We start from the raw sequence: 57,671 nt of genomic DNA, 5'->3' as shown, positions 1-57,671 counted from the left end.
AGGGTCGGGTAAAACAACCTTTCTGACCCTGCTGGGCCATTTGCAAACTCCCTCAAAAGGACAGATTCTGCTGCATGGGAAGGATACTTCCCAGCTCAAGGAAAAGGAAAGGGTTGCTCTACGCTTCAATGATTTTGGCTTTATTTTGCAGGCTTCCAATCTCATTCCTTTTTTGAAAATCGAAGACCAGTTTCAGCTAATTGATCGTTTGTCTAAAAAAGAAAGGACAGATCTGGACAGTTTGATTGAGCTGCTAGATCTAAAAAACACGCTCAAGCAGTATCCCAAAGAATTGTCTGGCGGGGAAAGGCAGAGGGCTGCTATCGCTAGAGCGCTTTACAACAGCCCTGATATTATCTTGGCTGATGAGCCGACAGCTAGTCTGGATACGGAGCGGGCTAAGCGCGTGGTCCATCTGCTCAAAGAAGTGACTCAAAAATTCAACAAGAGCGTAGTCATGATTACCCATGATACCCGCCTACTGGACGAGGTTGACAAGGTCTATGAAATGCAAGACGGAGTGCTGACTCAAGTCCGATAAAGATGTAGCCAAGCAAAAAATAGCTTGGGACAAGGAGAGTGCCTCGCTTCATAATCAGGCAAATATTCAGTTAGATTGAATAGACAAACAAACACGGTTCTGTTTTTCAAGAACCGTGTTTCGTTTTCTTCATTTTTTGGTGATTTTCAGGATTTATTGTGGTAGTGCGGGCCTTGTGGAGGAGAACCTCCAACCAGCTGCGTTTTTGGATGCGTTCTCTGACTTGCCCATTCTTTCGACTTTCTAGGTATTCGCCTAGATTTTTTGCTTTGATAAACTCTGTGATTCCCATATTATTTTCCTAGGCAGAATTGGCTGAAGAGTTGGGTAATGAGCTCGTCTGGCGCAGCGTCACCAGTGATTTCTCCTAGGATTTCCCAAGTACGAGTCAGATCGACTTGGAGGAGATCCACAGGCATGCCTAGTTCTAACCCCTGATTAACGGCTTGCAGGCTTTCGACAGCCTTTTCGATGAGAGAGATGTGGCGGGCATTTGACAGATAGGTGGCGTCTTGCTCGACAATTCCAGCATTCTCAAAGAAGAGCTGGTTGATGCGATCCTCGATTTTATCAATATTTTGATTGTGGAGGACGGAAATCTTGATAGCATCTGCTGGTAGCTGGTCTAGTTCAATCCTCTCTTCAAGGTCAGTCTTGTTCAGCAGGACGATACGATTGCTGTCTTGGCTGATTTCAAGCAATTGTTTGTCTTGGTCAGTTAGTTGCTCGCTAGCATTGAGAACCAAGAGAACCAAGTCAGCTTCCTGCAAGGCTTTTTTAGAGCGCTCCACGCCAATCTGCTCTACCAGATCATCCGTTTCCCGAATGCCTGCGGTGTCAATAAGCTTGAGCGGTACGCCGTTGATATTGACGTACTCCTCAATCACATCACGAGTTGTCCCCTCGATATCGGTCACAATGGCCTTGTCCTCACGCAGAAGATTGTTGAGGAGGCTGGATTTGCCAACATTAGGTCGACCGATGATAGCAGTCGAAATTCCTTCGCGCAGAATCTTGCCTCGTCGTGCAGTTTTGAGAAGATGGGTCAGAAGTTGCTCAAATTCTAGCGTTTTTTCACGAATGATTTCCGTCGTTGCTTCCTCAACATCGTCGTACTCAGGATAGTCGATGTTGACCTCGACCTGAGCCAGTGTGTTGAGGATTTCCTGACGGGTGCTATTGATAAGGTCGGAAAGAGAGCCGTCCAACTGCTTGACAGCATTGTTCATGGCTTTATCTGTCTTGGCGCGGATGATGTCCATAACGGCCTCAGCCTGAGTCAAATCTACGCGCCCATTGAGAAAGGCCCGCTTGGTAAACTCGCCAGGCTCTGCCATTCTAGCCCCTTCTCGGATAGCCAGCTGTAGGATTTCATTAGTCACCGCAATCCCACCGTGGGTATTGATCTCTATGATGTCCTCGCGCGTGAAGGTCTTGGGAGAACGCATAGCCCCGACCATGACCTCATCCAGAATCTCCTGATTTTGAGAGTCGATGATATGACCGTAGTTGAGTGTGTGGCTGGCAACTTTGTCTAGGTCCTTGCCTTTAAAGATTTTTTTGGCAATAGCAAAGCTGTCAGTCCCGCTTAGTCTGACGATACCGATGGCTCCTTCCCCAAGAGGGGTCGAAATGGCAGCGATGGTATCAAATTCTCGTGTTATCATATATATCCTTTCTGGAAATCTATTTTGCAGGTATCCGCCCAAAATTCACCCAAAAAGTTTTTGAGACTTTTGCATCATTTTGTCCTTGTTTTGCATTAATTAATAGGTATAGTGAGAAAGTGGTAGTTAAATCCTTGTGCCTTAGTAAAATGCGACTGACGGCTAGAGTTTCTTCCTTGATTTTACCAATACTCATAAAAGAAAAACAGCTGTTGGGTAGGAAATGTATTTTACTCTAAACCTGTTCCTATCTTGCTAGTCAGTAGGAAAGAACCGTCTTCATTTTTTGAAAAAGTTAGGACGACGGCTTGATACTTGCTTCCTCCTGGTAAGTAGGTGATGGTTTTTAATTCAGAGCCGCTGACAGTAGAAGTAGTTTCGTCAGTTGGTGTGCCGTGGTCGCGAATGACGTCGTCGTATTTTGTTCCGCCTGCACCTCTTTTCAAAATATCACCCTCTTTGAGTGCATCAAATTCTGCTTTTGTCCATGTAAACGTCGTACTTTCTTCTTTTTCCTTTTCTTCTTTTCTTTCTGACGAATCAAAATAGGAACTATAAGAGTTTGTCAGAACATCAAGTCCTTTTCCCATCTCATTGAACATACGGGAATAGAATGATAGAGTGACAAGTGCGATGATTAAGGAGAAAAAGGAAATGACAGAGCCAATTATAGCCAAAGTTTTCGGTTTCTTTTGGTTAATAATGAGACCGATAATAGCAAGGATAAGAGCAATAGTACCGATAAAAAAAGATAGATAATTGATGATTGGTATCCAGGAGCCAAGTAAAGCGATTGCTCCAAAGACAATGGCTAAAATACCTAAAACTTTATTTTCTTGCTGCATCATAACAACCTCCTTAGATTTTCTATGGTTTACTACTTGAAATATGTATTTCTTTCAATAATTTACCTATCTTCATTGTAGCGTAAAATAGAACTAGGAGCAAGATTTTAAGGAGATTTTCTTAAAATGAAGCACTGTTAAAGTGCGATGAACCGTTTAAAGAGCTGAAAACACTTTCAAATTTCAAAGAATTGTGATATACTAAACATAGTTGATTTGAGGAGGTGCTATGGAAACTCTAAAGAAACTAGCAGGCATCAAGGCTGCTGAATTTGTCGAAGACGGGATGGTGGTCGGTCTGGGAACAGGTTCGACTGCTTACTATTTTGTCGAGGAAATTGGTCGACGTATCAAAGAGGAAGGTTTGCAGATTACTGCAGTCACCACCTCTAGCGTGACTAGCAAGCAAGCAGAAGGCTTGGGCATTCCGCTGAAATCCATCGATGAAGTGGATCAGGTCGATGTGACCGTTGATGGAGCTGATGAAGTGGATCCTCAGTTCAACGGCATCAAAGGCGGAGGCGGAGCCTTGCTGATGGAGAAAGTTGTCGCGACACCTACCAAGGACTACATCTGGGTGGTTGATGAAAGCAAATTGGTTCAAAAGCTAGGTGCTTTTAAGTTGCCAGTCGAAGTAGTGCAGTATGGTGCGGAACAAGTTTTCCGTCGCTTTGCTAAGGCAGGCTACAAGCCAAGTTTCCGTGAAAAAAATGGCCAACGTTTTATCACGGATATGCAGAACTTCATTATTGATCTAGATTTAGGTGTAATCGAAAATCCAGTCGAATTTGGCCGAGAATTAGATCATATCGTGGGTGTTGTTGAGCACGGTCTTTTCACCCAAATGGTCAACAAGGTGATCGTCGCTGGTCAAGGTGGCGTGAACATTTTAGAAGCAAATAACTAGAAAAGAGGTTTTCATGTCAAAATTTAATCGTATTCACTTAGTCGTTATGGACTCAGTCGGCATTGGGGCAGCACCAGATGCTAACAATTTTGTTAATGCAGGGGTGCCAGATGGAGCTTCCGATACGCTGGGACACATTTCTAAAGCAGTCGGCCTAGAAGTGCCAAATATGGCTAAGCTGGGCTTGGGCAATATCGAGCGTGAGCAAGCCTTGAAAACTGTACCAGCTGAGGAAAATCCAAGTGGTTACTATACTAAATTAGAAGAAGTTTCTTTAGGTAAAGACACGATGACAGGCCACTGGGAAATCATGGGTCTGAACATTACTGAGCCTTTTGATACTTTCTGGAATGGCTTCCCAGAGGAAATCTTGACTAAAATTGAAGAATTTTCTGGTCGCAAGGTTATTCGTGAGGCGAACAAACCTTATTCTGGCACGGCAGTTATTGACGACTTCGGTCCTCGTCAGATGGAAACTGGCGAATTGATTATCTATACTTCTGCAGATCCAGTTCTTCAAATTGCGGCCCACGAAGAAGTGATTCCTTTGGAAGAGCTCTATCGTATCTGTGAATTCGCCCGCTCTATTACCTTGGAACGCCCTGCGCTTCTAGGACGGATCATCGCTCGCCCTTATGTAGGTGAGCCAGGCAACTTCACTCGTACAGCCAATCGTCATGACTATGCAGTTTCTCCATTTGTGCCAACTGTTTTGGACAAGCTCAATGAAGCTGGCATTGATACTTATTCTGTTGGTAAGATAAACGATATCTTCAACGGTGCAGGTATCAACCACGACATGGGACACAACCAATCCAATAATCATGGAGTGGACAATCTAGTCAAGGCTATCCAGTCTGAGGACTTCAAGTACGGCTTCTCATTTACCAACTTGGTGGACTTCGATGCTCTTTATGGTCACCGTCGTAATCCGCATGGCTACCGTGATTGTCTGCAAGAGTTTGACGCTCGCTTGCCAGAAATCATTGAAAACATGCGTGAAGATGATTTGCTCATGATTACCGCTGACCATGGTAATGACCCGACCTATGCCGGAACAGATCACACTCGTGAGTACATTCCGCTCTTGGTCTTTGGTAAATCCCTCAAGGGGAATGGTCACTTGCCTGTCGGACATTTTGCGGACATTTCAGCAACCATCGCTGACAACTTCGGTGTGGATAAGGCCATGATTGGTGAAAGCTTCTTGGACAAATTGGTATAAGCATTATAAGAGAGTGAGGAAATGTTTTATGACAAGCTTATCAGAAAAAATCAAAGCAACAGCAGCCTTTCTGAAAGAAAAAGGCATGACGGAGCCTGAGTTTGGTCTGATTTTGGGATCTGGTTTGGGAGAATTGGCTTCTGAAATTGAAAATGCTGTTAGTCTTGACTATGCGGACATTCCAAACTGGGGCCGCTCAACTGTCGTTGGGCACGCTGGTAAATTAGTCTATGGAGATTTGGCAGGGCGCAAAGTCTTGGCACTGCAAGGTCGTTTCCATTTCTACGAAGGAAATCCTCTCGAAGTTGTTACTTTCCCGGTGCGCGTGATGAAGGCTCTTGGTGCGACAGGTGTTATTGTGACAAATGCTGCCGGTGGTATTGGATATGGTCCTGGTACTTTGATGGCTATTTCAGACCATATCAACATGACGGGTCAAAATCCTTTGATCGGTGAAAACTTGGATGAATTTGGCCCACGTTTCCCTGATATGTCTAAATCTTACACTCCAGAATACCGTGTAACTGCTCATCAAGTCGCTGATAAGCTTGGCATTAAGCTGGATGATGGTGTCTATATCGGTGTTACCGGTCCAACTTACGAAACGCCAGCAGAAATCCGTGCTTATAAGACACTCGGAGCAGATGCAGTTGGCATGTCTACTGTTCCAGAAGTCATCGTGGCTGCCCACTCAGGCTTGAAAGTCCTCGGAATTTCATGCATTACCAATCATGCTGCCGGTTTCCAAGAAGAGCTTAATCACGAGGAAGTGGTTGAAGTAACAGAGCGTGTCAAAGGTGATTTCAAACGACTACTTAAAGCGATTCTTGCTGAATTGTAATTATGCTAAAAGAATTGAAGAGTATTTTTCAGAGGATCCCTTATAATCTTAAGTTATTCCTAGCAGTGATTCTGCAAGGAATAGTTTCGGGTTTATCTGGTATATTTCTCCATTATCTTTTAGAGATGGTAGAGGAGTTAGCTTTTGGTCAGTCAGAACATAAAACTGGTTTCTTGACAGATGGGGTTTCCTCGTCACGGATAGGACTAAATTTAATAATTGTGGGCGTCAGCTCGTCCTTGGTCTGGTATTTATTGCAAAAGAAAACAAAGATTTTTTCCATCAAAGCGCAGTTGAAGGATGAAACTGCACAATACAAGCTTCATTTTTTAAAACAGCTATTTCATTCAACTTGGCAGATTATTGCAGTTGGAGGAGGAGCACCTATTGGTAAAGAAGCTGCACCGCGGGAGATTGGTGCTCTATTTGCAGGACCAATAGGAAAAATGTGCTTTCTCTCTACGAAGGATCGGATCTTTCTCATTGCTTGTGGTTCAGGAGCTGGCTTAGCGGCTGTCTATCAGGTTCCATTAACAAGTGTTTTTTTCGTTTTTGAAACCCTCGGGATTGCTTTATCCCTCAAACGATTTTTCTTGGTCGGTTTGACCACCTACGTGTCTACCTATACAGCAGGCCTAGTTATTTCAAATCATGCTCTCTACCAGATTCCATCCATCACATGGTCACTAAGGGAAATATGGATTATCCCCTTATTACTTCTTTTTCTAACGCCTTTGGCTTGGCTTTTTGGTTGCCTAAACAAAGAAGCATCTTCAAATAGAATAAAAGATAAACGGATACTCCTCACTCTTCCCTTAGCTTTTCTTTTCCTTGTTGGTCTGGTAAGTCATTTGCCACATCTACTTGGAAATGGGCGCATGATGGCTCAGGAAATTTTAAATGGTAGCAGTGGTGAGACAGTACTTCTCATGTTTTTCCTAAAAGCAGTGGTCGTTCTTATTATCCTTTGGGCAGGGGCCTATGGTGGTACTCTTACGCCATCTTTTGCCTTGGGGATGGCTGGAGCTGCTCTTTTGGGCATGATTCTAAGTGATGGCAAACATCCATCCATCTTACTTTTAGGTTCGGTTTGCTTTTTGTCTGTAACCTTGAGGGCTCCCTTGTCTGCAACCGGATTAGTAATAGGCTTTACTGGTCTGGGTTTAGATTCTCTTCCTTATCTATTAGTAACGGCTTTCTTAGCTCATGAATTTGCAAAAGCGTTAGACCGTTTTCCTTGGGCTAACCTATTACGGCGAAAGTTAAAGAATAGAGCAATAAGGTAGGGAACGACAGTTTCTTCTGGTCAGGGCTTTAACTTACGAAGATAGAAAATACTATCAATTTATCAATAACTGTTTGAAACAAAGAAAAGAAGACTCATCGGGGTCTTGATTGAGTCTGATTTTGCCTAACTATATAAAATTTAAAAAAGAAAAGTAGAGTGAGGTGTTCAGATGTGAACACGAGCGGGAAACTTTTCTAAAAACACAGAAAGGAAGGGCGTCTGAGTTTAAATTGAACTCGGGCTAGAGGCTTTGTAAAAAAGATAAATCCTCCTAGATGCCTTGCATCTTTGTCGGATTTCCTATTTTTGCTTGGTTCTCTATCGCTATCCTGAATCTTAAAAAAAAAGAAAGGTAGAGCGTGTGTTCAAATTTGAACACGAGCGGGAAACTTTTCTAAAAACATTGAAAGGTAGGGTAGTTTGGTTTTGAATTGAACCCGTGCTATTCTCCTATTTATCATCAAAATTAAGAAAGAAAGGAATTGAACCCACCCTAAAAGCAGTGGGAAAAAGATAGTTGGTCTAGCGAGCATCGCTCACTGCACCCAACTCCTATTTTCCCTTCGCTTTTTGACGGGTTTGGTATCTTATATTATGTCTATCCATATTGCTGCTAAACAAGGTGAGATTGCTGATAAAATTCTCTTGCCGGGTGATCCGCTTCGTGCCAAGTTTATTGCGGAGAATTTTCTAGAAGATGCCGTTTGCTTTAACGAAGTGCGGAACATGTTTGGCTACACTGGTACTTACAAGGGTCAGCGGGTTTCTGTCATGGGAACGGGCATGGGAATGCCGTCAATCTCTATCTATGCGCGTGAGCTGATCGTGGACTACGGTGTGAAAAAGCTGATTCGTGTGGGAACGGCTGGTTCCCTCAATGCAGATGTTCACGTTCGAGAATTGGTTTTGGCTCAAGCGGCTGCGACTAACTCAAACATTATCCGCAATGACTGGCCTCAGTATGATTTTCCGCAGATTGCCAGCTTTGACCTGCTGGACAAGGCATATCATATCTCTAAAGATCTGGGCATGACGACCCATGTCGGAAATGTTTTGTCGTCAGATGTTTTCTATTCGAACTATTTTGAGAAAAATATCGAGCTAGGCAAATGGGGCGTCAAAGCTGTTGAAATGGAAGCAGCAGCCCTTTACTATCTGGCTGCCCAGCACCAAGTAGATGCCCTAGCTATCATGACCATTTCTGATAGTTTGGTCAATCCTGACGAAGATACGACAGCAGAGGAGCGCCAAAATACCTTCACCGATATGATGAAGGTTGGTTTGGAAACCCTGATTGATTAAGCATGAATCTAGATTTAAAAGAGGAAATTCTCTTTGCGATTTCCCGTTATGACTATGCTTATGCCTATAAACTGGCGCAAAAGTTGATGCAAAGTTCCTCAATTGTAACCAGCCTATTGGCTATTCTGGCAGAGCGAAGAGAGCTCAATATTCTGCCAGCCATGGATGAAGAGTTGAAGACTGCCTTGCAGACGCAAAGCGGCTTTCAGCTTTTTTGTCATACCGATTTGGCTGACGAGCAGTTGGCCAACTATCTCTATGATTTGGAAGCCAAATTGCGCAATGAGCAGATTATTGACTTTGTTCGAGCGGTCAGCCCAGCGATTTATCGGATTTTCATGCGCTTGATTAAGTTGGAAATTCCTGATATTGAGCACTTTATCCATAATTCTCGTGAAGCCAGCTATGACCGCTGGAAGTTTGAACGGATGCGAGAGTCAGAATATGCTGTCTTGCAGGATTTTCATGCAGAAAGCACGGTCAACTCATCCAGTCTGACAGAGCTGATTCTGTGCTTAGATCTGCCAGAGTCTGTCAAAGAAGAGGTCAGACAGCTGCGCGAGTTGGAAAAGTCAGTCCGAAATCCGCTGGCTCATTTGATTAAGCCTTTTGATGAGGCGGAATTGTATCGGACAACGGGCTTTTCATCCCAACATTTTATGGATATTTTGGTGGATTTGGCGCGCTTTACAGGGATTGTCTACGATCGGGAACATTTTTATTTTGATCAGGCAAATCGCTTGGTTAGAGCTTTATTGACAGGAGAGGAAGATGGATAAAATACAGCAATTACAAGACATGATTGACCAAAGTCAGCATATCGTTTTTTTCGGTGGGGCGGGTGTCTCGACCGAGTCTAATATCCCTGACTTTCGTAGTTCGGATGGGATTTACAGTGTCAAGTTGGGTCGGCATTTTACAGCAGAGCAGCTGGTTTCGCATACCATGTTTGAGCGCTATCCACAGGAGTTTTTCGACTTTTACAAGAAATACCTTCTCTATCCAGATGCCAAGCCCAATGCGGCTCATGCCTATCTGGCTCATCTGGAGAAGACCGGCAAGCTCAAGGCTGTAGTGACGCAAAATATTGATAGTCTGCACGAAATGGCTGGCTCAAAAAATGTCCTAAAATTGCACGGCAGTGCGGATAGGAATTTCTGTCTAGACTGTCAGCGATTTTACGATTTGGAGGCTTTTCTTGCTCTGCCTGGGACGGTGCCTTACTGCCCTGACTGCGGCGGCATGATCAAGCCCGATGTGACCCTCTATGAAGAGTCCTTGGATATGGAGACTTTCCAGCAAGCTGCCCAGGCCATTCATCAAGCCGACCTGTTGATCATCGGGGGAACCTCCTTGGTAGTCTATCCCGCAGCCAGTCTCATCCAGTACTTTGCTGGCAAGTATCTGGTCGTCATCAACAAGACCAGCATTCCACAGGACAAGCAAGCTGACCTCATCATCGAGGGCAAGATTGGGGAAGTTTTGGGCAAATTACGACAATAAAAGAACACCTGATGTGAGCATTGGATGCTTGTTTCAGGTGTTTTGCTTTACTTATCAAACTGTACTTCCTCAATCAGATACTCGATAAAGCGTTCGCCCATCTTGGACAGGCTGGCTTTTTCGTGCTGGATATAGACCAGCTCGATCGGATCATCGATGTCTAGTGGGATAGAGACGATATTGTCACCGTTGAGGTTGCTGTTGAGAATACCGGTGGCGATGGTGTAGCCATCCAGACCAATCAAGAGGTTAAAGAGGGTTGCGCGGTCGCTGACCACTATAGACTTTTTATGGTACTCCTGAGAGAGAATTTCCTCAGAAAAGTAAAAGGAGTTATGCGTACCTTGGTCATAGCTGAGATAAGGGAAATCCTCCAGGTCCGACAGTTGCACCAGCTTTTTCTTGGCCAGGGGGTTGGACTTGCTGACAAAGATATGGGGCTGTGCGATGAATAGGCGAGTCGCTATTAGATGGCTGTCGTCCAGCATTTTGGAGAGGACATCACGATTATAGCTATTGAGGAAGAGGACACCGATCTCGCTACGGAAGTTTTTCACATCGTCGATGATTTCCCAAGTCCGAGTCTCTCGCAGGAAGAGCTCGTATTTTTCCATGTCGCTTTTTTTAAGAAGGGAGACAAAGGCATTGACTACAAAGGCATAGTGCTGGGCAGAGACGCTGAAAAGCTCGCGGTGAGCGACAGGATTTTTGTATCGCTCTTCTAGAAGCTGAGTCTGCTCCACCACTTGGCGGGCATAGGAAAGGAACTCCATGCCGTCCTTGGTCAAGGTTATTCCTTTGGGATTACGAATGAAAATATCGATGCCCATTTCATTTTCCAAATCCCGCACAGCGTTGGACAAGCTAGGCTGGGTGATAAAAAGTTGCTTGGCAGCTTCGTTCATGCTACCTGTTTCGACGATTTTGATAATGTAGTGTAATTGTTGAATTCTCATAGGTCTATTTTATCACAAACTGGGGATTTTTTCCTGATAAATCAGAAGTTTAGAAAATGTTTGCTTGCTAAAGTTTCCTATGCTAAAATGAAGGAAATAAGGAGGGCAATATGGCCAAAAATGATGACTATAAAAGTCGTTCGGTAGGACTACCCATTACTATTTTTATAGTATTTATGACAGTTTGTATCATGCTTGCACTTGAGAAACGAATGATTATGTGGGGAGCTCACGCTGTTTATAAGGATTTGGAGCGAAAGAGTACGTCCTCTTCTGTTTATAAAAAGTCATCAGAGGAGCTTGAGCTAGAAGAGAAAGTTTTAGAGAGGGGAAACCATCGTTTTACATGGACAACTGAGGAAATCATCAATCTGCATATAAAGGATACCGCTACTGGTCAAAACGGAGCTTCTCTGGACCAAGTCCTTGAAAAGCATGGCAAGGCTTCAAGCTTTTTTTATACTGAGAGTAATGGGAATATTGAATTAAACTATACAAGTGAGATTACTCAAGGCCATCATAGTAGTTTAAGGTTGACATTTGAAAAAGATGGAGCAGGCTATCATCTCATTGGGAAGAGAGCGAACATTCTCGATGAGGCTTATCCAAGTTTGGCTCAGGGAGATAGTCCCCATCTCTGGACAAAGGATGAAATTGCAGGTTTACAAGTTGGTGACGAGAGCACAGGCAATCCTGGTATGTCCTACGAAGAAATCATCCAAATATTTGGCCTACCTAGAGGATCAGCAGTTTTTATTTCTCACTTGGACGCGGCAGATAGTCAGCATATTGGCTTGGACCTCCAATACTTAACATCAGATGAAAGATATGATAACGAATGGGTTCATTTAATCTTACACCGTCAAGAAGATGGCGTCTTTCGGTTGACGACAGTTACTAGTCATATCGATAGAAGAGAAAGATAGGGAGATTGATGTTCTCCTTAGGCATCCAAAGCAAGCAGACAGGATATTGTGGATGGCAGAGAGTCTGGCACTTTCTCAAGTATATACAAACAGGCTCAAGCATATTTTGCAATTTCAATCTATTCGTGATATGATGAATTTTTAGACTGATAAGGAGTCGTTATGAAGAGACAAGAAGATTCGTTTGAAGATATTGCTTTTGAGTTAGAAAAGCAAACCTATAAGTCCAAGTTTTTACCATTCATGGTAGTGGCTATTGTTGTATTTTCTATCATTGGAACAGTTTTTTTGACACTTTCTCTGTCAGAAAAAAGCAAAACTAAGCAGGCGCCAATTTCGTCTAGCCAGCTTAGTTCATCATCAAATAGTTTGGAAGATGAGAAAGCTGAAGCAGAACAATTCGCTAAAAGTCTTATTGTTTCGCCAGAAAAAAGCGGTCCCTTTCTTTGGACAGTTGAAAAGGCAGTCGCACTTCCCATGAACAAATACACGGGCGGAGCCGTCTTGGAAGATGTTTTAAAGGAATTTGGAAAACCAGTTCAAGGTGGGGCTTGGATTGATTTTTTGCCAAATCACGAAGTTCAAAAACATATTCGCCTTATCTGGGAATCGAAAAATGGTAGTATGGGCTATGTATCTTTAACCTTTGCTGAATTTGATGGTGTCTATAAGCTCATTTCAAAATACCATTTTAGCCTTTCAAGTGATAAAATTCAGGTGGATAACAATCCTAAAAGATCCTTTTTATGGACGCAGGCATACATCGATAGTCTTGTTATTGGTGCTAGAGAAGGAACAGCTAAAGGTACACCATATGATGAGATTGTTTTAAAAGTCGGCTTACCTCTACATCAGACGATTTCTGGAGACGACAATCAACTGAAGATGCGGGTTGATTATGTTAATCCACATTCTTGGCAAAATCCAGAACAATTGAAAAGAGTTCATTTAGAATTCTACAAGCAAGGAGATGGTAGATGGCGTTTGGTGTCTAAAGAAAGTGAGTAAACTAAATCGATAAGAAAGAGGAGGAAAATGAGGAGAAGTAGCAAGAAAAAACGTGATCTTCATTCGTTTAGAGAGATCAAAAGAGACCTTTATCGTCAACAAAAGCTAAAACGAGAAGAGCTCAGAATGATGACGATGAAGGAGGAGAAAAAAAGAATTAGCTTGGCTTTTACCCTTCTTTGTTTGGCAATCTCTTTTGCTTTGTTCTTTGGCTTCTATTACTTATCGCAACAGGTTCCTAATAAAGCCGAACTGAAGTACAAATATGACGATAAATCCTCGTCAGTTAGTGGAGACAGCTCGGCTAGTCAGCAAAATGATGATGAATCAAAATTGACCCAAGAACAAAAGGAACTGAAAAAGAAAATTGTTGAGGAAGATGAAGAGAAGTTTGCTTTTAATTGGACGTTAGACAATTTTGTAGAGCTAAAGCGAGTTAAGGGAGGATGGGGCAATCATCCAACTTTAGAAGAAGTCATTGCGAAATACGGTAAGGCTTCAGATGTGAGTTTTGGTACAAAAGGATTGACACTAACTTATAAGACAAGAATTATAGATGTTCCGAGATATGGCTCATCGGGACATCCTCAGGAAATCAGTTTGGTTTTTTATGACCCTGATTCGAATGGGAAGAACTATTATTTGATAAGTAAAAGTGCAGTATATTTAGATGACAGTAGCTATCCTTCAGCGACGAAAGACGAATTTGTCTTTAAGTGGAAGCCAGAAGATATGGATACATTAAAAATAGGTGATAGCCAGCATGGCAAAGGCGGGATGACTTACCAAGAGGTTGTTGAGCGTTTTGGACTTCCTTCAGAACTTAATATTTATGGAAGTGGCATGAGCAATAGCCCCTTATCACTACAGGCCAATTATAGAAACTTTCGAAATATAGAACGAAAATATGATTCAGTAACCTTGACTTTCAAGAGGCAGGAAGATGGCCGTTTTTATCTGGCAAATGCAAATAGTGAATTTGATAAGAGCTGGTAAGACTGTAATTCCTGAGAGAACATTTGAAAGTTCTAATGTTTTTTCTGTCTTGACAATCCTTATTGCTAACGATATAATGTTTACAATTTAACCTTTAATCAAGTCCAGTGAGGCTGCAAGGTAGGAAAAACGGTATAAGGGCAATTTGACTGCCTTGTTTTTTGCGAAACCTTGCTGCGGCGAGGTTTTTTCTTGTAGAAAGTGAGGTTGTCATGGTTAGTGACAGTTGTAAAAAGAGATTTGGCAAGATTATGCTGGAGCAGATGGAGCTGCTGGAGCAAGTAGAAATTGCGCCTCAGATTTTTTCAATGCGCCTGAAAGGCCAGATGGTGAGCCAGATGCAGGTCGGGCAATTCCTGCATATCCGAGTGCCAGATGATAGCAAGCTGCTGCGGCGGCCGATTTCCATATCGGAGATTGATCGAGAGCAGCAAATCTGCCGGATTATCTATCGGGTCGAAGGTGGCGGGACAGCAATCTTCTCTCAGCTTCCTGTTGGTAGTTACCTCGATGTCATGGGTCCTCAGGGCAATGGCTTTGATTTGTCTCCGGTAGAAAAGAGCGACAAGGTCTTGATTATCGGAGGTGGTATCGGTGTGCCTCCTCTCTTGCAAACGGCCAAAGAACTGCATGCTAAGGGTGCCCAGGTTACAGCGGTGTTAGGCTTTGCCAATCAATCTGCGGTTATTTTGGAAGAAGAATTTCGTGAGTGCAGTCAGTTGTTTATCACTACAGATGATGGAACTTATGGTCAAAAGGGTTATGTATCAACCATTGTCGACGAGTTGACAGATGAGTTTGCTGCGGTATATTCTTGTGGAGCGCCCGGTATGCTCCAGTATGTGGATCGGAAATTTCAAGATCATCCCCATGCCTATCTATCAATGGAGTCTCGGATGGCTTGTGGCATGGGCGCCTGCTATGCCTGCGTCGTTCATGTAGCAGGTCAGGATGAAGCGGTTAATAAGCGGGTCTGCGAAGACGGACCAGTTTTTGAGACTGGAAGCATCGTGCTTTAGGAGGATAAGGAAATGATTGAAAATCGTTTGAAAATTTCTCTGCCAGGTTTAGAGCTGAAAAATCCAATCATTCCAGCTTCAGGTTGTTTTGGTTTTGGTCAGGAGTATGCCAAATATTATGACTTGGATATACTGGGCTCAATCATGATCAAGGCGACGACGCAACATCCCCGCTTTGGCAATCCAACGCCCCGTGTGGCTGAGACGCCAGCTGGCATGCTCAATGCTATCGGCCTCCAAAACCCAGGTGTCGATGCCGTTTTGGCTGAAAAACTTCCTTGGCTGGCTCAGCACTATCCAGATTTGCCAATTATTGCCAATGTGGCTGGTTTTTCCAATGAAGAATATGCTTATGTATCTGGAAAAATCTCCCAATCTCCCAATGTCAAGGCCATTGAGCTCAATATTTCCTGCCCCAATGTGGATCATGGCAATGCAGGGCTTTTAATCGGGCAAGTCCCTGAGCTCGCCTATGAAGCGGTAAAAGCAGCAGTTGCTGCATCTCAAGTCCCAGTCTACGTTAAATTAACCCCCAGCGTAGCAGATATTACCCAAGTGGCCAAGGCGTCAGAAGATGCTGGCGCAAGTGGACTAACCATGATCAATACCTTGGTGGGAATGCGTTTCGATCTGAAAACGAAGCGGCCAATTATTGCCAATGGAACGGGAGGCATGTCTGGTCCAGCTGTCTTTCCTGTGGCCCTCAAGCTGATTCGTCAGGTTGCTCAGTTCACCAAACTGCCAATCATTGGCATGGGTGGAGTTGACTCAGCAGAGGCGGCGCTGGAGATGTTTATCGCCGGTGCGTCAGCTATCGGCGTCGGAACGGCGAATTTTACCGATCCCTATGCCTGTCCCAACATTATAGAAAAGCTTCCGCAAGTTATGGATAAATATGGCATTGAAAGCTTAGAAAGCTTGAGAAAAGAAATCAGAGAAAATTTGCTTTAAGCTCGATTTTCTCTTGACAAACTTCCCAGTAAATTATAGAATGTTTAAGATAAAACCTTTAAAGAAGTCCAGAGAGGCTCTAAGGCGCATACGTTTAAAATGGCAGATTCTGCCACATTTTCGTGTAACCTTGCTCTCGGGCAAGGTTTTTTCTATGATTGTAATCATCTTTATAGTAAGTAAAAAGCAAGGAGAAGAACTGCATGCGTGAAGAACGTCCTATTATCGCCCTAGACTTTCCATCTTTTGATGATGTCAAAAACTTTCTGGAGCATTTCCCTGAAGATGAAAAGCTGTACGTCAAAATCGGCATGGAATTCTTTTATGCCATCGGTCCAGAAATTGTGCATTATCTGAAAGGCTTGGGACATAGTATTTTCCTTGATTTAAAATTGCACGACATCCCTAATACCGTGCGTTCAGCTATGTCTGTATTGGGAACATTTGGCATTGATATGGTGACAGTTCATGCAGCTGGTGGTGTTGAGATGATGCGAGAGGCCAAGAAAGTTCTAGGCGACAATGCTAAGCTAGTAGCGGTGACCCAGTTGACTTCGACTAGCGAAGAAGACATGCGCGACTGCCAAAATATCCAAACAACCGTGCAAGAATCCGTTGTCAATTATGCCCGCAAGGCCAAGGAAGCTGGGCTGGATGGGGTTGTTTGTTCAGCCTTGGAAGTTGAGCTGATCAAGGAAGCTACGGCGGACGATTTTCTTTGCGTGACGCCGGGTATCCGACCGGCAGGTGCTGAAATCGGTGACCAAAAGCGGGTCATGACACCACAGGAAGCCCACCAGATTGGCAGTAATTATATTGTGGTTGGTCGTCCGATTATTCAGGCTGAAAATCCTTGGGATGCTTATCACGAAATTAAGAAACAGTGGAATAGCTAAGTAAGAATTTTAAATGAAACGAATAACAGATTTATAAGGAGTGAAAAATGACTTTAGCCAACGATATTGCACGCGACTTGTTGAAAATCAAAGCGGTTTACTTGAAACCAGAGGAGCCTTTTACTTGGGCTTCTGGGATTAAATCACCGATTTATACAGATAACCGAGTAACTTTGGCCTATCCAGAGACTCGGACCTTGATTGAAAATGGCTTTGTAGAAAAAATTCGCGCGGAATTTCCGGATGTGGAAGTGATTGCGGGAACGGCAACGGCGGGTATTCCTCACGGTGCTATCATTGCTGACAAGATGAATCTGCCTTTTGCTTATATCCGCAGCAAACCAAAAGATCACGGAGCGGGCAATCAGATTGAAGGTCGAGTGGCTCCTGGTCAAAAGATGGTTGTGATTGAAGATTTGATTTCCACTGGCGGCTCTGTTTTGGATGCTATTGCGGCAGCCAAGCGTGAAGGAGCAGATGTGATTGGTGCTGCAGCCATTTTCACCTACGAATTGCCCAAGGCGGATAAGAACTTTGCGGATGCAGGTGTGAAATTGGTGACCTTGTCTAACTACACAGAGCTTATCCACTTGGCTGAGCAAGAAGGCTACATCAATGCAGAAGGATTGGCTTTGCTGAAGAAGTTCAAAGACGATCAAGAAAACTGGCAAAATTAAGAAGGTATGAGGAGGCGGGACAAGGATGTTCCTGTCTCCTTTTTAGGATTTACGTGGACTTTGCTCACTTTTTAAAATAGCAAAAAGTGCTTGATTTTGTTATAATAAAGCCATGTCTAAGATTTATCATATCACTTTTTTGATTCTGCAAAAAATCATGCTGGTATTGAGTCTTCATTGGCTGTTTACAGCTATTTTTCATGTGTCACAGTTAAGTAGCTTGGCTCTGATTTTGTTTGGAGTCTTGGCGATCCTAGCGAATCGCTATCGGTTTCAGCTTAAAAAGTTTTATCATTTTTTGATGAGGCACAAGCTTGCCATTGCTTTAGCAGCTCTCCTTTTTCAGCTCATCATGCTCCTATCGGCTGAGCTTTTGATTCGACGGGATGCAGCGGTGGTTTTCACAGGGGCTTTTAAGTACCTGAAGGAGTCCTCTATTTCCAGCTACCTGACGCGCAATCCCAATAATCTGCCCCTCTTTCTCTATGAGCGTTTTTTCTTTAACCTTTTTGGTGAAGCAGCTCTCTGGATTATGCAGGGACTCAATCTTTTTTACGTCAATATTGCGACTTGGATCCTCTACAAAGGCTGTCAGCGATACTTTTCGCAGGCTACAGCAGATGCAGTTTTTAGCCTTTATGTGGCCTTGGTCGGATTTTCGCCTTACTACATGTCCATGTACACGGACATTCCTCCTTTGCCTTTGATTAGTCTACAGATTTTTCTAGCATTGAGCTTGCTGGAAAATAAGGGGAATAGTCGCCAAATCATTTCTAGAAGCCTTTTATTAGGGATTCTGACCAGTCTTGCTTTTTTGATTCGTCCGACAGTGATGATTCTGCTGATTGCTGTTTTTGGAGTTTTGTTTTTGAGACAAAACTGGAAAAAATTTTTCTTGACTGCGGCGGTCTTTGCTCTAAGCTTTTCAGCAGGCTATCTTCCGCTTCATTATGGCCTAGCCCACCAGACAGAAGTGACGATTATCCAAGGCCAAGGACTGGCCAAAGGGCCACTGCTTTTCATCAATCTGGGGCTAACCAATATCGGTCACGANCAGGAGGACATGAAGGAAGGGCTGTTGCAATACGTTGAACCTGACAAGCGAGCTGACTACAATAACGGCATGTTTGCCAAGGAAAATGTCATCAAAGAAATCAAACGCCGCTTGAAAGAATACACTCCTCTGACCTTTCTACAGCACCTGTATTATAAACACTCTTTGACAGTTGCTGAAGGAAACTTGGGTTGGCTCTATCGCAGTGTTGAAAATGAAAAAACACCTTATATTTCACCGCTTTATGAGTTCACAAAAGACAATGCATTCGCCCAGTTTATCCGTGATTTCTTCCTCAATTCTGATAAGGACAGTTTTCGATTTTATTCGCTGATCAAGCAGGCAGTTTGGATTGTCATGGCTTTGGGGCTGGTCTTTGCTCTTTGGAAATATCGACCAAACGATTCCTTGAATTTCTTGATCTTGGCAGTTTTCGGTGGCCTCCTCTTTCTGCAGATTTTCGAAGGAGGAAAGACCCGTTATCTGATTCAGTTTTTGCCACAGATTTTGATTCTGTCAGCTGTGGGTTTGACTCAGTATCCTCAAGGTTTAGACAACATTCGCTTTTGGAGTAGAAAGAAGAGTCGTTAAGATGAAAAAACCTGTACCTATCTACGAACCGCTTTATAGCTTGAAACCTATTGCTGAGAATATCTGGATTGTCGACGGTGATTTGATTGAGATGGATGCAGTGGTGACAAAGTTGCCCTTTTCTACCCGCATGACTGTCATCAAGTTAGCAAATGGTCATCTCTGGTGTCATTCACCAATCCAGCCAAATCAAGCCTTGTTTGACCAGTTGGACGCCTTGGGACCAGTTTCGCATCTTGTTTCTCCAAATAAGATTCACTATGCCTATATAGCTGACTGGAAGAAGCATTATCCTAAGGCAATTGCTTGGTCTAGTCCAGGAGTTGAGGGGAGAGCGGCCAAGCAGAAAATCCCAGTCTCTTTTGATGAAAAGCTGATGAATGAGGCTCCTGAAGCTTGGGCAGGTCAGGTAGAACAGTTGGTTTTCAAGGGAAGTACTTATATTGAGGAAGTTGTCTTTTTTCATAAAGACAGTCAAACCTTGATCTTGACAGATTTGATTGAGAATTTTGAAACAGAGCGTTTTCCGAGTTCGCTTCGTAGCAAGGTTTATACATTGGTTCGTGTTGCAGCTCCGGACGGCCAGACACCTATTGACTACCGTATGACCTTTATCGGTCATCAAAAAGAAGCCAAGGAATGTATAGAGCAGATGCTAGCTTGGCAACCGGTGAAAATCATCCTAGCTCACGGTTCTTGTTTTCTGGAAAATGGCAGAGCAGAACTAAGAAGAGCACTTAGGTGGATTAGGTAAAAAAAGAAAATGCTTATTGCTTTGTTCCAAGGAGGTTATCTCTAAAATATTATGATAAAGAGAAGTTTATTTTTAAATTTTATATATAAAACTGTCTTTCTTCTGCTTCTGATCTTGCTGACTGTTTTTGCTTTTTCCTATTTGAATTATATAGGAAGTGGATTTGTATGGGAAGAAGCAAGTAAGAGCGAGAGAAAAAGTGCTTTTGTAGAGGTTGTTTGTGGAATTATTATTTCTGGTTACGCTTTTGTTCGATTTCTTGAATTAACTGAGCATATCAGCAGGCATAGAAAATATCTTAAAACAATGACGGAGGAATTATCTCCAGCTCCTGATTTTGAAACAATAGAAGAAGAGGCTGACTTTCATGATAAAGAATTAAAGCTTTTGATTTATAAGAATTGCCTCATTACTTATCATAACTATTTCTGTTTTAGAAAGATGGATTCTCAAATTTGGCAAATTTTCTTGAATAAATATCAGAAATATAGTCGATACAAGGGCAAGAAATCCAAGTCTCTTTTGCCCCCGAAGTTCTTCCTTATTGTCAGAAATCAAGATTATAGGGAACAGTTTATGCCTCTTAAGTACAAAGAGAAAAATTGGAGTCGCTTTAGATCTTATCTAGCTGACCATTATCCGGCCATAGAGCTAGATGAACAAGTTCGTGAAATTGAGACATAAGGAGACAGATATGCAGCATTCAGCTTGGCATGCTTTGATTAAGGAGCAGCTGCCGGAAGGTTATTTTGCAAAAATCAATCATTTTTTAGACGAAGTGTATGCTTCGGGAACCATTTACCCACCGCGGGAAAAGGTGTTTAATGCGATTCAGACGACAGATTTAGCGGATGTTAAGGTGGTTATTTTGGGGCAGGATCCCTACCACGGACCTAGACAGGCGCAGGGATTGAGTTTTTCGGTCCCTGATGACATTCCAGCACCGCCTTCTTTGCAGAATATTCTCAAAGAACTGGCTGATGATATCGGAGTGAAAGAGTCACATGATTTGACTTCCTGGGCTCAGCAGGGTGTTCTCTTGCTCAATGCTGGTCTGACAGTGCCTGCTGGCCAGGCCAATGCCCATGCTGGCTTAATCTGGGAGCCTTTTACTGATGCTATTATCAAAGTAGTCAATGAAAAGTCTGATCCAGTTGTCTTTATCCTCTGGGGTTCTTACGCCCGCAAGAAAAAAGCCTTGATTAGCAATCCCCAACATTTGATTATCGAGTCAGCTCACCCAAGTCCGCTGTCTGCGTATCGTGGTTTCTTTGGAAGCAAACCTTTTTCTCGTACCAATGATTTCTTAGTGACTAAGGGCTTGGAACCTATCGATTGGTTAGCTTAGGAGGTAGTATGGTTCAGTTAGCAACGATTTGTTATATAGATAATGGTCGAGAGTTTCTCATGTTGCACCGCAACAAAAAGCCCAATGATGTTCATGCTGGGAAATGGATTGGTGTCGGTGGCAAGCTAGAGCGAGGAGAAACCCCGCAGGAATGCGCAGCTCGCGAAATTTTAGAGGAAACAGGTCTAAAGGCCAAGCCTGTCCTAAAAGGTGTTATTACTTTTCCAGAATTCACTCCCGACTTGGACTGGTACACCTATGTCTTCAAAGTGACGGAGTTTGAAGGAGAGTTGATTGATTGCAATGAAGGGACGCTGGAATGGGTGCCTTACGATCAGGTGCTTTCAAAGCCGACTTGGGAAGGAGATCATACCTTTGTTGAATGGCTGCTGGAGGATAAGCCCTTCTTTTCAGCCAAATTTGTTTATGATGGTGATAAACTGCTCGACACGCAGGTCGATTTTTACAAATAAAGGAGATACAAAATGCTACTAATCAAGAATGGCCGTGTAATGGATCCTAAGACTGGTCTGGATCAAGTGTGTGATGTGCTGGTGGAGGGCAAGAAAATTGTCAAAATTGGCCAAAATCTGGAAGCGGCTGATGCCCAAGTCCTAGATGCTAGTGGTTTGGTCGTTGCACCCGGTCTGGTCGACATTCACGTTCATTTCCGGGAGCCAGGTCAGACTCATAAGGAAGACATTCATACGGGGGCTTTGGCAGCAGCAGCGGGTGGCTTTACGACTGTTGTTATGATGGCCAATACCAATCCGACCATTTCTACAGTTGAAACCCTGCAGGAAGTGCTGGTGTCAGCCAGTCGTGAAAATATCCATATCAAGTCGGTCGCGACGATTACAGAGAATTTTGATGGGCAGCATCTGACAGATTTTCAGGGTCTCTTGGCAGCTGGTGCAGTAGGTTTTTCTGATGACGGTATTCCGCTGACTAATGCTGGCATTGTCCGTCAAGCTCTCGTGGAAGCGCGCAAAAACGATACTTTTATTAGCTTGCACGAGGAAGATCCTAATCTCAACGGCATCCTCGGCTTCAATGAGCATATCGCTAAAGAGCATTTTCATATCTGTGGCGCGACAGGTGTGGCCGAATATAGCATGATTGCCCGCGATGTCATGATTGCTTATGATGCCAAGGCTCATGTCCATATTCAGCATTTGTCCAAGGCTGAGAGTGTCAAGGTTGTCGAGTTTGCCCAAAAACTAGGCGCTCAAGTCACTGCTGAAGCAGCACCTCAGCACTTCTCTAAGACAGAAGCTCTGCTATTGACCAAGGGCAGCAGTGCTAAGATGAATCCGCCTCTGCGCTTAGAATCGGATCGTCTGGCGGTTATTGAGGGGCTCAAGTCTGGTGTTATTTCTGTCATTGCGACGGACCACGCACCTCACCATGCCGACGAGAAAAATGTAGAAGATATCACTAAAGCGCCTTCTGGTATGACTGGTCTTGAGACCTCGCTTTCTCTAGGTCTGACCTACTTGGTAGAGGCTGGCCATCTGAGCTTGATGGAACTTTTGGAAAAAATGACTCTTAATCCGGCTAGTCTCTATGATTTTAATGCTGGTTTTCTGGCCGAAGAAGGCCCAGCGGACATCACTATTTTTGATCCTAAAGCTGACCGTCTGGTTTCCGACCAATTTGCCTCCAAGGCAGCCAATTCACCTTTTGTTGGCGAAGAGCTGAAAGGGCAAGTCAAATATACCATCTGCGATGGGGAAATCGTCTTCCAAGCCTAAGCAGACATTCATAGAAAATCAACGTTCCATGTTATTTTGGAACGTTTTTCGTATTAAGAAGAAGGATTCCTTGAAAAGGCATTCCCTTTTTACAATAAAAACAGTATAATAGTAGAAAAAACATAGACTGGAGCTTTTACTTATGAAAAAGAAGCATCTTATTTTACCTGTTTTGTCGACGGTTCTGTTGGCACCTGCCTTTTTGGACCATCAAGTTGCTGCGGATGAGGTTCAGCCAGCAACTGCTGTAGCAAATGTGAGTGACTCAGCTCAAAAACCAGCTGACACGGATTTGGCACAAGCAGGTGGAATTTCTGCCGATGAAGCTAGCGTAAATGCGGCCATCGCAGATAATGCTCAAGATGTATCAGGAGCGTCTGACGCAAGCTTGCCTGAAGCTACCATCCTTCATACAAACGATGTGCACGGTCGTATCGTCGAAGAAAAAGGTGTTATCGGAGATGCCAAACTTGCAACAGTTATCAAGGAAGAACGTGCGAAAAATCCTCAAACGCTGGTTGTAGATGCAGGAGATGCTTTCCAAGGTCTGCCAATTTCTAACAGCTCCAAAGGGGAAGAACGCGCGAAGATCCTCAATGAAATCGGCTATGATGCTATGGCGGTCGGAAACCATGAATTTGACTTTGGTTTGGATGAAGCCAAAAAATATAAAGAAATTCTCAATTTCCCACTTCTCAGCGCTAATACTTATGCCAACAATGCCCGTGTCTTCCAAGCGTCAACCATTGTGGACAAGGATAAGAACGTCGAAGGTGATGAATTTGTCGTAATCGGGGTGACCACTCCTGAGACAGCTACAAAAACTCACCCTAAAAACATTCAAGGTGTGACTTTTGCGGATCCAATCACAGAGGTTAACCGCGTGATTGACGAAGTTGAAGCACGTGCAGCAGCTGAAGGCAAGGCTTACAAAAACTATGTTGTTCTGGCTCACTTGGGTGTGGATACGACGACACCAGTTGAATGGCGCGGTTCTACCTTGGCTGAAGCTCTTTCTAAAAATGCTAAGCTGAAGGGCAAGCGGGTTACAGTGATTGACGGCCATTCTCACACAGTAGAGTCCACTACTTACGGTGAAAATGTGACCTACAACCAGACTGGTAGTTATTTGCACAATATCGGTAAAGTTACCTTTAAGGCCAACCAACTTCTGGGCAATCCTCAGCAAATCCCAGCTGAAACAGCTAAAAAAGCTAGTCCAGACCCAGTAGTAGCAGAGATGGTTAAGAAAATTAAGGAAAAATACGATGCAGAAAATGCCAAGGTGATCGTTGCCAAGAGCCCTGTTGAGCTTAACGGTGATCGTGAAAATGTCCGCGTTCGAGAAACCAATCTGGGTAATGTGGTAGCAGATGCCCTTTACAAATATGGCCAAACAGGCTTTGCCAATAAAACAGACTTGGCTGTGACCAACGGTGGTGGCCTACGGGAAACCATTGCCAAAGACAAACCAATCACAAAGGGAAATGTCATCGCTGTTCTGCCTTTTGGAAATACCATTTCTCAAATCAAGGTAACAGGTCAGAATATCGCAGATATGTTTGCCAAATCTTTGGGCTCAATCCTGCAAGAAAAAGATGGAAAGCCTGTCTTGGATGAAAACGGCCAACCATTGCTAGAGCCAAGCGGCGGTTTCTTGCAAGTTTCTGGTGCTAAGGTTTACTATGATACAACTCTGCCAGCAGAGAAACGGATCCTTCGCATTGAAATCAAAAATAAAGAAACAGGTGCTTATGAAGCCCTTGACTTAGCTAAGACCTATTACCTGACAACCAATGACTTCCTAGCAGCTGGTGGTGATGGTTATACCATGCTGGGTGGTGCGCGTGAGGAAGGGCCATCTATGGACGTGGCCTTTGCAGAATATCTGGAAAGTGCAGATTTGACAGCCTATGCAGCAATCAATCCAAATTCTCGCACGATTTCTATGTCTGCTAGCAAGGATACAGATGGAGATGGTTACACAGATATCGAGGAAATCCAGCAAGGCACTGATCCAAAAGATGCCGCATCTAAGCCTGGACAAAGCAATCCAGCAAATCCAACCAATCCGACTAACCCAGCAAATTCTACCAACCCAACTAATCCAACAAACCCAACTAATCCAACAGTTCCAACAAGACCAAGCAATCCAGTGGTTCCGAGCCAGCCTAATCACCCAGTTGTGCCTGAGACAAAACCACAAGAACAACCTTCTGTTGAGAAGCCAAGTACAGCTCAGCCAGCAGCTAATAAGGCGACTTATCAAGCTCCAGCACAGGTTCGTCCGACAGAAGTAGCAAGCAAACAAGGTACTCTTCCGAAAACAGGAAGCAAGAATCCTGTCCTTCTTTCCCTCTTCGGACTGGTTCTGGGAACCTTAGGTGTATCAAGCCTGAAAAAAACTCAAAAAGATTAAAAAAAATGAGGCTGGGACAAAGGTCCTAGCCTCTCAATTGTCTTTGGATTGTCGAGCAAGACGCAGTGGTTGAGTGGGCTCTATTACGCTGATTTCATCAGCTTTTACAGCTCTACTCAACTGTGCGGAGGTGGGACGACGAAATCGAATTCTAACGAATGATTGATTTCTGTCCCACTCTCATTTTTTTGGATTTTGCTTGGTTAGGTTAATGCCCCAAGGGATTAAATTTTCTTTTTTCTGTTTGATACGTTGGATATTGTCCCGATGACGAAGGATGATAATAGCTGCTAAGAGAATGATAATCAGGGTAAAGAGGAAATCATAGTTAGGTAGGATAAAGCCTAAAGCAGGAAAAATCAAGACAGACAGGATAGCCACGCTTGCAGAAATCACACTGGCGAGGGAAATCATACTTCCCAGATAGAGAGTCGTCACAAAGACCAATATCAGATAGATAAAGAAAGCGGGTGAGAAGCCCAGAACAGCTCCTGCACTAGTCGCCACGGCTTTGCCACCCTTAAAGCCAGCAAAGATCGGAAAGGTATGGCCAATCACGGCCAAGAGACCAAAAATCAGTGGTGAAATCCCATCAATATGTAGGAAAAGCGGCAGCAGCGTTGCCAGTGTACCTTTGAAAAAGTCGATAGCAAAGGTGGCGGTGCCGGCCGTCTTACCTAAAATCCGGAAAGTATTGGTCGTGCCAGTATTGCCACTGCCGTATTCCCGGAGGTTCTTTTTAAAGAAAATCTGTCCAATCCATAAACCTGTCGGAATGGAGCCTAGTAAATATGCTAGTAATAATCCAAGTATCGTGTTCATCATGATTTTATTATACCATGATTTGGAACTTGGACAAAGAACTATGATAAGAATATTTTTAGAGAATTGTCTAGTCTGACGCTTGCAGCTAGGTTGTCTTTTTCAAAAATCACTTGAAATCCAGATTCTATCAGCCTTTTTAAGGCTATTTTTTAGAAAAAAACTTTGCAAAATTTACTAAAAACTTGTAAGATAATAAGGATGACTATCATGCAGGAGGTTCCTTGTGGCAAAAAAGGAAATCAATATTAACAATTACAATGACGATGCCATTCAGGTATTAGAAGGGTTGGATGCGGTCCGAAAACGTCCGGGGATGTATATCGGATCGACCGACGGAGCTGGACTACACCATCTGGTCTGGGAGATTGTGGACAATGCTGTCGATGAAGCCTTGTCAGGCTTCGGTGACCGAATCGAGGTTACGATAAACAAGGACGGCAGTCTAACCGTTCAAGACTATGGTCGTGGAATGCCGACTGGGATGCACGCTATGGGCATTCCCACGGTTGAGGTCATTTTCACAGTTCTCCACGCTGGCGGTAAGTTCGGTCAAGGGGGCTATAAGACCTCGGGCGGTCTCCACGGTGTCGGTTCCTCTGTTGTCAATGCCCTGTCCAGCTGGTTGGAAGTGGAAATCACGCGGGATGGGACTGTTTATAAGCAGCGCTTTGAAAATGGCGGAAAACCAGTCACTACGCTCAAGAAAATCGGCACGGCACCTAAGTCCAAGTCTGGGACCAAAGTGACCTTCATGCCGGACGATGCGATTTTTTCAACGACAGACTTTAAGTACAACACCATTGCTGAGAGACTTAAGGAATCAGCCTTCCTGCTCAAGAATGTTCGCCTGTCGCTGACCGATGCGCGGACTGGCGAAGAAGTAGAGTTTCACTATGAGAACGGGGTTGAAGACTTTGTCAGCTACCTCAATGAAGACAAGGAAACCCTGACTCCTGTCCTCTATTTCGAGGGCGAGGAGAGCGACTTCCAAGTCCAGGTGGCCCTCCAGTACAACGACGGCTACTCAGACAATATCCTGTCCTTTGTCAATAACGTCCGCACCAAGGACGGCGGTACCCACGAGACGGGGCTCAAGACCGCTATCACCAAGGCCATGAACGACTATGCTAGAAAGACTGGTTTGCTCAAGGAAAAGGACAAGAATCTGGAAGGTTCGGACTACCGCGAGGGTCTGGCTGCTGTCCTGTCTATCCTCGTCCCAGAAGAACACCTCCAGTTTGAAGGCCAGACCAAGGACAAACTGGGCAGTCCTTTGGCTCGTCCTGCTGTGGACTCCATCGTCTCTGACAAGCTGACTTTCTTCCTCTTGGAAAATGGTGAGCTGGCTTCTAATCTCATCCGCAAGGCTATCAAGGCTAGAGATGCCAGGGAAGCGGCCCGCAAGGCGCGTGACGAAAGTCGAAATGGCAAGAAGAATAAAAAAGACAAGGGCTTGCTGTCTGGTAAGCTGACTCCAGCGCAGTCCAAGAACCCAGCCAAGAATGAACTCTATCTGGTCGAGGGAGACTCTGCCGGTGGCTCTGCCAAGCAAGGTCGTGACCGTAAGTTCCAAGCTATCCTGCCCCTACGCGGTAAGGTAATCAATACTGCTAAGGCTAAGATGGCCGATATTCTCAAGAACGAAGAAATCAACACTATGATCTACACGATTGGAGCGGGTGTTGGGTCAGACTTTACCCTTGAGGATGCCAACTACGACAAGATCATCATCATGACCGATGCGGACACCGACGGTGCCCATATCCAGACCTTGCTGCTGACCTTTTTCTATCGCTATATGCGCCCGCTGGTCGAGGCTGGTCGCGTCTATATTGCCCTGCCGCCACTCTACAAGATGTCCAAGGGCAAGGGAAAGAGCGAAGTCGTCGAGTATGCCTGGACCGATGGTGAGCTGGACGACCTGCGCCGTAAGTTTGGTAAGGGAGCCATGCTTCAGCGCTACAAGGGTCTCGGTGAAATGAACGCTGACCAACTCTGGGAGACGACCATGAATCCTGACACCCGCACCCTCATCCGGGTCACCATCGAAGACCTGGCGCGCGCCGAACGCCGTGTCAATGTCCTCATGGGCGACAAGGTCGAACCACGCCGCAAGTGGATTGAGGATAATGTCAAGTTTACGCTTGAGGAGAGTGGAGTGTTTTAATACCTAGTTATTGAGATTTGCTAGATTATAAGTTTATCAGACTTGGAAAGGGTAGAAAATGATTATTAGACCTGCAAATATGAAAGATTGTCCAGTTATTTACGCCCTTTATCAAAGTGAAAAATTATTTTCTTTTACATCCTTACTCAATCTCCCTTCGCAAAAAAGTCATGCAGAAGCTAGGCATGGAATTTGTCAAAGAATTTGATAATGAAAAAGTTCTAGCTGACAGTCCCCTTTGTAGACATGTCCTCTACAGAATCAAGAGTTTCAACTAAAAGGCAGGTATTCCCATGAGAACTGAAACCGAAATGTTTGATGTGATTTTGCAAACCGCAAAAGTGCTACAGGTTGACGCTGTCGCTATGTCCGGTTCGCGGACAAATCCAAATGCTCCCAAGGACGAGTTCCAAGACTATGATGTAGTCTACATTGTGGAGGATTTGGATGGCCTGTTGGCTGACCTTGCTTGGTTGGAAGAATTTGGCAAGCGCATCATCGAGCAGCATAATATACTTGACCATCGCCGCCTCTATCTCATGCTCTTTGAAGATGGCAATCGGATCGATTTGACCCTCTGCCCCAAGGAGCACATCAAAGAGTGGGTGGATAGCGAAGCGGATTTCACGTTGCTGGATGACCCGCAGGGGCTGTTTGCCCCTTATGCACCGACGACTAAGCGCTATTGGACGGCACCAGCCAGTGCGACTGACTTTGATAAATCCTGCAATGAATTCTGGTGGGTCTCAGCCTATGTGGTCAAGGGCATTCGTCGCAAACAACTCATCTATGCTACGGATCATCTCTATGGCATCTGCCAGCAAGAATTGCTCAAACTTTTAGCTTGGCAAGTGGCAGCAGACAAGGGAACAGTTGATGTTGGCAAGAACTACAAGTACCTCTTTCAGCATTTGCCTGATGAGAAAGAAAAAGAATTTACAGCCTTGCTTGACTTTTCTGATCAGAAAAACCTCATCAAGTCTCTCTTGGCTACATTGGACTTTTTCCACAAAGAAGCACAAGCTTTCTCTCTCAAAACTGGCTTTCACTATGACAAAGAAACCGCAGAGAAGATGATGGAGTATGCTGAGGAGAGGTTGAAATAGTTTCAGAGACACTTACAAGATGAACAAATGCTTTAGTTTATAATAGCTATTGAGGTGAAATAGTATGTTGGATTTTATGTTTGGAATATTTTCTATGTTATTCCCATTTCTTCAGATTGTGTCCATAATCTTATCAATATATATTGCCTTACAAAATAACAAACTTGGCAAAAGATTTTATGGTTTATTTTTTTCTGTAATTATCACTATATGGAATATTTGGTTATTTTCCATAGATCGGACAGATATGTTTGACGATACTTTAAGGTTTTATTTTTTTCTAATTGATTTTTGTTTACCTATGCTTATTTCTTCCACGCTTTATCACTCAATACGCATATATTATTTATACAAATCAATCAAGTGGCGAGTCTTCCCTATAAGTATCTGTTATTTATTCGGTTTAATTTTTCATTATCTTAATACAATGCATTGGGAGGAGCTATTTCGAGGGCAAAAGTTTGTATTTGATATTTTGCTGATATCAACTGCTATAATTTCTTATTTACCTTGTCTATATTTGTACATACTTCAAAGAAGAAAGAACAATCTATAGGGAATAGTTGCTTTTGGATAATCTAAATAAGTGTTTGTGAATGATTCAAATAGTATCTAAAAATATTTTTCTTAACTACCAATTTTAATATAAAAAACTACTCTACATTCTTTGAAAGGAGTTGAACACGCCCTAAATACTGTGTGAAAAAGATAAATTCTCTTGTGAGCATCGCTCACTGCAAGAATTTCCTATTTTCACTTTGTATTTTATGGGCTCTGTATCCTATATGAGTAACATTCAAAACATGTCCCTTGAGGACATCATGGGAGAGCGCTTTGGCCGCTACTCCAAATACATCATTCAAGAGCGGGCTTTGCCGGACATTCGCGATGGCTTGAAGCCTGTTCAGCGCCGTATTCTTTATTCGATGAACAAGGACGGCAATACCTTTGACAAGGGCTACCGCAAGTCAGCCAAGTCAGTTGGGAACATCATGGGGAATTTCCACCCTCATGGTGACAGTTCTATCTACGATGCCATGGTCCGTATGTCTCAGGACTGGAAAAACCGCGAGATTCTCGTTGAGATGCATGGAAACAATGGTTCCATGGACGGTGATCCACCGGCGGCTATGCGTTATACTGAGGCGCGCCTGTCTGAAATGGCTGGCTATCTTTTGCAAGATATTGAGAAAGATACCGTTCCATTTGCTTGGAACTTTGACGATACAGAGAAGGAGCCGACTGTTCTGCCGGCAGCCTTTCCTAATCTTCTGGTCAATGGAGCAACTGGGATTTCCGCTGGTTATGCGACGGATATTCCACCTCATAACCTAGCCGAAGTCATTGACGCGGTTATTTATATGATTGACCATCCGTCTGCCAAGGTGGACAAACTCATGGAGTTTCTGCCTGGTCCAGATTTCCCGACAGGAGCTATTGTCCAAGGTCGTGATGAGATCAAGAAGGCTTACGAGACTGGTAAAGGTCGTGTTGTGGTGCGCTCTAGAACTGAGATTGAAAAGCTGAAGGGCGGTAAAGAGCAAATCGTCATCACCGAGATTCCTTACGAGATTAATAAAGCAGTCCTAGTCAAGAAGATTGACGATGTACGGGTCAACAACAAGGTGGCTGGTATTGCTGAAGTGCGGGACGAATCCGACCGGGATGGTCTTCGCATTGCCATCGAGCTCAAGAAAGACGCCAATACTGAGCTGATTCTCAACTACCTCTTTAAGTACACCGACTTGCAGGTCAATTACAATTTCAACATGGTGGCGATTGACAATTTCACACCTCGTTTGGTGGGAATTGTGCCAATCTTGACCAGCTACATTGCCCACCGCAAGGAGATTATTCTGGCTCGTAGCCGTTTTGACAAGGCTAAGGCTGAGAAACGACTGCATATCGTGGAAGGATTGATTCGGGTGCTTTCCATCTTGGACGAAGTGATTGCCCTGATTCGTGCTTCAGAAAATAAAGCTGACGCCAAGGAAAATCTTAAAGTCAGCTATGATTTCACTGAGGAGCAGGCTGAGGCTATTGTCACTCTTCAACTCTACCGTTTGACTAATACCGACGTCGTGGTGCTGGAAGAGGAAGAAGCAGAGCTTCGCGAGAAAATTGCTATGCTGGCGGCTATTATCGGCGATGAGCGCACCATGTATAACCTCATGAAGCGAGAGCTCCGCGATGTCAAGAAGAAGTTTGGCAATCCGCGTCTCAGCGAGCTTCAGGATACAGCAAACACCATCGAGATTGATACAGCTAGTCTCATCGTTGAGGAAGAAACCTATGTCAGCGTGACTCGTTCTGGTTACATCAAGCGGACCAGTCCGCGTTCCTTCTCAGCTTCGACCTTAGAAGAGATGGGAAAGCGTGATGATGACCGACTTATTTTCGTCAGTCCAGCCAAGACGACTCAGCATTTATTGATTTTCACCAGCCTAGGAAATGTCATTTACCGGCCTGTTCATGAGCTGTCAGACATCCGCTGGAAAGAAATCGGAGAACACCTCAGCCAGACTATCAGCAACTTTGATACCAAGGAAGAGGTTATCTATACAGAATTGCTGGATAGCTTTGAGGAGGGGACTTACTTTGTAGCGACCAAGTTAGGTCAAATCAAGCGTGTAGAGCGCAAGGAATTCAGTCCTTGGCGGACCTACAAGTCTAAGTCCCTTAAATTTGCCAAGTTGAAAAACGAAGAAGATCAGGTCATTGCTCTGGCACCGATTAAGCTGGATGATGTTATGCTCGTGACTAGGAATGGCTATGCCCTGCGCTTCAATATTGAAGAAGTTCCTGTCATCGGAGCTAAGGCGGCTGGAGTAAAGGCTATCAATCTCAAAAAGGACGATGTCCTAGTAGCGGCCTTTATCGCTAATACCGACTCGCTTTACATCCTGACTCAGCGTGGTTCGCTCAAACGTATGGCAGTCGCAGACATTCCTGTTACTAGTCGGGCAAATCGCGGTCTCCAAGTTTTGAGAGAGCTTAAGACCAAGCCCCATCGTGTCTTTGCAGCTGGACCAGTCTATGGCCAAGCAGTGGGCTTTGACCTCTTTACTACTGAAGCAGAAGCTAGCGAAGAGCAGATTTTGCAGGTGCTTTCTAATAAAGGAACGACCTATGAAATCAATCTAGCTGACCTCAGCCTGTCTGAGAGAACTAGCAATGGCAGCTTCATTTCTGATACCATTTCAGACGAAGAAGTCTTCTCGGCTTATATCAAGTAATCAACAAGCCAGTTCACACGAACTGGTTTTTTTAAAAATAAATTTTCAGAAAATTGAAAATAATGATTGAATTTTTCAGAAAAAGGTGTACAATAGGGAGTATCTATAAATTGAAAGATAAGGAAAAGAGGAAAAAGACTATGACAGTAAATCTTGATTGGGAAAATCTTGGCTTTTCATATATGAAATTGCCCTATCGCTATATCGCTTATTATCGGAATGGTCAGTGGGAGGAAGGCAAGCTGACAGAAGATGCGACCCTACATATTTCGGAGTCTTCACCAAGCCTTCACTATGGCCAGCAGGCTTTTGAAGGTCTAAAGGCCTATCGGACTAAGGACGGCAGTGTCCAGCTTTTCCGTCCAGATGAGAATGCTAAGCGTCTGCAACGCACTTGCGATCGTCTCTTGATGCCACAAGTTTCAACTGAAATGTTTGTGGAAGCTTGTAAGGCTGTTGTCCGTGCCAATGAAGAATATGTACCGCCATATGGAACAGGAGGAACTCTCTACCTTCGTCCCCTTTTGATTGGTATCGGAGATATCATCGGGGTAAAACCAGCAGAGGAATATATTTTTACCATCTTTGCTATGCCAGTCGGAAACTACTTCAAGGGTGGTTTGGTTCCAACCAACTTCTTGATCCAAGATGAATATGACCGTGCAGCTCCACATGGTACGGGTGCGGCCAAGGTTGGTGGTAACTACGCAGCTAGTCTCCTACCAGGTAAGATGGCTAAGTCTCGCAACTTCTCTGATGTTATTTACCTAGATCCGTCAACTCATACCAAGATTGAAGAAGTTGGATCAGCCAATTTCTTTGGAATCACCAAGGACAATGAATTTGTGACTCCGCTGAGTCCATCTATTCTGCCATCCATTACCAAATATTCTTTACTTTACTTGGCAGAGCACCGCTTGGGCTTGACGCCGATTGAAGGCGACGTTCCGATTGATAACTTAGATCGCTTTGTCGAAGCAGGAGCTTGTGGTACGGCAGCAGTTATCTCGCCAATTGGAGGAATCCAGCATGGCGATGATTTCCATGTGTTCTATAGCGAGACAGAAGTCGGCCCAGTGACCCGCAGACTTTATGATGAGTTGACTGGCATCCAATTTGGTGATGTGGAAGCCCCAGAAGGTTGGATTGTCAAAGTAGATGAATAACCCAAGAGCCCTTTGAGGCTCTTTTTATTGAGGAAATCACTTGCCAGCTTTGCTATTTTTGTGTAAAATAGAAACTTGAAAGAGGTAGAAGAATGAGTAAAAAAGATAAAAAAATTGAGATTCAGATTGCAGATAGTAAGGTGAAGCTTGGTGCTGATCAATTTGATGGCTACACCCTTTCTATAGGAAAAAAGGTCATTGGAGAGATTGCTGAGTTTGACGGCCAATTTGCTATTGTCAAGAATGGAAATGTTGAAAGTTTATATAAAAAGCTTGAAAAAGCGGTAGAAACTTTGATTGAAACCTACAATTTAGGAAAATAAGGGCTTGCGCTTCTATTAGATTAATGATATAATTGATATCGTTGATTGTCGGAGAGATAGCGAAGAGGCTAAACGCGGCGGACTGTAAATCCGCTCCTTCGGGTTCGGGGGTTCGAATCCCTCTCTCTCCATTTCATCATTGGGGTATAGCCAAGCGGTAAGGCAAGGGACTTTGACTCCCTCATGCGTTGGTTCGAATCCAGCTACCCCAGTTCTTAGGTAATATATCAGATAAAGGATAAAATATCGTCGGATATTTTATTTCTTTATAGGGTGGAAAACGGTAAAGATAAATCAATGTCGTTTGCGGGTGCTTAGGAAAATAATTATAAGTATGTCAAGTAGTACACTTGATTGTTGGAGGATTTTTTTAGATGAATGAATTTGAAGATTTGCTAAACAGTGTTAGCCAAGTCGAGCCAGGTGATGTCGTTACTGCTGAAGTATTGACAGTGGATGCTAACCAAGCTAATGTTGCCATTGCTGGTACTGGTGTTGAAGGGGTTTTGACTCTGCGTGAGTTGACAAATGATCGTGATGCTGACATCAATGACTTTGTAAAACCAGGTGACACACTTGAATTGCTTGTTCTTCGTCAAGTAGTAGGTAAAGATACAGATACAGTTACTTACCTAGTATCTAAAAAACGTTTAGAAGCTCGCAAAGCATGGGACAAATTGGTTGGTCGTGAAGAAGAAGTTGTTACTGTTAAGGGCACTCGTGCTGTTAAAGGTGGACTTTCTGTTGAGTTTGAAGGACTTCGTGGATTTATTCCAGCTTCAATGCTCGATACTCGTTTCGTTCGCAACACTGAACGTTTTGTAGGTCAAGAATTTGATGCTAAGATCAAAGAAGTAGATCCAAAAGAAAACCGCTTCATCCTTTCACGTCGTGAAGTTGTAGAAGCAGAAGCTGCAGCAGCGCGTGCAGAAGTATTTGGTAAATTGAATGTTGGTGATGTTGTAACTGGTAAAGTTGCTCGTATCACAAGCTTCGGTGCTTTCATTGACCTTGGTGGTGTTGATGGTTTGGTTCACTTGACTGAACTTTCTCACGAGCGTAACGTTTCACCAAAATCTGTTGTTTCAGTTGGTGATGAAATCGAAGTGAAAGTTCTTGATTTGAACGAAGAAGAAGGCCGTGTCTCTCTTTCACTTAAAGCTACAACCCCTGGACCATGGGATGGTGTTGAACAAAAACTTGCTGCTGGCGATGTAGTTGAAGGTACAGTAAAACGTTTGACTGACTTCGGTGCTTTTGTTGAAGTATTACCAGGTATCGATGGCTTGGTTCACATCTCACAAATTTCACACAAACGTGTTGAAAATCCAAAAGATGCTCTTAAAGTTGGTCAAGAAGTAACTGTTAAAGTTCTTGAAGTGAATGCAGCTGCTGAGCGTGTATCACTTTCTATCAAGGCTCTCGAAGAGCGTCCAGCTCAAGAAGAAGGTCAAAAAGAAGAAAAACGTCAATCTCGTCCGCGTCGTCCGCGTCGTCAAGAAAAACGTGACTTCGAGCTTCCAGAAACTCAAACTGGTTTCTCAATGGCTGATCTTTTCGGTGATATCGAATTGTAATTTACTTAAGAAGAGGCTGAGTTTCTCAGCTTCTTTTTTCGTCTTTTCAAGTGGGAGTTTGCATTCGAGTCATTTATTGCGATACTTGCTCTTTATGCATATTCAGTTTTATTTAAGCGAAAGATGCTAGACTAAATCTCTCGTGCATTCTATGAGAAAGGAGCTTGCCGTGAAGTTTATTTTCAATTCTATTAGATTTATAGTTCGCTTGCTTTGGCGGCTCATCTGGGGGCTTATTTGGTCTGTGGCACTCAGTTTCCTTGTTCTTGTAGGTGTTTTTTATTTTACTACTTCGACAGAGACGGGGGCAGAGGGATTATCGCAGGCTCTTCGAACTACTGTTACTCAAGTGGATCAATTTTTAACGCATCAAGGACTTTCAACTGGTCTTCAGACTAGTGAGGGAATTCAGCCCCATCAGCTGACAGATGAGCATAAAGGGACGGGAGCTCGCTGGGAGAAGGCTGGTGCTACGGTATATATCGATACCACGAATGAAACTTTACGTTCAGCCTATCAGGAGGCCATTAGTTCCTGGAACCAGACAGGAGCTTTCACCTTTCAAATCATCAATGACAAAGAAGAAGCGGATATCGTTGCGACGGAAATGAATGATAGCAATGTCAGTGCAGCTGGTGAGGCAGAGTCGCAGACCAATCTCCTCACCAAACGATTTACTCATGTGACTGTTCGCCTCAATAGTTACTACTTGTTGGACAGCCGCTATGGTTATTCTCATGAGCGAATTGTCAATACAGCAGCGCACGAATTGGGCCATGCTATGGGATTAGACCATAATGAGGAGGAATCAGTGATGCAGTCGGCAGGCTCATTTTATAGTATTCAGCCGATAGATATCCAGGCTGTAAAAGACTTGTATCAATCATAAAGGTATGCTAAAAACGATTTTTAATTTTATTAGACGCTTCCCAGAGCAAGTTTTCCTCTTTCTTTTTAATTCAGGAATTTTTGCTTGGCTGTGGAAAAGCGGTAGCGATATTGCTAACCAGCTAGGCGTGACAGCAGCTTGGGAAACTCATGTTCCAGCGCCCATTCAGGCCTTCTTTGGAGAGAATGTTGAGACCGTTCAAGGATTTTTCCAGCATTCGGCCATTATGTGGCTGATTGGTTCCATGATTATTCTTTGGATTGTTCGTTTTGTCAAAGGGATGATAAAGCTGAGTCTCTTTGTTTTGATTATTTTGCTGGGCATTTATCTGGTCATGCAAAATCAAGAAGTTCTAGGGAGTTTTCTGTAAACTACAAGCAATTTATAGAAGAAAAAAATTTATGACATGAAGAACCTTAATCGAGTGAGAGCAAGTCTTTCATGGCAAGTTCAGTGCAAGCTTTCCAAGAAGTTTTTATGAAGTCTTGCACTTTCTGCTCTTGGCTCCTACTTTTATCTAAAATCGAGGATTCAAGCTTGAAAAAGCTTGATGAGCGTTGGTCATGCTTAGAAAAAAGTGGGCTTCTAAAAAATATTTTTTAAAAAAGTAAAAGAAAGGGTTTACATTCGCATTTTGATGTGCTATAATGAAACCATAAATTGAATAGGGTGAGCGTTACTAAGTTGGATTAGGCGTGACCGCAAATGAATTGGAAGAGGCAAGTTCTCTTGTGTTTTTCCGTTTGTTTGCGGTCATTTTTATTTCACGAAGGCTCAAGAAAATGATAAGGAGGGAACTATGTATCGAATTATACTTCCTATGAATAACAATGTTGCTCTAGCCAAACATGAAAATGGTGAAGAGGTTGTTCTGATTGGTAGTGGGATAGCATTCAATAAGAAAAAGGGTGATCCTGTTCTGGAAAGTAAGATTGAGAAAGTCTTTCGTATGAGAACGGAAGAGTCCAAGGAAAACTTTGTGGCCTTGCTCAAAGATGTGCCACTGGACTTTATCACAGTGACCTATGATGTGATTGACACGCTTTCCAAGAAATACCATTACCCAGTCCAGGAGTATATCTATGTCACACTGACGGACCATATCTACTGTTCTTATCAAGCACTTCAGCAGGGGCGGTACAAGGAGAGTGACCTGCCAGATGCTTCAGGTAAATATCCCACTCCTTATCAAATCGCGCAAGAAGCAGTGGCTATTTATCGGGAACGACTCTTAGAAGCATTTCCAGACGATGAAATAAACAGAATCGCCTATCACTTTATCAATGCAGAAGGGGTCTCCAGTCCAGCAGGTCAGGGTCATTTGGATCAGCGAAAGGAAATTCTATCTGCTGTAGAAGAAGAGCTAAGAAAGCAGGGAATTAAAAGAACATCGGAGAATAGCAACTTCTATGACCGTTTTATGATTCATCTTAATTACTTCTTAGATTACTTAGACAGAAGCCGAGATGATAATGTTTCACTGTTAGAAATGGAAAGTCAGATTAAATTGACCTATCCCAAAGCTTATCAAATCGGAAGTAGTCTTTATGAGATTATTGCCCAGAAAACTGGAATAGACTTATATCATAGTGAGCGAGTTTATCTGGTATTACATATTCAACGATTATTATAAGGAACATTAAAAGGAGGATCTATCATGAATAGAGAAGAAGTAACATTACTTGGTTTTGAAATCGTAGCCTACGCAGGTGACGCTCGCTCCAAGTTGCTGGAAGCACTAAATGCAGCTCAGGCTGGAGAATTTGACCGCGCAGAAAGTTTGGTGGAAGAAGCCAATGCTTGTATTGTCGAAGCGCACCATGCTCAGACCAGCCTTTTGACCAAAGAAGCTGCTGGTGAGGACTTGGCTTATAGCGTGACGATGATGCACGGCCAAGACCACTTGATGACAACCTTGTTGCTCAAGGATTTGATGAAACACATGATTGAACTATATAAAAGAGGAGTAAAATAATGAACAAACTCATCGGACTTATTGAGAAAGGGAAGCCTTTCTTTGAGAAGATTTCTCGGAACATCTACCTCCGTGCTATTCGGGATGGCTTTATCGCCGGTATGCCAGTCATCCTCTTCTCATCTATTTTTATCTTGATTGCCTATGTGCCAAATGCGTGGGGCTTCCACTGGTCTAAGGATATTGAAACTTTCTTAATGACCCCTTATAGCTATTCAATGGGGATTCTGGCTTTCTTTGTGGGTGGGACCACTGCCAAGGCTTTGACAGACTCTGTCAATCGCAGCCTGCCTGCGACAAACCAGATTAACTTCTTATCTACTATGCTGGCTTCTATGGTCAGCTTCCTCCTCATGGCTGCTGAGCCTGCTAAGGATGGTGGCTTCCTGACAGCCTTTATGGGAACAAAAGGACTTTTGACAGCTTTCATTGCAGCCTTTGTGACGGTTAATGTCTACAAGGTTTGTGTAAAAAATAATGTCACCATCCGCATGCCAGAAGAAGTTCCACCAAATATTTCGCAAGTATTTAAAGACTTGATTCCATTTACTGTTTCAGTCGTTCTTCTTTACGGCTTGGAGTTGCTTGTTAAAGCAAGTTTGGGAGTAACGGTTGCTGAATCCATCGGAACGCTTCTAGCTCCGCTTTTCTCAGCGGCAGATGGCTATCTGGGAATCACGCTTATCTTTGGTGCTTACGCTTTCTTCTGGTTCGTGGGAATTCATGGTCCGTCTATTGTTGAGCCTGCTATTGCTGCCATTACTTATGCCAATATCGATGCCAACTTGGCCTTGCTTCAAGCTGGTCAACATGCGGATAAGGTCATCACTTCTGGTACTCAAATGTTCATCGTTACCATGGGTGGTACTGGTGCGACCTTGATTGTTCCATTCCTCTTCATGTGGATCTGTAAGTCTGAGCGCAACCGTGCAATTGGACGGGCATCTGTTGTCCCAACTTTCTTTGGTGTCAATGAGCCTATTCTCTTTGGTGCTCCAATCGTACTGAATCCTATTTTCTTCATTCCGTTTATCTTTGCACCTATCGCAAACGTATGGATTTTCAAATTCTTTGTTGATACCTTAAACATGAACTCCTTCTCAGCCAACCTTCCTTGGGTGACACCTGGACCTCTGGGAATTGTGCTGGGTACCAACTTCCAGCTTCTGTCCTTTGTTCTTGCAGCCCTTCTGGTAGTGGTGGATGTGATTATTTACTATCCATTTGTCAAGGTTTATGACGAACAAATCCTAGAAGAAGAACGTTCTGGCAAAGCTAACGATGCTCTTAAAGAAAAAGTAGCAGCAAACTTTAATACTGCTAAAGCGGATGCTATCCTTGAAAAAGCAGGAGTAGATGAAGAAGCTCCAGCTCAAAACAATATTAGCGAAGAAACCAATGTTCTGGTACTCTGTGCAGGTGGTGGTACTAGTGGATTGCTGGCCAACGCTTTGAATAAAGCAGCAGCTGAATACAATGTTCCTGTCAAAGCAGCAGCGGGTGGCTACGGTGCTCACCGTGAAATGCTGCCTGAGTTTGACCTGGTTATCCTGGCTCCTCAAGTTGCCTCCAACTTTGAAGACATGAAGGCAGAGACTGATAAATTGGGTATCAAGCTGGCTAAGACTGAAGGCGGCCAATACATCAAACTAACCCGTGATGGCAAAGGAGCACTGGCCTTCGTTCAGGAGCAATTTAACAACTAATTTGTTAGTTCATTTGAGGTGAAGCAAAGTTCAATTCCCCTGTTATTTACCTATTTACTTACTTGTTTCGCCTCAAAGGCTATTGAAAGGAAAATAAGATGATAAAAACCTTACCTAAAGATTTTATTTTCGGTGGTGCAACAGCAGCCTATCAAGCTGAGGGAGCAACCCACACAGATGGGAAGGGGCCTGTTGCCTGGGATAAGTACCTAGAGGATAACTACTGGTACACGGCAGAACCTGCCAGTGACTTTTATCACAAATACCCTGTGGATCTGAAATTGGCTGAAGAGTATGGCGTCAATGGGATTCGGATTTCCATTGCTTGGTCGCGGATTTTCCCGACAGGCTATGGCGAGGTCAATCCAAAAGGTGTGGAATTTTACCATAATCTTTTCGCAGAATGTCACAAGCGGCATGTGGAACCCTTTGTGACTCTTCACCATTTTGATACGCCAGAGGCTCTTCATTCAAATGGAGATTTCCTCAATCGGGAAAATATTGAGCACTTTGTGGATTATGCAGCTTTCTGTTTTGAAGAATTTCCAGAAGTTCGCTATTGGACAACTTTCAATGAAATTGGTCCCATTGGTGATGGTCAGTACTTAGTAGGAAAATTCCCCCCAGGTATTCAGTATGACTTGGCCAAGGTTTTTCAATCCCATCACAATATGATGGTCTCACATGCCCGTGCTGTTAAGCTCTATAAGGACAAGGGTTACAAGGGTGAAATCGGTGTCGTTCATGCACTTCCGACAAAATATCCTTACGATCCAGAAAATCCAGCAGATGTCAGAGCAGCAGAGTTAGAAGATATTATTCATAACAAGTTCATCTTAGATGCGACTTATCTGGGGCACTATTCAGATGTAACTCTGGCAGGAGTAAACCATATCCTTAAGGTCAATGGAGGCCAGCTGGATCTACGAGATGAAGACTTTGCAGCTCTAGAAGCAGCTAAAGACCTTAATGATTTCCTTGGCATCAACTACTATATGAGTGATTGGATGCGCGACTTTGAAGGTGAAACAGAAATTATCCATAACGGAAAAGGCGAAAAGGGAAGCTCCAAGTACCAGATTAAGGGTGTGGGGCGCAGAGAATCTCCAACCCATATTCCGAAAACTGATTGGGATTGGATTATCTATCCGCAAGGTCTTTATGATCAGATCATGCGGATTAAGAAAGATTATCCCAACTACAAGAAGATCTATATCACTGAAAATGGTCTGGGTTATAAAGATGAATTTGTGGACAATACGGTTTACGACGATGCTCGTATTGACTACGTCAAGCAGCATCTGGAAGTTTTATCCGATGCGATTGCGGATGGGGCTAATGTCAAGGGCTATTTTATTTGGTCTCTGATGGATGTCTTTTCTTGGTCTAACGGTTATGAAAAACGCTACGGCTTATTCTACGTAGACTTTGAAACGCAGGAGCGCTATCCGAAGAAATCCGCTCACTGGTATAAGAAACTAGCTGAAACACAAATGATTGAATAAAAAATAAAGCCGTTAGAGTTGAGCTCTTTCGGCTTTTTTGGGTATGCTAATCCATAGAAGTCTGATTTAATGGTAGGCGGAGCTTGGTGCTCAATCACTGAGCTGGACTTGCTGGTCTGAGTGCTTGCGGAAAAATTTAAAATTCTCCTTTGAATTGGCTTGAGAGACAGACAGTTTGGATTTCATTTTTTATGACAGCCAATGGCTCTGTACTTGGAAATCTGCTATAATGGTCTTATGATTATTTTACAAGCAAACAAGATTGAACGCTCTTTTGCAGGGGAGCTACTTTTTGATAATATCAACCTGCAGGTGGATGAGAGTGACCGGATTGCACTGGTCGGTAAAAACGGAGCTGGCAAGTCAACCCTGCTCAAGATTTTGGTGGGCGAGGAAGAGCCGACTTCTGGTCAAATCAATAAAAAACGAGACTTATCCNTGTCCTATCTGGCTCAGGACAGCCGCTTTGAGTCGGAGAATACCATCTATGACGAGATGCTGCTGGTCTTTGATAGTCTGCGTCAGCAGGAAAAACGCTTGCGGCAGATGGAGCTGCAAATGGGAGAATTGTCAGGGGAAGACCTGACTGCTCTCATGAACCAGTACGATCAGCTGTCAGAGGACTTTCGACAAAAGGGGGGGTTTACCTATGAGGCCGATATTCGAGCGATTTTAAATGGCTTCAAGTTTGACCAGTCCATGTGGCAAATGAAGATTTCTGAGCTGTCGGGCGGGCAGAATACCCGTCTGGCTCTGGCCAAGATGCTCTTGGAAAAGCCAGAGCTGCTGGTCTTGGACGAGCCAACTAACCACTTGGATATCGAGACCATTGCTTGGCTGGAAACTTACTTGATTAACTACAGCGGTGCCCTGATCATCGTCAGCCACGACCGCTATTTCCTAGACAAGGTTGCGACCATCACGCTGGACTTGACCAAGCATTCCTTGGATCGCTATGTGGGCAATTACTCTAGCTTTGTGGTCCAAAAGGAGCAGAAGCTGGCTACTGAAGCCAAGAACTATGAAAAGCAACAGAAAGAAATCGCTGCGCTGGAGGACTTTGTCAATCGCAATCTGGTTCGGGCTTCCACAACCAAGCGGGCTCAGTCCCGCCGCAAGCAGCTGGAAAAGATGGAGCGTTTGGACAGACCGGAGACCGGCAGTCGATCGGCTAATATGACCTTCAAATCTGATAAAGTTTCGGGCAATGTTGTGCTGACCTTGGAAGATGCAGCTATTGGCTACGGTGAGGAAGTCCTGTCGGAGCCGATTAACCTTGATATTCGCAAGTTTAATGCGGTAGCTATTGTCGGGCCAAATGGGATTGGAAAGACGACCTTGATTAAGTCACTAATCGGTCAAGTGCCCTTCATCAGAGGCAAGGAGCAGCTGGGAGCTAATGTGGAAGTGGGCTACTATGACCAGACCCAGAGCAAACTGACTGCCAGCAATACGGTACTTGACGAGCTATGGAATGACTTCAAGCTGACGCCAGAGGTCGAGATTCGCAATCGCTTGGGTGCCTTTCTCTTTTCAGGTGACGATGTCAAGAAATCGGTCGGCATGCTATCGGGTGGAGAGCGGGCGCGTCTACTTCTAGCTAAGCTGTCTATGGAAAACAACAACTTTCTCATCCTAGACGAGCCGACCAACCACCTGGACATTGACAGCAAGGAAGTGCTGGAAAATGCCCTGATTGACTTTGACGGCACCCTGCTCTTTGTCAGCCATGACCGTTACTTTATCAATCGCGTGGCCACCCAGATCATCGAACTCTCTGAGACAGGCTCTACACTTTATCTGGGTGATTATGACTACTATCTTGAGAAAAAGGCAGAGCAGGAGGCCCTGCGTGAGGAGACTGAGCAGACTAGCCCTGACAAGCCAGCACCTGCCAATGACTATCAGCTTCAAAAGGAAAACCAGAAAGAACAGCGCCGGCTTGCCCGCCGCCTAGAACAACTGGAAGCGCAAATCGAGGATTTGGACAGCCAGATCAGTCAGCTTCAGGAAGCCATGCAGACAACCAATGACGCTGGCGAACTCATGGAGAGCCAGCAGCAAATTGACCAGCTGACCGCTGCCCAAGAAGAAGCCATGCTGGAATGGGAAGAATTGGCGGAGAAGGTGTAGGAGTATGCAGTTTCTGTGAGAAATGAGCTTGTCAGGGCTCGAAATGCTTAATTTCACATGTGAAATCAGTCGAAAAAGTGCAAAAACCGAATTTTCTTATGCTACATCTTTCGTTTTTGTAGAAAAAAATTTGATTTTTTCTGAAGACTCATCTCGCCTAGAGTAAGTTTTAAACTTTCTCATGCGTGCTGAGTCCTTTTTAGGAGACGCTGTTAAGGCTGTCTCGAACGGGTAAAAATCTATGACATCTGGGTTTGGAGATTAGAAATGAAAAAGAAATCGATTTTTAAGGCTAGTTTTGAAGAGAGTTTAAATCTGGAAGATGATGGATTTTTACAGTATCAATTGAAGGAACAAAGTAAAAAAGTGTCTAACCTCCCTAGAAATGTATTTGACTATTTCAAAAACGCTCTTTTATATGGTATATTGACACTTATTTTTCCGATTGGCTTCAACTTTTTATTATTGGCTTTTTCAACAATGCTTTATAGTAGTGATCCAAAAGATTTAGCCTTACCCATTTCTAATCATAATTTTTTGACGGCTCATGTTTATGTAATCGGGTTATTTATATGGCTTCTCTTCGTTCTAATTGGTAAATTTATCAAACCATTTTTTATCCTTCCATATAGGACTCATTTTCATGTTATAACGTTTTTGATTTGGTTTGTTATAGAGTTCGACCTCGCTGCTATTGGTTTAGCATTACCATTTCTAACAATTTTAGGGATTTTTGCTATTGGTTGTATTCTTTTAGCCTTAATTTATTGGATGTTAAGGATAGAACTTAAAAGTTTGAAAAAACGAATGTATGGAGAAATTAAGTCCCTCACCTTACTTGATAAAATTGCTAGAGGCCTTGCTATTTATGGAGCAGGTCTATTGGGCTTAGGTGTGATTGTTAATTCTATTTTTAAAGCTTTTTCTATTAGTTTTTCACATTCCGTAACTGTTTTTGGTCTCTTCATATGTTGGATTTTGTTAAACATTGGTTTAATTGCAATGCTTATTTTTATGGAATTTCCTTATTTCCTTTATGCTTACTATAAATGGAAATATCCTGAAGAATACCGCAAGTGGGAAGGCAAATCTGTGGAAGAGTGGTATGGGAAAAAATATTTAAAAAAACACAAGGAGTTATTAAAATAGGATTTGGGTGAAAAGTATGAAGAAATCAATTTTTAAAGCCAGTTTTGAAGAGAGTTTAAATTTGGAAGATGATGGGTTTTTACAGTATCAGAAACAAGAATACTATAATAAACTTGGGAAAGCCTTTAAGAAAGGGAAACCTTCCTTTTGGTTTGGTATTCAAGCTTTTATTCTTAGTCTGTTGGTTCCGATAGGTGTAAATTTCATGCTATTCGTTTTGGCGATGTCCTTACATGATTCTGATCCTAAAGATTTAAGATTACCGATTTCTCAGTATCCTTTGCTAACAGTCGAGCTTTATTTAATTTGCTTGTTAATTTGGTTGTTATTGGTATTAATGGGTAAATTCTTTAAACGGACGTTTATTCTTCCTTATCGTTATCGCTTTCATATTGTAACCGCTATGATATGGTTTATGTTTGAATTTAATTTGCTGGCCATAACAATGTCGTTACCTATATTAACAACATGGGGGATCTTGGTATTTTTTGGACTTCTAGCATTCTTGGCTTATGTAATGCTAAGAACGGAGCTTAGAAGTTTGAAAAAACTAATTTATGGAGAAGTTCAGTCACCTACCTTACAAGATAAGATTGCTAAAGGTATTGCCATTTATGGAGCAGGTGTATTGGGCCTGGCTGTGATTGTTAATTCTATTTTCAAAGCTTTTTCTATTAATTTTTCATCTTCCATAACTGGTTTTGGCCTCTTCATATGCTGGATTCTGTTAAATATTGCTTTAATCGCTATGATTGTATTTATGGAGTTTCCTTTCTTTTTAGAAGGCTATTACAAGTGGAAATACCCTGAAGAATACCGCGAGTGGGAAGGCAAATCATTGGAAGAATGGTATGGAAAAAAATATTTAAAAAAACACAAGGAGTTATTGAAAAATAGGTAAAAAGAACGATTGGTGCGGATATAGAGATAAGTGAACAGAGTTTTTAGCAGAACAGCAATTAAAGGAATTGAAGTAGTAAACAAATGGAAGATTTAGGCAACGTTTTTCGTGATTTTCGTTTAAATGGACATTATTCTTTGAAGGAAGCGGCGGGTCAGGTTTGCTCGACTTCTCAGCTGTCTCGTTTTGAGCTGGGGGAGTCGGACATGACCCTCTCGAAATTTTTAGATCTCTTGGATAATATTCATGTGACTCTTGAAAATTTTATGGACAAGGCACGGAATTTCCAGCAGCATGAGCATGTGGCTATGATGGGTAAGATTATCCCTCTTTACTACTCAAATGACATCAAGGGATTTCAGGACTTGCAAGCGGAGCAGTTGGAAAAGGCCCAAGCTAGTAGCGCGCCTCTTTACTATGAGCTGAATTGGATTTTGCTGCAGGGCTTGATTTGTCAGCGAGACAGTCAATTTCGCATGAAGCAAGAAGATTTAGATAAGGTGGCCGAATATCTCTTTCAAGTGGAAGATTGGACCATGTACGAGCTTATCCTCTTTGGCAATCTCTACAGTTTCTATGATGTGGACTACGTCTACCGTCTGGGCAAGGAAGTCATGGAGCGGGAGGACTACTACAAAGAAATTGGTCGCCATAAGAGACTAGTCTTGATTTTAGCTCTCAATTGTTACCAGCATTGTTTGGAAAGTCGTTCTTTTGATAAGGCAAGTTACTTTGAGGCTTACGTAGAGAAGATTATTGGCAAGGGTATCAAACTCTATGAACACAATGTATTCCTCTATCTAAAGGGTTTTGCGGCTTATCAGAAGGGACAGAAGAAGCAAGGAATCAAGCAAATGCAGGAAGCCATGCACATCTTTGAAGCACTGGAACTACCTGAGCAAGTCGCCTATTATCAAGAGCATTTCGAAAAGTTTGTAAAAGTATAATTTCCCAAATATGGGAAAAATAAAGAACCTCCCTCTATTCCTGATACAATAGTTTCAGAAATGGAAGGAGGTATTTTTATGAATCGACATGCTGCACAGCTGATTACACGGGCTGCTATTAATAAAATTGGAAATATGCTCTATGACTATGGAAACAGCATCTGGCTTGCTTCTTTGGGAGCTCTGGGACAGACGGTCTTGGGCATTTACCAGATATCGGAGCTAGTTACTTCCATCTTATTCAATCCTTTGGGTGGGGCCATTACAGACCGCTTTTCCAGACGGAAGGTGCTGATGGTAACGGACTTGATTTGTGCCGGTCTTTGTCTGCTGATTTCTTTTATTTCAAATGACCAGCTCATGATTGGAGCACTGATTTTTGCTAATGTGGTTCAGGCTATAGCCTTTGCNTTTTCTCGGCCAGCTAATAAATCCTACATTACAGAGATTGTNGACAAGGAAGACATCGTGGCCTACAATTCTCATCTGGAACTGGTCTTGCAGGTTATCAGTGTCTCAGCTCCAGTTTTGTCTTTTATCGTGATGCAGTATGCAAATCTGCGCGTGACTCTTCAGCTGGATGCCCTGAGCTTCTTTCTGGCTTTTGCCCTGGTTTATTTTCTGCCTAATCATGAGCCAAGTAAGCAGCAGTCGCCCATCAATTTTGGAAATATCCTGAGAGATATTAAGGAAGGTTTAGTTTATATCCGTCAACAAAAGGAAATCTTCTTTCTGCTTTTAGTAGCTTCTGCAGTTAACTTTTTCTTTGCGGCCTTTAATTATCTATTGCCTTTTACCAATCAGCTCTACGGCAAGACTGGCTCTTATGCGACTATTCTGAGTTTAGGCGCTATTGGCTCAATCATTGGAGCCATTCTAGCCAGCAAGGTTAAGGCCAGTATGGGAAATCTACTCCTAGCTCTGCTATTGACTGGTGTTGGAGTCGCAGTCATGGGCGTCTCTTCCTTGCTACCGGTTCATCCCTATTTTTCTTATTCTGGTAATCTTATCTGTGAGCTCTTTATGACTGTTTTTAACATTCATTTCTTCAGTCAGGTTCAGACCAAGGTGGAGCAGCAGTATCTAGGCCGAGTTTTCTCAACGATCTACACGTTGGCAATTCTTTTCATGCCTCCTGCGACTTTCCTGATGACTCTTCTGCCGAGTGTCCGCACAGCCACCTTTCTTCTACTTGGTCTAGGAGTGATGGGGTTAGCTTTGATTTCCTACCTTTATCAAAAGAAAATACAAAAAAACTAGGTTGGAGTGATTTCCAATCTAGTTTAATGTTTTGTCTTGCAAATCTTCAGCTGAGAATTTTTAAATTCATTATTAGCCTAATTTGGCTTAGAACTTTATTTCCAAGCTACTAGCCTAAATCGGCTGATAAATTAGTAGTGCGAGGTGTTTGAATAGCTGGTAGAAAAATTTTTTCCATTGGAATGTACATATAATCATTGTTCCTTGCTAGTAAAAGTAGTATGATGAAGTATAAGCAAAATTAATGGAGTGAGGAATGAAAGATTTTCATTTTGATGCGATTTCAGCATTTGAAAACTATAAAATTGAGGAGGCCAAAGATGGCCATGTTTTAGTAACGACAGAGGTCGTTCCTTCTTCTCTAAACTATTATGGCAATGCACATGGAGGCTACCTATTTACTTTGTGCGATCAGATTAGTGGTTTGGTCATCATTTCGCAAGGTGCTGACGCTGTGACCTTGCAATCTTCCATCAATTATCTAAAAGCGGCTAAACTAGGCGATACTCTAAGCATTGAGGGGAACTGTATCCATACTGGCCGGACGACTAGAGTGGTGGATGTAGATATTGTCAACCAAGATGGAAAGAATGTCTGCAAGGGAACCTTTACCATGTTTGTCACTGGCGAAAGGGGAGAAAATGCACAAGTTAGAATATAAACATTATCTTTTTGACTTTTACGGAACACTAGTAGATATCCGGACTGATGAAGATGATCCGACTTTATGGTTGTATCTTTCCCGCATCTATGCAGCATATGGAGCAGATTATCAGCCAGAAGACTTGAAAAAGAAGTATGGACAATTAGTAGTAGAGCAGGAAAATAAGATAGCTCAAGAGAAAGGCGTGGCCTATCCCGAGGTTGATTTGGTGGCGGTTTTCATCCAGCTCTTACAGGAAGCTCCATCCAAGCATGAAACCCAGACTCCGCTACCAGATGTGCAGGCTTGGGGAGAGCAGTTGGCTGTGACTTTTCGGAGTTTGTCCCGTCGTCAGCTCTGTGCTTATCCGAACACCTTCAAAGTTTTAAAGGCCATTAAGGACCAGGGTGGCGATATTATATTGCTATCCAATGCTCAAAGGGCTTTTACAATGCCAGAAATTGAATTGACGGGTTGTGCTGCTTATCTGGATAAAATTTATATTTCTTCTGACTATCAGATCAAAAAACCGCAAGCAGAATGGCTAGAGCTTGTGTCGGAAGAGAATCAGCTTAATCCAGAAGATACGGTTATGGTCGGAAATGATTTTTCTACGGATATGGCTATTGCTCAAGCTGTTGGGATTGATGGAATCTTGCTGAACACTTTCCCGTACTCAGCTGCAGAGATAGATAAGCTAAATAAAATGCAGGCCAGAGTCATTACAGATATAGAAGAACTGCTGGAAAATAGGAAGTAAAGGATGTCGCGAGGTCTTTAAATAGTTTATTCACAGCCAAAATTGTGGATAACTCAGAGAAACATTACGATTTTATGAAAAATTGTGGATAACCTTTATTAATTTGCTTTCTTATGATATAATAGCCCATATAAATAAAAATAGAAGAGGTATGTGAAATGTCACGTAAACCATTTATTGCCGGTAACTGGAAAATGAATAAAAATCCAGAAGAAGCAAAAGCATTCGTTGAAGCAGTTGCATCAAAACTTCCTTCATCAGACCTTGTTGAAGCAGGTATCGCAGCTCCTGCAGTTGATTTGACAACTGTTCTTGCTGCTGCAAAAGGTTCAAACCTTAAAGTTGCTGCTCAAAACTGCTACTTTGAAAATGCAGGTGCTTTCACTGGTGAAACAAGCCCACAAGTTTTGAAAGAAATCGGTACTGACTACGTTGTTATCGGTCACTCAGAACGCCGTGACTACTTCCATGAAACTGACGAAGATATCAACAAAAAAGCAAAAGCAATCTTTGCAAACAGTATGCTTCCAATCATCTGTTGTGGTGAAAGCCTTGAAACTTACGAAGCTGGTAAAGCAGCTGAATTCGTAGGTGCTCAAGTATCAGCTGCTTTGGCTGGCTTGACAGCTGAACAAGTTGCTGCATCAGTTATCGCTTATGAGCCAATCTGGGCTATCGGTACTGGTAAATCAGCTTCACAAGACGATGCACAAAAAATGTGTAAAGTTGTTCGTGACGTTGTAGCTGCTGACTTTGGTCAAGAAGTTGCAGACAAAGTTCGCGTTCAATACGGTGGTTCAGTTAAACCTGAAAACGTTGCTTCATACATGGCTTGCCCAGACGTTGATGGTGCCCTTGTTGGTGGAGCATCACTTGAAGCTGAAAGCTTCCTAGCTCTTCTTGATTTTGTGAAATAAGAATAACAATAAATGGCTTGTTGCCCTAAAGGTGGCAAGCTTTTTAAAAGTTTGGAGATAAAAGGTGAAATCAAAGGAACTTATCTATTTAGCCAGCACAGCTATATTGCTAGCAGCAACGGCTAACGTGGTACAGGCAGAAGAAAATGCGCCGACAACCACAGACCCTGAAGTAGCTAAAGCAGAACTTCAAGTAGAAAAGGATCATCAAGCTCAGCAGGGATCCTTAGCAGAAGTGGTGCCTACCGATCAACAGGTAAAACAGGAAACCTCGGTCGTAAGAGCTGAAGCTAGTCCAGTATATAAGGCACCAGAAAATCTGGCACCTGCTGCTAGTCTGGTCAAGGAGAACGTACCAGAAAATAAAGCAAGTGAACAAGCAAAATCAGCTGCTTCTGAAGAGATTCAGAATCCAGTAAAGGCTGAGCAGACTTCCCCAGCGATCAGCGCCAGTCCTGCATCCAAAAAAGGTAGCACTTCTTTTTATAATACGGCTTCTTCAGCAGGACAGACAGCGCGTGGCAATTCACAAGCCGAAATCAAGGGCTCTACCTTTGTGGATGTGAGTAGTCATAACGGCCATATCAGCGTAGCAGACTATCGCCAATTAGCATCCAAAGGTGTCGGCGGTGTCGTTGTCAAACTGACAGAAGGCACCCACTATACTAATCCTTTTGCTGAGTCTCAGGTTCGAAATGCGCAAGCAGCTGGTTTGCAAGTATCAACCTATGCTTTCTCGCATTATACAAATGATGCAGAAGCCAGAGCAGAAGCCCGTTACTATGCTGCTTTTGCTAATAAACTGTCCGTGCCTAAAAATACAGTCATGGTCAATGACATGGAAGACCCTAAAATGCAAACGGGGATTAACCAGCATACTCAGGATTGGGCAGATGAAATGCGCAAGCAGGGATATGCAAATCTGATGTATTACACGAGCGCTAGCTGGGTTGACCAGAATAACCTACGCCACAAAGGTTCAATCAATACATCTCTCTTTGGCCTTGATAATTTTTGGATTGCTCAGTATCCAGCGCCTAAGCTAAGCGCAAATGATGCTAAAAATTTGAAGTATAATAGCAGAGCAGGAGCTTGGCAATTTACTTCTCAAGCGCAGCTGCTTTCTGGTAAGCATGTTTTTGACCAGAGCATTGACTATTCTGGAAGATTTACAGCTAGAGCTACTTTGGTTAAACAACCTCTGACAGGTAAGATTAGTATTCAAAATAATAATCCAAAAACTGGCACATTTGATGTTGTTGTTTCCGAAGTTTCCGCACCACATGGAGTTCAGGAAGTTAAACTTCCGACTTGGTCCAGTGAGCGTGGACAAGATGATATTGTTTGGTATACTGCAACGAAGCAAGCTAACGGAACTTATAAGCTGACTGTTAATGCTGCCAACCATAAAGGTTCTACGGGCGAATACAATGTTCATTTGTATTACGTTCAAGGTGATGGCAAGTTGGTCGGCGTTGGTGGTACAACGACTAAGGTCTCAGTTGCGAAACCAGAAGGTAAGTTGACTATTGCCAACAACGATCCAAAGGCCGGTACATTCGATGTGATCGTGTCTGAAGTTTCTAGTCCGCAAGGGGTTCGTGAAGTCTTGCTTCCAACTTGGTCAAATGATCAAGGTCAAGATGACATCATTTGGCACAAGGCACAGAAACAGTCAGACGGTACTTATAAATTTACTGTCCGTTCTAGCGAGCATAAGAATTCTATTGGCGACTACAGTGTTCACTTGTACTACGTTCAAGGTGACGGCAAGTTAGTCGGAGTCGGTGGCACAACGACTAAGGTTTCAGTTGCTAAGCCAGAAGGCAAGCTGACTATTACCAACAACAATCCAAAGACCGGTACATTCGATGTGATCGTGTCTGAAGTTTCTAGCCCGCAAGGGGTTCGTGAAGTCTTGCTTCCGACTTGGTCAAATGATCAAGGTCAGGACGACATCATTTGGCACAAAGCACAGAAACAGTCAGATGGTACTTATAAATTTACTGTCCGTTCCAGCGAGCATAAGAATTCTGTTGGCGACTACAGTGTCCACTTGTACTATATCCAAAACGACGGCAAGATTTTCGGCGTTGGTGGTACAACGACTAAGGTTAGTCTTGCCTCAGTTGCGAAACCAGAAGGCAAGCTGACTATTGCCAACAACAATCCCAAGACGGGTACATTCGATGTGATCGTGTCCGAGGTTTCTAGCCCGCAAGGGGTTCGTGAAGTCTTGCTTCCGACTTGGTCAAATGAGCAAGGTCAGGATGATTTGATTTGGCACAAGGCACAGAAACAGTCAGATGGTACTTATAAATTTACTGTCCGTTCCAGCGAGCATAAGAATTCTGTTGGCGACTACAGTGTCCACTTGTACTATGTTCAAAACGACGGCAAGATGGTCGGTGTTGGTGGTACAACGACCAAGGTTTCAGTTGCTAAGCCAGAAGGCAAGCTGACTATTGCCAACAACGATCCAAAGACCGGTACATTCGATGTGATCGTGTCCGAGGTTTCTAGCCCGCAAGGGGTTCGTGAAGTCTTGCTTCCGACTTGGTCAAATGAGCAAGGTCAGGATGATATTATCTGGCACAAGGCACAGAAACAGTCAGACGGTACATATAAATTTACCGTTAGTGCCAGCGAGCACAAGAATTCCGTTGGTGACTACAGTGTTCATTTGTATTACGTTCAAGGTGACGGAAAGTTGGTAAACGTCGGTGGTACCACGACTAAGGTTTCAGTTGCTAAGCCAGAAGGCAAGCTGACTATTACCAACAACAATCCAAAGACCGGTACATTCGATGTGATCGTGTCTGAAGTTTCTAGCCCGCAAGGGGTTCGTGAAGTCTTGCTTCCGACTTGGTCAAATGATCAAGGTCAGGACGACATCATTTGGCACAAAGCACAGAAACAGTCAGATGGTACTTATAAATTTACTGTCCGTTCCAGCGAGCATAAGAACTCTGTTGGCGACTACAGTGTCCACTTGTACTATATCCAAAACGACGGCAAGATGGTCGGTGTTGGCGGTACAACGACCAAGGTTTCAGTTGCTAAGCCAGAAGGCAAGCTGACTATTGCCAACAACGATCCAAAGACCGGTACATTCGATGTGATCGTGTCCGAGGTTTCTAGCCCGCAAGGGGTTCGTGAAGTCTTGCTTCCGACTTGGTCAAATGATCAAGGTCAGGATGATATTATCTGGCACAAGGCTCAAAGACAGTCAGACGGTACATATAAATTTACCGTTAGTGCCAGCGAGCACAAGAATTCCGTTGGTGACTACAGTGTTCACTTGTACTATGTCCAAAACGACGGCAAGATGGTCGGTGTTGGCGGTACAACGACCAAGGTTTCAGTTGCTAAACCAGAGGGCAAGCTGACTATTGCCAACAATGATCCGAAGACCGGTACTTTCGACGTGATCGTATCCGAGGTTTCTAGCCCGCAAGGCCTTCGTGAAGTCTTGCTTCCGACTTGGTCAAATGAGCAAGGTCAGGATGATTTGATATGGCACAAGGCGCAGAAACAGTCAGACGGTACATATAAATTCACTGTTCGTGCCAGCGAGCACAAGAATTCCGTTGGTGACTACAGTGTCCACTTGTACTATGTTCAAAATGACGGCAAGATGGTCGGTGTTGGTGGTACAACAACCAAGGTGTCCATTGCGGCAGGGGAGAAACCACAGGGAAAAATCAGTATCCAAAATAAAAACAATGAAACTGGTGAATTTGATATCGTCGTTTCTGGTGTTGTAGCTCCAGAAGGTGTCAAAACTGTCTATTTGCCGACTTGGTCCAGTCAAAATAGACAAGATGATATTCAGTGGTATACGGCGGAACGTCAAGCTGATGGTACTTATCGCAAGCATGTTTATGCAAGAGACCATAAAAATAGCCAAGGCGAGTACAATGTTCACCTATATTACTTGAACAATCGCAATCAGCTGCAAGGAGCTGGTGGAGAGAAAACTACGGTTTCTATTAAACATCCTCAATCGCCTAGCAGTCAGCGTGATCGTGTTCTTGCAGCAGCAGCAGCGATGGTTGGCGTCAAGGGAGGCAGTGCTGAGCACCACCGTTTGGTCAATGACTATAATAGCGTTAGACCGCTACCAGTCGGTTATGCTGTGAAGAATTCAGATGACTGGTGCGATATTTTCACGACAGTTATTTTCCAAAGAGAAGGCTTGAGCGATCTCATCGGTCGTGAATGTGGTGTTGAGCGCCATATTCATATCTTTAAACGTCTAGGTATTTGGAATGAAGATGGAAATTCTACACCTAAAGCCGGCGATATTATCACCTTTAACTGGGACAAAGATACCCAGCAAAATGATGGCTGGGCTGATCATATCGGTATTGTCGAAAAAGTCGAAAATGGCATCATTCATACGATTGAAGGTAACAGTAATAACGAAGTTAAACGCAATACTTACCGTATCGGTCATGGAAATATCCGTGGTTTTGCATCACCTCGTTATAGATAAACACACAAAAAACCAAGGGAAACCTTGGTTTTTTAACGTCTTAGAATTTTCTTTATGAACTGAAGCAGCTTAAATTTGAGAGGGTTAGGATAATAACGGAAAGTCCCTATTTTTCGGACGATAAAGCCGTTAAAGTTCTGCTTGAAGCGCAGAACGCCGTCAGATCCGTCGAAAATTCCCATAATGCCGAGGAAATTATAAAATGGAATGCCTCTCTTGATGCTTTCTGTCATAACGTATTCCTGCAGCAGGGCTGGGGCGTAGAATTTGTTAAACTCAGGATAGGATCCGCTAAAAAGATAGGTTGTTTCCTGAGGAGTGTAGATAAAGAGGCTGGCAGCCAGGACTTGGTCTTGGTCGCCGTACTTGTCAATCAGCTCTTGGGCCTCAGATTTGCGGGTTTCAAAGCTATCAAACTGGCTGGAAAGCTCTCGCAGCTGATTTTGCTTCTTTTCAGACTGCGGATTTTTTTCCAAGTCTGCTTGCAGTTTCTGAATTTTCTGGCCCAGTTTATCTTGATCTTTTTGTAAGTTTTGAAGATAGTCCTTGAAGTTGAGACTGGCTGTCATAAAGTCCGCTTGCTGACCAAAGCTATCATAAAAATCTTGATAGTAGTCTAGTGACTTGTCATCATATTCTCGTCGGTCAGAGGTAGCAGCCGTGATATCTTTGAAAATGCTGAGTTGGTCGCGTTCCAGTCTTTTAAGCTTGATACCAAAGGTGTTCGCCTTTTTGACTGTCGCTTTACCGCTTTTACTGAAGGACTTGAGCAAGTCTTTCTCCGTCAGACCAGCTAAGTCTTTGACATAATGCCAATCAGGCTCCCCGCCTGGATAGCCCTTCTGTAGGCCGTCAAAGGCAAAGCCCAAATCAGTCAGTTGCTGGATAAGCTCGACTTTTTCTTCAGATGTAGGCTGGCCATTGCTGTCAAAGGTCTGATAAGTCTCATAGGGCTTGATGATCAGCTCTAGGGCACCTTCTTTTTTAGCATAGGCTTGCAAAGCTTGATAGAAAGGAGTCAGGTATTGAGCATCAGTAGAGACAGGACCGCAGTTGATTTCCATATGGAGGCCGCCAGTCATCGGCATACTGTAAAGGACAGCAGACACCACGACCTGTCCCTGCGAGTCGGTGTAGCCGACATACTGGGTACTGAAGCCCCGCTTACTCAGCAGCTCTGCCATTTCCACGGTCTGCATAAAAGAGCGTTGGGAGCTAGCTGAGGTATGCTGGATGAATTCTTCTTGGCTGAGAAGTTTAAAGGTCATAGGCTTCCTTTCTTTTAATGCTTGCTGCGCAGTTTCTTTCTGATAGTGTAGGCCAGATTGGAGAGGTGGTAAAGGGGATTGGTCGGCAGGTTAAACTCACCAGCAAATTCCTCAATAGTCGGATTGAACTTGGATTTAAAGCTGTAGAGACCACCCTTGAGGTCATTTTCGATTCCGCCCATATTTTGCCAATCAGCTCCACGCTCAAAAGCATGTTTGGCCGTTTCGTACCAAGTGATGATGGCTGGCTGATAACGACGGTACTCCTCGTCCATTCCGGCATAGATATTTTCAGAGGTCTTGCCGTATTCTAAGACCAGTGTGCCAGACAGGGGAACGACAGCAGCACCTTGGCTGATTTTGTCCTGCAGAAAGTCAATCTCTTCTTGGAGGCGTTTTTGTTCTTGCTTGTTATTCTCAATCTTGCCGAGCTTGGTTTTCTCGGTAAATTTCTCCGCTTCCTTAAGTGTCTTGGTCAGCTGAGTCTGCAAGTCTTCCAAGCGTGCCTTTAGATCAATGCTGGACAAGGTGATGTAGGAGTGCTCAGGATAAGTATTCAAGAGTTTTTGGTAATAGTCTTTGCTGCGTAGGTGGATGTTTTTTCTGTTTTCTGTCTTCTTCATTAGAGCTGAAAAGTCATCCAGTAATTCTGTTCCACCAAATTGGATTTGAATGCCTTTGTTACGGGCTGTACGAATGGCTTGGCGAGTACTCTTAGAAAGCAGATCCTCGCTGAAATCTTCTTTATGGATATTGGCCTGCAAGCGAGGCTGGATGGTTTCATCTAGAGACTCAGTCCTTCCAACCCAGATAGCTCCAGCTTGTTGAAGCTCTTGAATCAGCTTAACCGTCTCGGCTTTGTCTTGCAAATCGCCGCCCATCTTGCTTTCTGCCAGAAAGAGGCTAGGGTCAAACTTGATAAAGAGCGCTTTTTTCTCCTTGGCAAATTTCTTGAGCGACGACAAAACAAAGGCCAGCAGCTCCTTGTCACTATAGTCCATGATAGGACCGCGAGGGATATAAAGCATGGTCATCCCCAAGGGCAGTGGTTTGATTAGGACACTAGCAGCAGCAACCAAGTGGCCGTCTTTATAGAAGCCCAAGCGTTCATTTCCCCAGTTGTCCTTGATTTGAGCCCAAGCAGCGCTCTGCAGGAGATTGGCCTGCGGATGAGCCGTGACAAAATCATCGTGTTCCTGAGCTGAAATTCCAATTTTGTAGCTGTACATTATTTTAAAACCCACTCTCTAAT

General features: G+C 43.5%; 50 protein-coding genes and 2 tRNA genes (1 of these 52 running past the window's edge). 45 read left to right on the top strand and 7 right to left on the bottom strand.

The window, feature by feature from the left end; translation table 11 throughout:
* On the top strand, nt 1-541 hold the 3' portion of the coding sequence (locus tag D8792_RS07315; RefSeq protein ID WP_125373513.1) for an ABC transporter ATP-binding protein. It extends 125 nt beyond the left edge of the window; the window shows 541 of its 666 coding nt (coding positions 126-666); its start codon lies off the left edge, out of view; its stop codon occupies nt 539-541.
* 106 nt (nt 542-647) lie between these two features.
* Here the strand turns inward: D8792_RS07315 and D8792_RS07310 are convergent, their stop codons facing one another.
* The 3 genes from D8792_RS07310 to D8792_RS07300 form a co-directional block, all read right to left on the bottom strand.
* Nucleotides 648-833, bottom strand: a complete 186-nt coding sequence (locus tag D8792_RS07310) for a hypothetical protein (protein WP_125373512.1) — start codon at nt 831-833, stop codon at nt 648-650.
* Nucleotide 834: 1 nt separating this feature from the next.
* The gene (gene mnmE, locus D8792_RS07305) at nt 835-2,208 is read right to left on the bottom strand and encodes a tRNA uridine-5-carboxymethylaminomethyl(34) synthesis GTPase MnmE (protein WP_125373511.1); all 1,374 of its coding nucleotides are present in this window, start codon (nt 2,206-2,208) and stop codon (nt 835-837) included.
* A gap of 230 nt (nt 2,209-2,438) precedes the next feature.
* The gene (locus D8792_RS07300; protein WP_125373510.1) at nt 2,439-3,056 is read right to left on the bottom strand and encodes a CD20-like domain-containing protein; all 618 of its coding nucleotides are present in this window, start codon (nt 3,054-3,056) and stop codon (nt 2,439-2,441) included.
* Between the two features lie 226 nt (nt 3,057-3,282).
* On the opposite strand from D8792_RS07300, the gene rpiA reads away from it, so the two are divergent.
* From rpiA to D8792_RS07265, 7 genes are all read left to right on the top strand, one after another.
* Nucleotides 3,283-3,960: a ribose-5-phosphate isomerase RpiA gene (gene rpiA / locus D8792_RS07295; RefSeq protein WP_061423124.1), complete on the top strand. Its 678-nt coding sequence runs from the start codon at nt 3,283-3,285 to the stop codon at nt 3,958-3,960.
* 13 nt (nt 3,961-3,973) lie between these two features.
* Complete coding sequence (locus D8792_RS07290) at nt 3,974-5,185, top strand: phosphopentomutase (protein ID WP_125373509.1); 1,212 nt, start codon at nt 3,974-3,976, stop codon at nt 5,183-5,185.
* A gap of 28 nt (nt 5,186-5,213) precedes the next feature.
* Nucleotides 5,214-6,026, top strand: a complete 813-nt coding sequence (locus D8792_RS07285) for a purine-nucleoside phosphorylase (protein WP_125373508.1) — start codon at nt 5,214-5,216, stop codon at nt 6,024-6,026.
* 2 nt (nt 6,027-6,028) lie between these two features.
* Nucleotides 6,029-7,312 (top strand): chloride channel protein, encoded by a 1,284-nt coding sequence (locus tag D8792_RS07280; protein ID WP_125373507.1) that lies wholly within the window; start codon nt 6,029-6,031, stop codon nt 7,310-7,312.
* Nucleotides 7,313-7,908: 596 nt separating this feature from the next.
* Nucleotides 7,909-8,616 (top strand): purine-nucleoside phosphorylase, encoded by a 708-nt coding sequence (gene deoD, locus D8792_RS07275; RefSeq protein ID WP_125373506.1) that lies wholly within the window; start codon nt 7,909-7,911, stop codon nt 8,614-8,616.
* A gap of 2 nt (nt 8,617-8,618) precedes the next feature.
* Nucleotides 8,619-9,395 carry a Gbs1250 family HEPN protein gene (locus D8792_RS07270; protein ID WP_125373505.1) on the top strand — a complete coding sequence of 259 codons (777 nt, stop codon included), beginning with the start codon at nt 8,619-8,621 and terminating at the stop codon, nt 9,393-9,395.
* Nucleotides 9,388-10,119: an NAD-dependent protein deacylase gene (locus D8792_RS07265; protein ID WP_125373504.1), complete on the top strand. Its 732-nt coding sequence runs from the start codon at nt 9,388-9,390 to the stop codon at nt 10,117-10,119. Before D8792_RS07270 ends, D8792_RS07265 begins: the two co-directional genes overlap by 8 nt.
* A 47-nt stretch (nt 10,120-10,166) precedes the next feature.
* Here the strand turns inward: D8792_RS07265 and D8792_RS07260 are convergent, their stop codons facing one another.
* The gene (locus D8792_RS07260) at nt 10,167-11,075 is read right to left on the bottom strand and encodes a LysR family transcriptional regulator (RefSeq protein ID WP_125373503.1); all 909 of its coding nucleotides are present in this window, start codon (nt 11,073-11,075) and stop codon (nt 10,167-10,169) included.
* Between the two features lie 110 nt (nt 11,076-11,185).
* On the opposite strand from D8792_RS07260, the gene D8792_RS07255 reads away from it, so the two are divergent.
* The 14 genes from D8792_RS07255 (at nt 11,186) to nt5e (ending at nt 25,468) form a co-directional block, all read left to right on the top strand.
* Complete coding sequence (locus D8792_RS07255; protein ID WP_125373502.1) at nt 11,186-12,001, top strand: hypothetical protein; 816 nt, start codon at nt 11,186-11,188, stop codon at nt 11,999-12,001.
* Nucleotides 12,002-12,163: 162 nt separating this feature from the next.
* A complete protein-coding gene (locus D8792_RS07250; protein ID WP_125373501.1) occupies nt 12,164-13,009 on the top strand; it encodes a hypothetical protein in 846 nt (281 codons plus the stop codon).
* A 27-nt stretch (nt 13,010-13,036) separates the two neighbouring features.
* Nucleotides 13,037-14,005, top strand: coding sequence for a hypothetical protein (locus tag D8792_RS07245; protein WP_125373500.1), 969 nt, complete (start codon nt 13,037-13,039; stop codon nt 14,003-14,005).
* A gap of 212 nt (nt 14,006-14,217) precedes the next feature.
* Nucleotides 14,218-15,024, top strand: coding sequence for a dihydroorotate dehydrogenase electron transfer subunit (locus tag D8792_RS07240; RefSeq protein ID WP_125373499.1), 807 nt, complete (start codon nt 14,218-14,220; stop codon nt 15,022-15,024).
* 12 nt (nt 15,025-15,036) lie between these two features.
* Entirely contained in the window at nt 15,037-15,975 is a 939-nt protein-coding gene (locus tag D8792_RS07235) for a dihydroorotate dehydrogenase (protein WP_125373498.1), read from the top strand.
* Between the two features lie 203 nt (nt 15,976-16,178).
* Nucleotides 16,179-16,871, top strand: coding sequence for an orotidine-5'-phosphate decarboxylase (gene pyrF, locus D8792_RS07230; RefSeq protein ID WP_015604612.1), 693 nt, complete (start codon nt 16,179-16,181; stop codon nt 16,869-16,871).
* Nucleotides 16,872-16,918: 47 nt separating this feature from the next.
* A complete protein-coding gene (gene pyrE / locus D8792_RS07225) occupies nt 16,919-17,548 on the top strand; it encodes an orotate phosphoribosyltransferase (protein ID WP_125373497.1) in 630 nt (209 codons plus the stop codon).
* 112 nt (nt 17,549-17,660) lie between these two features.
* Complete coding sequence (locus tag D8792_RS07220; protein ID WP_125373496.1) at nt 17,661-19,193, top strand: glycosyltransferase-like membrane protein; 1,533 nt, start codon at nt 17,661-17,663, stop codon at nt 19,191-19,193.
* Between the two features lies 1 nt (nt 19,194).
* Entirely contained in the window at nt 19,195-19,947 is a 753-nt protein-coding gene (locus D8792_RS07215) for a DUF4336 domain-containing protein (RefSeq protein WP_125373495.1), read from the top strand.
* A 51-nt stretch (nt 19,948-19,998) separates the two neighbouring features.
* Nucleotides 19,999-20,631, top strand: a complete 633-nt coding sequence (locus D8792_RS07210) for a hypothetical protein (protein WP_125373494.1) — start codon at nt 19,999-20,001, stop codon at nt 20,629-20,631.
* A 10-nt stretch (nt 20,632-20,641) separates the two neighbouring features.
* Nucleotides 20,642-21,295 carry a uracil-DNA glycosylase gene (locus D8792_RS07205; protein ID WP_048771769.1) on the top strand — a complete coding sequence of 218 codons (654 nt, stop codon included), beginning with the start codon at nt 20,642-20,644 and terminating at the stop codon, nt 21,293-21,295.
* A gap of 8 nt (nt 21,296-21,303) precedes the next feature.
* The gene (locus tag D8792_RS07200) at nt 21,304-21,768 is read left to right on the top strand and encodes an NUDIX hydrolase (RefSeq protein WP_125373493.1); all 465 of its coding nucleotides are present in this window, start codon (nt 21,304-21,306) and stop codon (nt 21,766-21,768) included.
* 12 nt (nt 21,769-21,780) lie between these two features.
* Complete coding sequence (locus tag D8792_RS07195; protein WP_125373492.1) at nt 21,781-23,049, top strand: dihydroorotase; 1,269 nt, start codon at nt 21,781-21,783, stop codon at nt 23,047-23,049.
* 142 nt (nt 23,050-23,191) lie between these two features.
* Nucleotides 23,192-25,468: a cell surface ecto-5'-nucleotidase Nt5e gene (gene nt5e / locus D8792_RS07190; RefSeq protein ID WP_125373491.1), complete on the top strand. Its 2,277-nt coding sequence runs from the start codon at nt 23,192-23,194 to the stop codon at nt 25,466-25,468.
* Between the two features lie 180 nt (nt 25,469-25,648).
* Here nt5e and plsY read toward each other — a convergent pair whose 3' ends face one another.
* Entirely contained in the window at nt 25,649-26,293 is a 645-nt protein-coding gene (plsY, locus tag D8792_RS07180; RefSeq protein WP_125373490.1) for a glycerol-3-phosphate 1-O-acyltransferase PlsY, read from the bottom strand.
* 223 nt (nt 26,294-26,516) lie between these two features.
* Between plsY and parE the strand changes: the two genes are divergently transcribed.
* From parE to D8792_RS07055, 23 genes are all read left to right on the top strand, one after another.
* A complete protein-coding gene (gene parE / locus D8792_RS07175) occupies nt 26,517-28,460 on the top strand; it encodes a DNA topoisomerase IV subunit B (protein WP_125373489.1) in 1,944 nt (647 codons plus the stop codon).
* A gap of 293 nt (nt 28,461-28,753) precedes the next feature.
* Entirely contained in the window at nt 28,754-29,566 is an 813-nt protein-coding gene (locus D8792_RS07165; protein WP_125373488.1) for an aminoglycoside 6-adenylyltransferase, read from the top strand.
* A 785-nt stretch (nt 29,567-30,351) separates the two neighbouring features.
* Entirely contained in the window at nt 30,352-32,802 is a 2,451-nt protein-coding gene (gene parC, locus D8792_RS07155) for a DNA topoisomerase IV subunit A (RefSeq protein WP_125373486.1), read from the top strand.
* A gap of 62 nt (nt 32,803-32,864) precedes the next feature.
* The gene (locus D8792_RS07150; RefSeq protein WP_125373485.1) at nt 32,865-33,968 is read left to right on the top strand and encodes a branched-chain amino acid aminotransferase; all 1,104 of its coding nucleotides are present in this window, start codon (nt 32,865-32,867) and stop codon (nt 33,966-33,968) included.
* A gap of 92 nt (nt 33,969-34,060) precedes the next feature.
* Nucleotides 34,061-34,291, top strand: coding sequence for a DUF2969 domain-containing protein (locus tag D8792_RS07145; protein WP_015604623.1), 231 nt, complete (start codon nt 34,061-34,063; stop codon nt 34,289-34,291).
* A gap of 50 nt (nt 34,292-34,341) precedes the next feature.
* Nucleotides 34,342-34,422, top strand: a tRNA-Tyr gene (locus tag D8792_RS07140).
* A gap of 9 nt (nt 34,423-34,431) precedes the next feature.
* Nucleotides 34,432-34,503, top strand: a tRNA-Gln gene (locus tag D8792_RS07135).
* A 162-nt stretch (nt 34,504-34,665) separates the two neighbouring features.
* Nucleotides 34,666-35,868: a 30S ribosomal protein S1 gene (rpsA, locus tag D8792_RS07130; RefSeq protein WP_015604624.1), complete on the top strand. Its 1,203-nt coding sequence runs from the start codon at nt 34,666-34,668 to the stop codon at nt 35,866-35,868.
* Nucleotides 35,869-36,019: 151 nt separating this feature from the next.
* Nucleotides 36,020-36,757, top strand: coding sequence for a matrixin family metalloprotease (locus D8792_RS07125; protein ID WP_185758426.1), 738 nt, complete (start codon nt 36,020-36,022; stop codon nt 36,755-36,757).
* Nucleotides 36,758-36,761: 4 nt separating this feature from the next.
* Nucleotides 36,762-37,127: a hypothetical protein gene (locus tag D8792_RS07120; protein ID WP_125373483.1), complete on the top strand. Its 366-nt coding sequence runs from the start codon at nt 36,762-36,764 to the stop codon at nt 37,125-37,127.
* A 429-nt stretch (nt 37,128-37,556) separates the two neighbouring features.
* Nucleotides 37,557-38,390 carry a PRD domain-containing protein gene (locus tag D8792_RS07115; protein ID WP_125373482.1) on the top strand — a complete coding sequence of 278 codons (834 nt, stop codon included), beginning with the start codon at nt 37,557-37,559 and terminating at the stop codon, nt 38,388-38,390.
* A 24-nt stretch (nt 38,391-38,414) separates the two neighbouring features.
* Nucleotides 38,415-38,732: a PTS lactose transporter subunit IIA gene (lacF, locus tag D8792_RS07110; protein WP_125371058.1), complete on the top strand. Its 318-nt coding sequence runs from the start codon at nt 38,415-38,417 to the stop codon at nt 38,730-38,732.
* On the top strand, nt 38,732-40,438 hold the full coding sequence (locus D8792_RS07105; RefSeq protein WP_125373481.1) for a lactose-specific PTS transporter subunit EIIC: 1,707 nt from the start codon (nt 38,732-38,734) through the stop codon (nt 40,436-40,438). The genes lacF and D8792_RS07105 overlap by 1 nt, the downstream gene beginning before the upstream one ends.
* 98 nt (nt 40,439-40,536) lie before the next feature.
* Nucleotides 40,537-41,943 carry a 6-phospho-beta-galactosidase gene (gene lacG, locus D8792_RS07100; protein ID WP_125373480.1) on the top strand — a complete coding sequence of 469 codons (1,407 nt, stop codon included), beginning with the start codon at nt 40,537-40,539 and terminating at the stop codon, nt 41,941-41,943.
* Between the two features lie 237 nt (nt 41,944-42,180).
* Nucleotides 42,181-44,076, top strand: coding sequence for a ribosomal protection-like ABC-F family protein (gene abc-f / locus D8792_RS07095; RefSeq protein ID WP_125373479.1), 1,896 nt, complete (start codon nt 42,181-42,183; stop codon nt 44,074-44,076).
* A 267-nt stretch (nt 44,077-44,343) separates the two neighbouring features.
* Complete coding sequence (locus tag D8792_RS07090; protein WP_125373478.1) at nt 44,344-45,225, top strand: hypothetical protein; 882 nt, start codon at nt 44,344-44,346, stop codon at nt 45,223-45,225.
* 16 nt (nt 45,226-45,241) lie between these two features.
* Complete coding sequence (locus D8792_RS07085; protein ID WP_125373477.1) at nt 45,242-46,126, top strand: hypothetical protein; 885 nt, start codon at nt 45,242-45,244, stop codon at nt 46,124-46,126.
* Between the two features lie 83 nt (nt 46,127-46,209).
* Entirely contained in the window at nt 46,210-47,073 is an 864-nt protein-coding gene (locus D8792_RS07080) for an Rgg family transcriptional regulator (RefSeq protein WP_125373476.1), read from the top strand.
* A gap of 78 nt (nt 47,074-47,151) precedes the next feature.
* Entirely contained in the window at nt 47,152-48,333 is a 1,182-nt protein-coding gene (locus D8792_RS07075) for an MFS transporter (protein WP_125373475.1), read from the top strand.
* 256 nt (nt 48,334-48,589) lie between these two features.
* Nucleotides 48,590-48,994 (top strand): PaaI family thioesterase, encoded by a 405-nt coding sequence (locus tag D8792_RS07070; RefSeq protein WP_125373474.1) that lies wholly within the window; start codon nt 48,590-48,592, stop codon nt 48,992-48,994.
* Nucleotides 48,975-49,736 (top strand): HAD family hydrolase, encoded by a 762-nt coding sequence (locus D8792_RS07065; protein ID WP_125373473.1) that lies wholly within the window; start codon nt 48,975-48,977, stop codon nt 49,734-49,736. Before D8792_RS07070 ends, D8792_RS07065 begins: the two co-directional genes overlap by 20 nt.
* Nucleotides 49,737-49,894: 158 nt before the next feature.
* Nucleotides 49,895-50,653, top strand: coding sequence for a triose-phosphate isomerase (tpiA, locus tag D8792_RS07060; protein WP_125373472.1), 759 nt, complete (start codon nt 49,895-49,897; stop codon nt 50,651-50,653).
* Between the two features lie 64 nt (nt 50,654-50,717).
* Nucleotides 50,718-55,151, top strand: coding sequence for a GBS Bsp-like repeat-containing protein (locus D8792_RS07055; RefSeq protein ID WP_125373471.1), 4,434 nt, complete (start codon nt 50,718-50,720; stop codon nt 55,149-55,151).
* Nucleotides 55,152-55,183: 32 nt separating this feature from the next.
* Here D8792_RS07055 and D8792_RS07050 read toward each other — a convergent pair whose 3' ends face one another.
* Nucleotides 55,184-56,419: an aminoacyltransferase gene (locus D8792_RS07050; RefSeq protein WP_125373470.1), complete on the bottom strand. Its 1,236-nt coding sequence runs from the start codon at nt 56,417-56,419 to the stop codon at nt 55,184-55,186.
* Nucleotides 56,420-56,433: 14 nt separating this feature from the next.
* Nucleotides 56,434-57,648, bottom strand: a complete 1,215-nt coding sequence (locus tag D8792_RS07045; protein ID WP_185758424.1) for an aminoacyltransferase — start codon at nt 57,646-57,648, stop codon at nt 56,434-56,436.
* Between the last annotated feature and the right edge of the window lie 23 nt (nt 57,649-57,671).

This window comes from Streptococcus cristatus (genome assembly GCF_003943505.1).
Lineage (GTDB): Bacteria > Bacillota > Bacilli > Lactobacillales > Streptococcaceae > Streptococcus > Streptococcus cristatus_E.
This window is presented reverse-complemented; position numbering and strand designations above follow the sequence as displayed.

Excerpts from the sequence above, each read along its gene's own strand:
- D8792_RS07300 (WP_125373510.1), bottom strand. The coding sequence starts at position 3,056 with ATGATGCAGCAAGAAAATAAAGTTTTAGGTATTTTAGCCATTGTCTTT.
- D8792_RS07235 (WP_125373498.1), top strand. The coding sequence starts at position 15,037 with ATGATTGAAAATCGTTTGAAAATTTCTCTGCCAGGTTTAGAGCTGAAA.
- D8792_RS07260 (WP_125373503.1), bottom strand. The coding sequence starts at position 11,075 with ATGAGAATTCAACAATTACACTACATTATCAAAATCGTCGAAACAGGT.
- D8792_RS07080 (WP_125373476.1), top strand. The coding sequence starts at position 46,210 with ATGGAAGATTTAGGCAACGTTTTTCGTGATTTTCGTTTAAATGGACAT.
- lacG (WP_125373480.1), top strand. The coding sequence starts at position 40,537 with ATGATAAAAACCTTACCTAAAGATTTTATTTTCGGTGGTGCAACAGCA.
- D8792_RS07205 (WP_048771769.1), top strand. The coding sequence starts at position 20,642 with ATGCAGCATTCAGCTTGGCATGCTTTGATTAAGGAGCAGCTGCCGGAA.
- parC (WP_125373486.1), top strand. The coding sequence starts at position 30,352 with ATGAGTAACATTCAAAACATGTCCCTTGAGGACATCATGGGAGAGCGC.
- D8792_RS07150 (WP_125373485.1), top strand. The coding sequence starts at position 32,865 with ATGATTGAATTTTTCAGAAAAAGGTGTACAATAGGGAGTATCTATAAA.
- D8792_RS07125 (WP_185758426.1), top strand. The coding sequence starts at position 36,020 with ATGAGAAAGGAGCTTGCCGTGAAGTTTATTTTCAATTCTATTAGATTT.
- pyrE (WP_125373497.1), top strand. The coding sequence starts at position 16,919 with ATGACTTTAGCCAACGATATTGCACGCGACTTGTTGAAAATCAAAGCG.
- D8792_RS07250 (WP_125373501.1), top strand. The coding sequence starts at position 12,164 with ATGAAGAGACAAGAAGATTCGTTTGAAGATATTGCTTTTGAGTTAGAA.
- D8792_RS07115 (WP_125373482.1), top strand. The coding sequence starts at position 37,557 with ATGTATCGAATTATACTTCCTATGAATAACAATGTTGCTCTAGCCAAA.
- D8792_RS07050 (WP_125373470.1), bottom strand. The coding sequence starts at position 56,419 with ATGACCTTTAAACTTCTCAGCCAAGAAGAATTCATCCAGCATACCTCA.
- tpiA (WP_125373472.1), top strand. The coding sequence starts at position 49,895 with ATGTCACGTAAACCATTTATTGCCGGTAACTGGAAAATGAATAAAAAT.
- D8792_RS07200 (WP_125373493.1), top strand. The coding sequence starts at position 21,304 with ATGGTTCAGTTAGCAACGATTTGTTATATAGATAATGGTCGAGAGTTT.
- plsY (WP_125373490.1), bottom strand. The coding sequence starts at position 26,293 with ATGATGAACACGATACTTGGATTATTACTAGCATATTTACTAGGCTCC.
- pyrF (WP_015604612.1), top strand. The coding sequence starts at position 16,179 with ATGCGTGAAGAACGTCCTATTATCGCCCTAGACTTTCCATCTTTTGAT.
- mnmE (WP_125373511.1), bottom strand. The coding sequence starts at position 2,208 with ATGATAACACGAGAATTTGATACCATCGCTGCCATTTCGACCCCTCTT.
- D8792_RS07255 (WP_125373502.1), top strand. The coding sequence starts at position 11,186 with ATGGCCAAAAATGATGACTATAAAAGTCGTTCGGTAGGACTACCCATT.
- D8792_RS07120 (WP_125373483.1), top strand. The coding sequence starts at position 36,762 with ATGCTAAAAACGATTTTTAATTTTATTAGACGCTTCCCAGAGCAAGTT.
- D8792_RS07070 (WP_125373474.1), top strand. The coding sequence starts at position 48,590 with ATGAAAGATTTTCATTTTGATGCGATTTCAGCATTTGAAAACTATAAA.
- deoD (WP_125373506.1), top strand. The coding sequence starts at position 7,909 with ATGTCTATCCATATTGCTGCTAAACAAGGTGAGATTGCTGATAAAATT.
- rpiA (WP_061423124.1), top strand. The coding sequence starts at position 3,283 with ATGGAAACTCTAAAGAAACTAGCAGGCATCAAGGCTGCTGAATTTGTC.
- D8792_RS07165 (WP_125373488.1), top strand. The coding sequence starts at position 28,754 with ATGAGAACTGAAACCGAAATGTTTGATGTGATTTTGCAAACCGCAAAA.
- nt5e (WP_125373491.1), top strand. The coding sequence starts at position 23,192 with ATGAAAAAGAAGCATCTTATTTTACCTGTTTTGTCGACGGTTCTGTTG.
- D8792_RS07290 (WP_125373509.1), top strand. The coding sequence starts at position 3,974 with ATGTCAAAATTTAATCGTATTCACTTAGTCGTTATGGACTCAGTCGGC.
- D8792_RS07195 (WP_125373492.1), top strand. The coding sequence starts at position 21,781 with ATGCTACTAATCAAGAATGGCCGTGTAATGGATCCTAAGACTGGTCTG.
- D8792_RS07270 (WP_125373505.1), top strand. The coding sequence starts at position 8,619 with ATGAATCTAGATTTAAAAGAGGAAATTCTCTTTGCGATTTCCCGTTAT.
- D8792_RS07145 (WP_015604623.1), top strand. The coding sequence starts at position 34,061 with ATGAGTAAAAAAGATAAAAAAATTGAGATTCAGATTGCAGATAGTAAG.
- D8792_RS07265 (WP_125373504.1), top strand. The coding sequence starts at position 9,388 with ATGGATAAAATACAGCAATTACAAGACATGATTGACCAAAGTCAGCAT.
- D8792_RS07090 (WP_125373478.1), top strand. The coding sequence starts at position 44,344 with ATGAAAAAGAAATCGATTTTTAAGGCTAGTTTTGAAGAGAGTTTAAAT.
- D8792_RS07085 (WP_125373477.1), top strand. The coding sequence starts at position 45,242 with ATGAAGAAATCAATTTTTAAAGCCAGTTTTGAAGAGAGTTTAAATTTG.
- D8792_RS07285 (WP_125373508.1), top strand. The coding sequence starts at position 5,214 with ATGACAAGCTTATCAGAAAAAATCAAAGCAACAGCAGCCTTTCTGAAA.
- D8792_RS07210 (WP_125373494.1), top strand. The coding sequence starts at position 19,999 with ATGATAAAGAGAAGTTTATTTTTAAATTTTATATATAAAACTGTCTTT.
- D8792_RS07245 (WP_125373500.1), top strand. The coding sequence starts at position 13,037 with ATGAGGAGAAGTAGCAAGAAAAAACGTGATCTTCATTCGTTTAGAGAG.
- D8792_RS07240 (WP_125373499.1), top strand. The coding sequence starts at position 14,218 with ATGGTTAGTGACAGTTGTAAAAAGAGATTTGGCAAGATTATGCTGGAG.
- D8792_RS07065 (WP_125373473.1), top strand. The coding sequence starts at position 48,975 with ATGCACAAGTTAGAATATAAACATTATCTTTTTGACTTTTACGGAACA.
- D8792_RS07310 (WP_125373512.1), bottom strand. The coding sequence starts at position 833 with ATGGGAATCACAGAGTTTATCAAAGCAAAAAATCTAGGCGAATACCTA.
- D8792_RS07105 (WP_125373481.1), top strand. The coding sequence starts at position 38,732 with ATGAACAAACTCATCGGACTTATTGAGAAAGGGAAGCCTTTCTTTGAG.
- rpsA (WP_015604624.1), top strand. The coding sequence starts at position 34,666 with ATGAATGAATTTGAAGATTTGCTAAACAGTGTTAGCCAAGTCGAGCCA.
- D8792_RS07045 (WP_185758424.1), bottom strand. The coding sequence starts at position 57,648 with ATGTACAGCTACAAAATTGGAATTTCAGCTCAGGAACACGATGATTTT.
- D8792_RS07280 (WP_125373507.1), top strand. The coding sequence starts at position 6,029 with ATGCTAAAAGAATTGAAGAGTATTTTTCAGAGGATCCCTTATAATCTT.
- D8792_RS07215 (WP_125373495.1), top strand. The coding sequence starts at position 19,195 with ATGAAAAAACCTGTACCTATCTACGAACCGCTTTATAGCTTGAAACCT.
- lacF (WP_125371058.1), top strand. The coding sequence starts at position 38,415 with ATGAATAGAGAAGAAGTAACATTACTTGGTTTTGAAATCGTAGCCTAC.